Below are 57,671 nucleotides of genomic sequence, written 5' to 3'. Positions count from 1 at the left end.
AATGTAAATAAATATAGGAAAAATGTTACAAAATGTTATATAATGTGATTAATGATGTAATAGAGGTGCTAGGAATGAATATTTATTTAGCGAGACAAGCTATATATGATAGAAATTTTAAAGTGGAAGCATATGAATTATTATTTAGAAATTCTAAAGAAAATAAGTTTGTGAGAAATATAGATGAAGATAGTGCTACAGTAAAGTTAATTTCTAATTGTGCTACTATTGGATTGAATGAATTAACAAATAATAAAAAAGCCTATATCAATTTTTCTCAAGGAGTATTATTAAATGATGTAGCAAGCCTTTTATCTAAGGAGAAGGTAGTGGTAGAAATTCTAGAAAATGTTATTCCTACAGAGGATGTAGTAAGTTATTTAAAGGAATTAAAGTCCAAAGGATATATATTAGCTCTTGATGATGTATCCTTTAGCACAAACTATAGAAGCTTTGGAAACTTGATAGATGTATATAAGTTGGATTTTAAAATTACATCTCCAAAACAAAGAAAATTTCTTGTGAATGTACTTAAAAACTATAATCCTAAAGCAAAGTTATTAGCAGAGAAGATAGAGACTGAAGAAGAGTACATAGAAGCTATGGAAGATGGATATTCTTATTTTCAAGGATATTATTTTAGCAAGCCTATAATGATAGAAGAAAAAGATATACCAGTAAGAAATGTAGCTTGCTTTAACTTAATGAGTGAACTGTTAAGGGATGATTTTGATATAGACAAGATTGAAGCTATAGTAAAAACTGATGTTTCTATAAGTTATAAGTTAATGAAATTTTTAAATTCTGCTGCATTTTCTTTTGTTCAAAAAATTTCATCTATAAGACAGGCAATAATGCTTTTAGGGAAAAAAGAATTAAAAAAGTGGCTTTCTCTAATTGTAATGAGTGAAATGAGAGGCGGAAATAGTGAAGAAGTTACCAATGGAACAATAATAAGAGGAAGGTTTTGTGAGCTGGTTCAATCAAAAATAGAAGAAAAAAATCAATCATTAGCATTTATGGTGGGGTTATTTTCAAATTTAGATAGTTATATGCAAAGAGATATGGCTGAAATTATAGAGGAGTTACCTGTTGATGAAGAAATAAAAGATGCATTATTAGGAAAAGATAATAAGCTAAGAAAGGTATTGGAGTTAGTTCTTTCTTATGAGAGTATGAATATTAATAGAATGGAAGAATATTGTGAAATTCTAAATTTAGATAAAAAAATACTTATTGATTTATATATGGAGTCGATAGAGTGGTCTAATAGGTTGGCAATTATATAAAAAAATACTAAATTGTAAAAAATAACTTTATTTTTACTGAAAATTATAATATAATGTGGGCATATGATGGATTCGTTTTCAGTGAAGGTGGGGGAGAATATGAGTAAGTGTCCGTTTTGGTCAACTGGTAAAGATAGGATTGAATGTAATACAGAATGTCCTATGAACACATTAGCTTTAGAAGAGAATTGTCCTTTTAGAGAATATGTTTCAGATTCTAAATTGAAGTATAAGGATATAGTTAAGGAAGAATATGACTATTCTGAGGAAACATTTAATGGAGATTTTTTGGGAATAAAAATAGAAAGAGAAGTAAGTCAATATTAAAGGAATAGTTAATAAAGGATAAGTGCATTTAAAACTTTGCGAAAGCAAAGTTTTTTGTTTAAATAAAAAGAGAAATTGCAAAGCAATTTCTCGAAAATACTATTTATAAATTGTACTGTATTTATGAAGTAGATTTTGTTTCAATGTCCATAAGTCATAAGATAAATCTACATAGTAGGTATGAGGATTTTCAAATCTTAAAACTTCAGGCCATAGCTTTTCTGTTTCCTTTTTAGCAAAATCTTTAATTTCCATTACTGTAGGACTAGTGTACACAAGCTTTCCTTTTTCAAATATAGGAACTTGTAAATCCTTAGTATAGAAGTTTGTTATTTTTTTTCTCTTCCATGTATGAACTGGATCGAATATCTCTAACTCTTCCTTCTCATCTATAACTTCGTTATTAATAGTTAATAAGTCTGCTATAGCCATATGTGAATCCTTATCGAAAATTCTAACTAACTTTTTAAAGCCTGGATTAGTTATTTTTTCATCATTTTCACTTATTTTTATTTTAGGGATAATTTCTCCATCCTTTTCAACAGCAGATAATTTATATACTCCTCCAAAAACAGGTTCGGATTTAGCAGTAATTAATCTTTCTCCAACACCGAATGAATCTATACAAGCACCTTGTTCAAGAACATCCCTAATTATATATTCATCAAGAGAGTTAGAAATTACTATCTTACAATCTTCGTAGCCTGCTGCATCAAGCATCTTTCTACACTTTTTAGTTAAGTAAGTTATATCACCAGAGTCAATTCTAACACCTGAAGGTCTTTTACCCATTGGTTTTAGAACTTCATCAAATACCTTTATAGCATTTGGAATACCTGATTTTATTACATTATAAGTATCTATTAATAAAGTACAGTTGTCAGGGTATATTTCTGCCCAACTCTTAAATGCTTCATATTCACTATCATATAGTTGAACCCAGCTATGTGCCATAGTTCCAACAGCAGGAATATTAAACATCTTATCTGAAATGGTACATGCAGTTGAGCTACATCCTCCAATTATAGAAGCTCTTGCTCCGTATATAGCTCCATCATAACCTTGAGCTCTTCTTGAACCAAATTCCATTACAGGTCTACCATTTGCAGCTCTTGATATTCTGTTTGCTTTTGTAGCTATAAGAGTTTGATGGTTTATTGTAAGAAGTATCATAGTTTCAATAAATTGAGCTTGAATTACTGGTCCCCTAACTGTTACTAAAGGTTCATTTGGGAATACTGGGTTTCCCTCTGGAACAGCCCAAACATCACAAGAGAACTTGAAATTCTTTAGATAATTTAAAAATTCTTCTGAGAAAGTATGCTTACTTTTTAAGTATTCAATATCATCATCAGTAAATTTTAGGGTACTTAAATATTCAATTAATTGTTCTACACCAGCCATGATGCAATATCCACCACCGTCTGGTACTCTTCTAAAGAACATGTCAAAGTAGGCAATTTTATCTTCTAATCCTTTATTGAAATATCCGTTACCCATTGTTAATTCATAAAAGTCTACAAGCATTGTTAAGTTTCTGTCATTTTTAACATCGAATGAATTAGTATTTGTCATCTTAATCTCCTCTTTTCATAAAAATGCCTTATTCCTATTGTACCCTTTCGTTTTAATTATTACAATATAATGAAGACTCAAAATGATTTTTTAGGCATTTACAAGGTAATACTTAGTAGATGGGAGGATTAATATGCATTTAGATAAGAATCAATTAAAAGCAGTAAAGGCAAATGAAAGAAATGTATTAGTTGTAGCAGCACCAGGTTCAGGTAAAACAACTGTTATTATAAATAGAATTAAATATTTAGTTGATGAAGTTGGAGTATATACATCAAATATCATTGTTATAACCTTTACTAAAGCAGCAGCTCTGAATATGAAAAATAGATATATAAATACTTTTCATAAAGAAAGTTCTCCTTTTTTTGGTACCTTCCATGGGCTGTTTTATAAAATTCTTCTAAGAGAAGGAGCTAATATAAATATTATAGAAGGATATATAACCAATAAAATTATAGAAGGTGTTCTTAGAAAATATTCAGATGAAGTTAATGAGGATAGGGTTAAGGAGGCTGTAAATAACATATCGTTATTTAAAACATCAGGTGAAAATATAGATGATTTTAAACCATCTATAGCTAAAGATATTTTTATGGAATGTTATGATGCCTATGACAAATATAAGAAAGAAAATAATCTTTGGGATTTTGATGACTTAACTATTAAGGTTTTAGAATTATTTAAAAATAATAAAAGAATAAGGGAAGGATACAAAAGAGTATTTAAATATATTCTTGTAGATGAGTTTCAAGATTGTGATGATCTTCAAATAGAATTTTTGAAATTAATGACAGAGGGGGAGGAGAATTCTCTTTTCGCTGTTGGGGATGAGGATCAGTGCATTTATAGTTTTAGAGGTTCAAAACCTGAATACATGGTTTCTTTTGATAAAACTTTTAAAAGTGCAAAGAAATATTATTTACATATAAATTATAGAAGTAATAAAAATATAATAGAGAGTTCAAAAAAGGTTATTTCTTTTAATAAGGAAAGAAATAAAAAGGACATACAGTGGTATAAAGATAAGGATGGAATTATCCTTTGTAAGGGAGTTTATGATGAGAGAATACAGGGAGATGAAATTTCTGAAAAGATTAGAGATTTCTATAATAATCCTAGCTATAGATATAAAGAAAATATAGTTCTTTATAGAACTAATATGGAGGCTATGAGTGTTATAGATTCATTTATAAGAAATAAGATACCATTTACTTTGTTAGATAAAGAATATAACTTCTTTAACCATTTTATATGTAAAGACTTGCTTTCATATTTATCTTTAGCAGTGAATCCTTACGATAGAGAAGCTTTTATAAATATAATTAATAAACCTTTTAGGTATGTGAGTAAAACTAGTATAGCTTATATTAGGGAATATAAGTATGAAAAAGATACTTTTGATATACTTATAGAAAAAGATGATACTCCACAATTTCAAAGAAAGAAGCTTGATGAACTAAAAAGAGATTTTAATTATATAAAGAAGTCATCATTAAGCAGTGGTATACAATATATAGTAACGGATATGGGATATATAGATTACCTTAAAACATATACAGAAAGATTTGGAGGTAATATTGAAGATTTAGAGGAAATAGTTGAAGAATTCAAAATGTCAGCTTCATCATTTAAAACTATCTTTGAATTTTTTGAGCATGTAGATGAAGTGGGAAAGAAGATAGAAGAAAGTAAAAGAAATAAGACAGAAGACAGAGTTTTATTAAGCACTATTCATGGTGTAAAGGGAATGGAGTTTAAAAATGTATTCTTAATTAACTGTAATGAGGACACAATACCACATTCATCTAGTAAAGAGGAAAATATAGAAGAAGAACGAAGATTATTTTATGTTGGAATAACAAGAGCAATAGATAATTTGTTTCTTTTTGTACCTAAGATGAGAAAAGGAAAGTTTAGGGATGTCTCTAGATTTATTGAAGAGGGAGGCTTTATGGAAATTGTTAAGGTTTCACATGGTCTAGTTAAGGATTCAGTAGTTACACATAAGGCTTTTGGAGCAGGAAAAGTAGTGGATGTTAATGGTGATGAAGTAGGGATTTTATTTCATGATGGAATGAAAAGAAAGTTCTCTGCTAAGGTTCTATTGGATAATGGATTAATATCTAAGTAAATATGATGAAATTTATCAAATATTGAATAAATATTGGTATTAATATATAATTTTAAGTAGGTTTATATCTCATGATATAAGCCTTTAATTATAGTTTTGCTAGGAAGAGGTTAATATGGATAAAGGTGTATTTAATCCTAAAGATATAATATTTTCTCTTGATATTGGTACTAGATCGATAATTGGTACCGTTGGAGTTGTAAGAGAAAAGAAGTTTGAAGTTTTATATGAAAAGTATAAAGAACATGAAGAAAGAGCTATGGTAGATGGACAAATTCACGATATAAACTTAGTTGCATCTGTAGTTAAGGATGTTAAAGAAAATATAGAACGTGAATTAGGAATACAGTTAAAAGAAGTATCGATTGCAGCAGCAGGTAGATTTCTAAGAACTGTTAATGCAATGGGTGAAATAGAGCTTAATGGTGACGAAGAAATAGATGAAGAAATAGTAAGAAGTGTAGAACTAAGTGCTGTTAAAAAGGCTGAAGAGGAAGTAATAAAGAATACTGAAAGTAAGCTATATTGTGTAGGTTATTCAGTAAAAGATTATTATCTAAATTCCTATGTAATAGCAAATCTACTAGGGCATAAAGGGGAAAGAGTTGGAGCAGAGGTAATAGCAACTTTCTTGCCTAGATCAGTTATTGATTCATTATATACTGTTATGAATAAAGTGAATTTGAAAGTGTCTAATTTAACACTAGAACCAATTGCAGCAATTGAGGCTGCTGTTCCTAAGAATTTAAGATTATTAAATATAGCTTTAGTTGATATTGGGGCAGGAACATCAGATATAGCTATAAGCTCAAAAGAAAGTATAAGTGCCTATGGAATGGTGCCTATGGCAGGAGATGAGGTTACAGAAGTAATAGCTCAAGAGTGCTTAGTTGATTTTAATTCAGCTGAAAATATAAAAAGAAGTGTGGCATTACAGGATGAAGTTACATATACAGATGTATTAGGACTAGAAAATACTATAGAATCTAGCTCTATTATAAAATCTATTACTCCAACTGTAGAAAAGATTGCAACAGCTATTTCAAGTGAGATAATTTCTCTTAATGGCAATAAGCCACCAGCAGCTTTATTCTTAGTAGGTGGAGGAGCTCACACTCCAGGTCTTATAGAAGAAATATCTAATCACATAGGACTACCTACCCAAAGAATAGCAATTAAGGATAGGACAAGCGTAATAGAATGTTTGTCAAATAATGAATTAGGATCTGCTGGTGTTACAGTTTTAGGAATAGCATTATCAGCTATTAAGAAAATGGGACATGATTTTATAGATGTAAACTTAAATGGTACACCAGTAAGTTTATTTAATTCTCATAAACATACTGTAATGGATGTTTTGCTTCAAGCAGGAATTAACCCATCATTACTCATAGGAAAGAATGGTAAGAGTATAAGGTTCAATCTTAATGGTAAAAGAAGATTAGCATTTGGAGAGATGGGAAAGAATCCAAAGATAAGTATAAATAGAAAGAAGGCATCTATAGAATCAGAGGTGAATGCAGGAGATAATGTAAAAATCACTTATGCTCAAAATGGTAGGGATGCATCACCTAAAGTAAGTGAAGTTATAGAAAATATTAATTCTATTGATATATACATAGATGATAAATTGGTTAGCTTAGAACCAGTTGTACTTATAAATGGTAAAGAGAAAAAGATATCAGCTCATATTAAGGATGGAGATGAAATTTTAGTATATATTCCATCGAAAATGTTAGATATTAAGAATTACATATTGAAAAGAGAAATAGAATTATTTAAAGAAGGTATTTTATTAGAAGATGACTTTCTTATTCAAGAGGGAGATAGAATATACTCTAAAAAGTTAGAAAACAAAGAAGTTACTAATGAAGTGAAAAAAGAAGAGGGAATAAAAGTTGTGGTTAATAATAAGGATGTAATCTTAAGGGGAGAAAAACCTTTGTTTATAGATGTATTTAACCATATGGATATTGATATAACTAAAGTTACTGGTGATATTACACTAAAGATTAATGGAAAAGATGCATCTTATACAGATAAATTGAATAATGGTGATATAGTAGAGGTATTTTGGAGTTAATAATTCTTAGGGAGGACTTTAATGATTACTTTTCTTGAGGAAGCAAATAGGATAAAGGATGAATTAATAACAATAAGAAGAGATTTACATGAACATCCAGAATTGGGCTTTGAAGAAAAGAGAACCTCAGAAAAAATAAAAGAGTTTTTAACTAAAGAAGGAATTCCATATGTTGAAGTAGCTAAAACAGGGGTATGTGGAATTATAAAAGGTGAAAAAAAGGACAATAATAGAGTTATAGGGTTAAGAGCAGATATGGATGCTCTTCCAATACAAGATAAAAAGGTATGTAGCTATAGTTCTAAAGTTCCAGGAAAAATGCATGCTTGTGGGCATGATGCACATACAACGATTCTCCTAGGTGTGGCAAGAATATTAAATAAGAATAAACGCTTATTTGGCGGATGTGTAAAGTTATTCTTTGAGCCAGCAGAAGAAACTGTTGGGGGAGCTCCTTTTATGATAAAGGAAGGCGTTTTAGAGAATCCAAGAGTAGATGCAATAGTGGGGCTTCATGTTACTGAGGATTTAGATTATGGGAAAATTAGAATAAAAAGTGGTGTGGTAAATGCTGCATCAAATCCGTATAAAATAAAGATAAAAGGAAGAGGGGGCCATGGCGCTGCACCTCATACAACAATAGACCCCATTGTTATTGCCTCAAATGTTGTAATGGCACTTCAAACTATAGTTAGTAGGGAGATAGCTCCTGTAAATCCAAGTGTAATAACTGTTGGTAGCATTAATGGAGGAACAGCTCAAAATGTTATTCCAGAGGAAGTGGAGATTACAGGAATAATTAGAACCTTAACTAAAGAGGATAGAGAATACGTAGTAAGAAGATTTAAAGAATTAGTTACGGGAATTTGTAGAGGCATGAGGGGAGAGTGTGATATTTATATAGAAGAGGGATATCCTTGCCTATATAATAATGCTACAATGGTAGAGAGAGTAAAATATGTTGGAAAAGAGCTACTAGGTGTAGAAAATGTTGTAGAACAAAAGCATCCTAGTATGGGGGTAGAAAGCTTTGCTTTTTTTGCAATGGAAAGAACTTCTGCTTTTTATTATTTAGGTACAGGAAATAGAACAAAAGGGACAGATAAAGCTGCACATTCCAATTTATTCGACATAGATGAGGATGCTATTCCCTTAGGTGTTGCAATGCAGTGTGGAATAGCATACGATTATTTGACAAGAATATAAATAAATATTACTCTATTAGAATGGAGAATAGTAAACAAAAGCGAAGACTAGGAGTTGATTATATTTGAAAATTGAAATAGGATCTAATGAAGCAGGGCAAAGATTAGATAAATTTTTAAGAAAATTGTTAAAGGATGTTCCTTTAAGTGCAATTTTTAAAGCAATTAGAAAAGGTGACATAAGAGTAAACGGAAAGAAACAAAAGGAAAAATATTCATTACTTGAAGGTGATGAAGTTGAAATTAGATACATACAAAGTAAGAAGGAAAATAAAACCAACTTTATCCAAGTTGATTCATCAGGATTGAAAGTTGTATATGAGGATGAAAATGTTTTAATAGTAGAAAAGTGGCCAGGAGTGTTAGTTCATCCAGATAGTAAGGGAAGTGAAGCTACATTAACAGATTATGTACTTTCGTATCTAAACGAAAAGGGTGACTATAGACCAGAAGAAGAGATAACTTTCACACCAGCATCTTGCAATAGATTAGATAGAAATACTTCAGGTGTAGTTATTTTTGGTAAGAACTTTGAAGCTTTAAAGACTTTAAATGAAGTAGTTAGAGAAGGTCAAGTTAAGAAATACTATTATACTTTGGTTAAAGGAAAGCTAAAGGATGGCGTATATAAAGGGTACATATTAAAGAATGAAGAAGCCAATATTTCAAGAGTATTTGATAAACAAGTTTCAAATTCTAAAGAAATATCTATGGAAGTTAAAACTGTTCAAACAAATGGGGCCTTCTCACTATTAGAAATTGATCTTATAACAGGAAGAAGTCATCAAATTAGAGCACACTTAGCTCATTTAGGAAATCCAGTTATAGGAGATAGTAAATATGGGGATAAGGAACTTAACTCATTCTTTAACAATAAGTTTGGATTAAATTATCAGTTCCTTTATGCATATAAGCTTATATTTAGAGAAGTTGGAGGCAAGTTATCTTATTTAAAGAACAAAACAATAGCAGCTGCTTTACCTCCAATATTTAAGAAAATAAAAAGTGATGTGTTTAAATTTTCTATAAGATAGGAGAATTGGTATGGGAGAGGAGCATTCAGCAGCAAAGGGAGTCTTTATACTTTCCGTTGCTGGGATGGTGGCAAAGTTTATATCGGTTTTTTATAGTCCAATTTTAGTATCTATATTAGATGTAGATGGGTTTGGAATATACTCAAGAACTACTGAAATATTTTTATTTATTTATGCAATCACCTGTATGGGAGCACAACCTGCAGTAGCAAAGGTTGTATCTGAACTTTCTGCTCTTGGAAATGAAGAGGGAGCAAAGAAAGCTTTAAGGATATCAAGGAAATTTTATATAATTCTAGGAGGAGGGCTTGGAATCTTAATGATGATTCTAGCTATTCCTCTATGTAATTTATTTGGAATACCGGATACTGCCTATGGTGTAATGGCTTTAGGACCATGTGTTTTAATAACTTGTATTCTTTCTGCTTATAGAGGATATATGCAAGGAAAAGGACATATGACTCAAATTGCAATATCTCAAGTTATAGAACAACTTATAAATGTAATTTTAAGTTTATTATGTGCTTATATTCTTGTCCAAGTATCTTTAGCTGCAGGAAATGCAGGTGCACAAGTTGGTACATCTGTAGGGGCTTTATTTGCTATGCTATATTTAATCTACAGTTTAGATAAAAAGTATAGCAAAGAGGAAGAAGAGATAGAGAGTCTTACAAACGTAAGAAAAGTTAGTGAGAAGAAAATACTAAGAAAAATTATAATGTATTCTATCCCTATAACATTAAGTACAGGAATGCAAAATTTCGGTGGGCTAGTAGATATGGTAAATGTAAATTCTAGGTTAATATTTGCTGGATTTGATAGAAGAATGGCGGATACATTATATGGACAACTAGGTATGTATAAAACATTGTTAAGTGTACCATTGGTAGTCATTACATCTATAGGAACTACTACTTTACCATCAATTGCAAGGTCAATGGTTCTTAATGAAAGAAGAGAAGTAAAGAGAAAGATTGCATATGCATTTAAGATGGCTTTTTCAATAGCAATACCAGCTGCAGTTGGGCTTTCAATGTTAAGTGAGTTAGTATATGCTACTTTATATAATAGAACTGATGGTCATAAGCTTATGATGATTGGAGCATTTATATTAATTTTATATACAACTACACAAATTCAAGCTGTTATTATGCAAAGTATAAATAAATTATATTTTATACTAGGAACATTTATGGCGGGTATAGTAACGAAGATTATAGTTAATTATATTTTTGTTGGTATTCCAGGTATAAATATTTATGGTGTTTTAATAGGTAATGTATTTTGGCATTTAATTCCGGCAATTTTAAACCATAAAAAACTTTGTAAGATTATGAGGATGAAGTTATCCATTCCAAAGTTAGTAATAAAGCCAGTGATAGCATCAATTGTTATGGCAGGAGTCATATACTTATTAAAATTACCTTTAAATTATGTATTTGAGATTATCTCTTTATCTAGAGTTACAGCAGCTCCTATTACAATAATAATTATTGCAATAGGTGGAATTGTTTATTTATACCTAATGATAGTAATGGGGGGAATTAGAAAGAGTGATATACAAACTATATCACCAAAGTTAATAAGAATAATGCCACGATTTATGAGAAGAAAACTTAGATAAGATAGAAATAATATATTTTTAAGAAACTGCTTTTGGCAGTTTCTTTTATTTTTACATAAAATCTAGTTGTTCGGCTATTCCTTCTTTAATATATAGAAATTCTCTTAGAGGTTTTCCATCTACGTACTTCCAAACTTTAATTTTAGTTGGTATAACCTTGTAGACAACTTGTCCGTCCAATAAGCCGTAGGCATCAAAAGAACTAGGATGCACTGATTTATAAAGATTCATTAATTCAGTGTTTTTAGGATCTTTCCAATCTCCGATTTCTTCAGCAATACCTTCTATAGAAATATTATTAAAGCAAAGAGATACATTGTTATTATTGCTTATTTCATCATATTTTAAGTAGCATTTATTAGTTTGAAAATATATATCTAAGCCATTGTTAATAATACTCATAGTTCTAGATGATACTTTATCCTTATAGGAAGTAGATAATACCCAATTTCTATTTTTTTCAAGAGTAGAGATTATTTCGGATTTAGCATTTTCATAGTTAATTCTCATTACAACCCTCCAAATACACATAATATATAGTATATCTATAATATTACACAAATTTGGTTGTTAGGTAAATATATGAAGTATTGAAAAAAAGTGTTTGGTAGGAGGGGGATTTTAAAGCATAGATCAGTTATAAAAATATAATTTATTTATCTTCAGTATAAGTGGAGTGGATATTTGTTTTTCTGTAACTTATAGTTTTTCACGGAACAAACAAGATAAATATCCACTACACTTTTTTATTGGTCCATTATTCTTCAAACTCTCCAAATGTTCCCCAGAATACAAATATTACAAAGGTTAAAATTATTATAAATATAGTATTCGCAAAATTTAGAGGTAAAAAGAATTTTCTAATTATCGTACGTAAAACTAAAAATGTTAAAACTGCAAGTAATGTAAATATTATTACATTAGCTAAGGATAACTTTAATTCAATATGTTTTTTAACCTCATAAAGATTTATCACTAAGCTTACTAGAGAAGTAAAGAATAAGGTAATTACATATCCATAAATATTTATACTAGGGATGGATGTAAATACATATAAGCCTACTAATTCTAATGCTGCTACTATAAGTGAATTCCTTAGAATTATTCCTTGTTTATTTATGCCGTTTAATATACCGAACATCGTTGTAGATGTAAAAAATACTGGAGCAGTTAATCCAGCATATAAGATGTATTTTCCAAGGTCATCTCTTTGATAGAAAAGTTCACCTAATGAATTGGGAATTAGACAGCATATAGTTGTGGTAGCAAGTCCTAGTATAAATGCTATTTTTATTACTTTTCTAATTCTTACAGCTGCATCATAATAATTTCCTTTAACAAGGGTTTGTGATAAGTCTGGTATAAGTAATGTGTTTATGGAGCTTACAACAATCAAAGGGATTCCAATAATCATCATAGCCATACCTGAGAACTTTCCAATCATAGCAAGAGCTTCTGTATGATCAAAACCTGCTGTAATTAGACACCTAGGTACAACTAGGGTTGATAATGTATTAAATATATTACTTAAGAATCCATTTAAGGTTAGTGGTAAGCAAATTATAAGTACATTGAACAGTAATTGAGATCTTCTTTCTGTTTTTTCATAAGTCTTTGGTAGTTTCTTAGCACACTGCCTATAATAAAAATAAAGTAGAACTAAACTTTGTAGTTCTCCTAAACACAGAGCAACGTAGCATAAAGTTACTAAAGTTGTAAGTTCTTTTGCAGAGAAAAGAAAAATTAATATTGCTACTGTTAAAATTCTTAATGCTTTTTCAAATATGTCTATTATTGCAGGCATTGTGATTTTTGATGTTCCCCAAAAATATCCCTTTAGAATGTTAGATAATGCTATAAATATCATAGCTGGACAAGTAACTCTAATTGCATCAATGGCTCTTACATCATTTATGCCATATTTACCTATAAAAGGTGCAAATATAAATACTAAAATTCCAATAACTATTGCCCATACGATATTGAATACAGCAACTGTATTTATAGTCTTTATTAGATTTCCATTTTCTTGTTTCTCAGCATATACAGCAGAGATTTTTGATATGGATGCAGATATTCCTGCTGACATCATACAAATAAAAAGATTATATATTGGCATTACCAAGTTATATAATCCCATTCCTTCAGGACCTAACACATGTGATAGGTATATTGAAAATATGAATCCTAATATTCCAGTGGTGATATTTGAGGCTGTAAGTAAAAATGAGTTCTTAAAAAAATTGTCTTTCTCCAAAGCTATTCACTCCTTTAGATTACAATAAATCATATTCGGTTAAGGGAAGAAATATAACAAAAAGAGTAGGAGTAATGGGGATAAGAGAGATAAGAAGAGTAAGAGGAATAAAAAAAGATAAAAAGAAATAGGAGGCTAATAAAGATAAGAGAGCTGGTTAATGTGATTGAGTTTTTTTATTTGTTATTCAGAATGTGATTGAGGAGTTGGTAAAATCTTTTCGTGTCAATGATTAATTAATAGTGTTGGATAATATAAATAATAAAAAAAATATTATTTATATATCTTTTAAAAGAATTTATCTTAGAAAAATTCTTTTGTGGCAAAAAAATATAAGAATATATAAATATAACAATATATAAATATATCATTATTTGAAAGGGAATTGGCTAATTAGGATATCTAGATATGAATATTAGTTTGTGAGTTGTAAAATTCAATAGATTAAAATGAAAAGCCCTGCAAAAAGCAGAGCTCTTTTATTTATATAAGATTTTCTGGGTTCAAACATTTTAATTCGTCTATTACAAATAGTCCATCTTTTCTTATTAAAACATCATCAAAGTAAATTTCTCCTCCACCGTATTCATGTCTTTGTATAAGAACTAGATCCCAATGAAGAGCAGATTTATTTCCATTAAAGGCATCATCATAAGAAGCACCTGGTGTAAAGTGGATAGAACCAGTTATCTTTTCATCGAATAAAGTATCTTTCATTGGTTCTAGTATGTAAGGATTAACACCTATAGCAAACTCACCAACATATCTTGCTCCTTCATCAATATTAAACACCTTGTTGATTCTTTCAGTATCATTAGCTGTAGCTTCAACAATCTTTCCATCTTTGAAAGTAAGTTTTACATTTTCATATGTAAATCCTTCTCTAAGTGATGGAGTGTTATATGTTATTGTACCATTAACAGAGTTCTTAACAGGAGCTGTATAAACTTCACCATCAGGAATGTTAGCTTCTCCAGCACATTTAATTGCAGGAATATCCTTTATTGAGAAAGTTAAATCTGTACCTTCAGCTGTTAATCTAACTTTATCAGTTCTATCCATTAAAGCTACTAATTTATCCATAGCTTCAGACATTTTTGAGTAGTCTAAGTTACAAACATTAAAGTAATAATCTTCAAAAGCTTCTGTACTCATATTTGCAGCTTGAGCCATTGAGTAGTTAGGGTATCTTAAAACAACCCATCTAGTTTTAGGAACTCTAATTTCTCCATGAACTGGGTTAGCAAAATATTTACTATATAAAGAAAGTTTTTCTGATGGGACATCTGAAGTTTCAGCAGAGTTTTGTCCTGCTCTTATTCCTATGTAAGCATCCATATCTGACATTCTAGCAGCTTCATATTTAGCCATTAATTCTAACTGTTCTTTAGAAGCTCCCATTAAAATTTCTCTATCTACTTCTTTATTTTTTAATGTAACTAGAGGTATAGCTTTTGCTTTATAAGCTTCTTTAACTAGTTCTTTAACTAATGCCTCGCAATCACCTATACCTTCTATTAAAACTTTTTCTCCCTTTTTAAGCCTACAGGAATAATTTATTAAGTTGTGGGCTAGTTTAGTAAATCGTGGGTCTTTCATAAATTTTCCTCCTTTAATAATGATTATCTTCTAGTATAGCATTAAGAATATAATTTTCAATAATAGGGTTATATTTTGGGGTTAAAAAAATATAAATTTATAGAGGGATGTTGAGGGGGATAGTTATGAAGAAATTTCTTAAGTTTTGTTTGATGTCTATAATTATAGTTACGTTAGCTTTTATTACTTATAAAGTGTCAGATAAATATAATTTGGACATTCTTAAGGATGATATAGATTGTACTATAATAACAAAAGGAGTAGAAAACTCTAGAGCTATAGCCTTAGATGAGAATGGTATTATGTACATAGCATTTGATGATTCTATTAAACAAATTGATAATGATGGTAAGGAAAAGCTTATTTATAAGGATAAGAACTTAAAGATTGAGGATTTAGCCTATAAGGATGGAGCTTTATATTTTATTTCTGATAGCAGATTAAATAAATTTTTGTTAAGTAACAATACTGTACAGGTATTAATTGATAATATTCCTCTAGGAGGAAATGGAATAGATAGAAAACTATTAATTACTGATAAGGAATCATATATAACAATAGGATCGGTAACTAACTCTGGAATATCAGAGGGAGATAATTTTGATAGAACTCCAATAGAGTTAACTTTAAATGGCATAAATATTGATGGTACAGGAGCTTTTAAAGGTAATGGGATAAAATCTGAACAGGGGGAGGGGATTAAAAGTTCTCCTATAGGTAATGGAACTGTTTATAAGATTTCATTAGAAAGTGGGTCATTAGAACTTTATGCTTGTGGAATTAGAGGAATATCTGGTATTGATATTAATTCCGAAAATAATATTATGGCTATTTTTAGTGGAATGAAGGATGAGGGAATAAGACCTGTAAAAAGGGACAAGGACTATATATATGAACTAAAAAAGAACGAATGGTATGGATTCCCTGATTTTAGTGGAGGGGATAATATCTCTTCTCCTAGATTTAAAGGTGATGAAATAATAAAGCCATTACTTAAAACATATCCAAAGAAGTCGCCTCTTGGACCAAGTTATCAACATACCTCAGTTGATTCTTTGAAAGAGTTAGCTATAGATAAAAACGGGTTAGTTTTTGGTAAGGACACAATGGTATTTTGGGATAAGAGTGAAAATGTTATAGGAGCCTTAGATAAGAATAATGTATATAAAAAAGTTCTTAAGGTAAGTAATGAGAGTTTCGTGGAAGATATTATTTTTAATGGCAATGAATTTTTAATTTTAGATAGTGGAATTGGGTGCGTTTATAATATAAAAGCTAAGGAAGGTATCCTTGGATTTACATTACCTGTTATAGTATGGGTATTTGTATTTTTATTGGCTTTTGCAATATTAATGATATTTGTGTATAAAATGAGTAAAAAAAAGGAATAAAGTAATTGATAAGGGGACCTAGCTACTGCTTTGGTTCCTTTATTTGTTAGTTTGTAAAAAAGAAACAATTGGAGTTATATTAGTTTTACATTATGTAAAATTATGGTAATATAATTTTGAGAGGTGATTTTATGGGAAAAACATTGGTTATAAATATGAAAGATATAGTTATTGAAGGAGATATATTAGATGTTGCTGGAGACATAACAGGAATAATATATAACATTTCAAAAGAGATAGATGATGAAATATCTGTAGATTATGTAGATGGAGAGAATAAGAATTTGTTAAAGCATAGGAAATATGGAGCTTGCACATTTTTTTTTAATTTAAATAAAGTGTGGGGAAGCAGAAAAAAGGAGAGAATAATAAAAGAGATATCTCAATATTTAAATAAGGATGGAGATATATATGTATGGGATATTAATAAGGAAAGAGGAAAAATAATAGATAATAAAGTTAAGGTTATTCTTCCAAATGAAAAAGTAAAAGAAATAGAATTTAAAAATTATAATCCTTTATTAACATGTTCTTTCGAGGAAGTTAAAAAAATCCTTGAAAAATATTGCAAAATAGAAGAAACTAAAGTTTGGGAAGATATTTTCTTTATTAAAGCAAAGAAAATAATTGATTAACTTTAGGAGGAATAATAATGAAAATTTTACTTACAGCTTTAAATTCGAAGTTTGTTCACAGTAACTTGGCTGTTAGATATTTAAGAGCATTTACAAAGGATATGCCATATGAGTGTGCAATAAAGGAGTTTTCAATAAATGATAGAGAAGAAAATATCCTTAAAGAAATAATAAGAGAAAAAGCAGATGTAGTGGCATTTTCAACTTACATATGGAATGTAGAAATGATTGAAAGGATTTCTAATCTTATAAAGCTTGTAGATCCTAATATTGAGGTGCTTTATGGAGGCCCTGAAGTTTCTTATGATAGTAGGGTTTTCCTTAGTCAGTTTAAAGGTGACTATGTAATTGAAGGAGAAGGTGAAAAAACTTATAGAGAGTTTGTAGAATATAAGCTTGGATTAAGAGAAATAGAGGATATAAGAGGATTACATTATAAAGTAAATAATAAGGTTCTATCGAATGCAAGTAGACCACTAATGTCTATGGATGAGATTGTATTTCCTTATGAGGAAGAGGAGGATTTAAGCAATAAAATAGTTTATTACGAAGGAAGCAGAGGCTGTCCTTTCAATTGTAAATATTGCTTATCATCAACTACTCATGGGGTAAGATTTCATTCTATAGAGAGAGTTTTATCAGAACTTCAGTTCTTTATTGATAAAGGTGTTAGGTTGGTTAAGTTTGTAGATAGAACCTTTAATTGTAACCATAAATATTCAATGGCTATTTGGGATTTTTTAATTAATCAAGATACAAAAACTCAGTTCCATTTTGAAATATCAGCTGATATTTTAAAGAAAGAAGAAATTGAGCTTTTGAGAAATGCACCAGAAGGAAGATTCCAATTTGAAGTAGGAGTACAGACTACTAATGATGATGTTTTAAGAAATATAAATAGATTTGTTAACTTTAGTGATATAAAGGAAAAGGTTATTGAACTTCTTTCTATTAGAAATATAAAGCAACATTTAGACTTAATTGCAGGTCTTCCAGGGGAGGATTATGAATCATTTAGAAGATCTTTTAATGATGTTCATAGCATAAGACCAGAGGAAATACAACTAGGATTTTTAAAGTTATTAAAAGGTTCTTCTATGAGGGAAGAAGCAGAAAAATATGGGATGGTTTATTCTCCATATCCTCCTTATGAAATAATAAAAACAGATAAAGTTTCATATAAAGAAATGATTAGGCTAAAAAAGGTAGAAGAAATGGTCGATAAATATTATAACAGTCAAAAATTTAACAATACATTGAAATTTTTCTATGAAAAGTATGAAACACCTTTTGATTTCTTTTATGATTTAGGGAATTTTTTTGAGGCAAGAGGATATTTTAATAGAAATATAGGAAATACAGAATATTATAAGGTATTTTTAGATTTTAATATGGAAATATTAAAGGGTGATGAAAGCTATCTTAAAGATATTATTAAATATGATTATCTATCTTTTAATAAAAGAAGAGGAATGCCTGATTTTATTAAATCAAATATAGATAAACAATTGGAACTTCAAATAAAGGATGAACTTAGAGAAAGATATTCATTTAAAGATTACCAAATTGAAAAGTTTGATATAGATATGAGTGAGTACTTGAATACAGGAAAAATTATAAAAAAGGAATGCTTTTATTTAGTTGGTAACAATTGTGAAATTATAAAAATTTAATTGATATATCCAAATTTAAGATGGTAGAGTTTTCAATGTTGATATTGTTTACAAATATCGAAAAATGTAACAAAATATGAACAATCAAATAATAAAGGTGTTGAAAAACTCTTAAAACAGTGTATAATAGAAATGGTAAAAAGTAATTAATACTATATAAAGTACTAATTCATATTTTATTCATATTTTATTACATGGTGTGCATAAAGGTGGTGATATTTTTGGCATTAGAAGCAATAAATGAGATTAAAAGTGCAGAAGCAAAAGCTGATGAAATGATTAAAGAAGCAACATTAAAATCTAAAGAAATTGTTCAAAAAGCTTCAGATGAAGCAGAACAAAAATATAATGAGGTAATTAGTGCTGCAAAGGAAGAATGTAATAGAGTCATGGAAAATGCTTTAGCAGAAGGTAATAAGGTGGCTGAGCCTATTTTAGAAAAAGGAAAGCAAGAGTCTGAGAATATTTATAATATCTCTGATGATAAAAAGAATAATGCTGTTAAATTAGTAGTTGAGAGGATTGTGAAAGTAAATGGCAATTGTTAAGATGAATAAATTCACTTTGCTTGCCTTTGAATCACAAAAAACGAGAATTCTAGAAAGATTACAGGGATTTGCAGAAACTGAATTTGTAAATCTTCAAGATGCTTCGTTTTTAGAAGAAAATGAAGTATTTAGTGACCTTTCAAAGGATAGAGATGATTCAGAGTTTGCAGGGTGTGAAGAAAAGTTATCTATGACTAAATTTGCCCTTGAATTTCTAAAAGATTATATTCCTCAAAAGTCAGCACTAAAGGCTATGAAGGAAGGAAAAAGACAATTAACTTTAAAAGAACTTGAAACAGAAGTTATGAGTAATAACTGGGAAGAAGTTTATAAGAAAGTTAAAGAAAAGGAAGAGGTAATAGCAAGTTTAGAAGGCGAAAAAACTAAACTACAATCTATTGTTGAATCCTTAAGACCATGGGAAGGTTTAGATGTTTCATTTGAAGAATTATCTTCAATTAAAACTCCTTATTTCATAGGAAGTGTACCAAAGCAGTATGAAGATACTTTAGTTGCTGAAATGAATGATTATTATCTAGAAATTATATCTAGAAACAATCAGGATATGTTTTTCTTAGTAATATGCGGAGAAGAGCATAAAGAGGAAGTAAGTGACAAGTTAAGAGGGTTTGGCTTTAGTCAATTTAAGACAGATATAAAAGAAACGCCAATTAAAGTCATGCATGACAATATGGATACAATAGCTAAACTAGATTCAAAGAAGTTCTTTGTTCAAGAAGAATTGTCTGGTTTTGAAGCAGGATATCATAAGTTAGAAGCTGCTAATGAATATTATACAAACCTTGTAGATAGAAAAAATGCTATAAGTAATTTCTTGAGAACAGAAAATATTACTGTCCTTCAAGGTTGGTTAGCAGTTGAAGAGAATCAAAAATTAGAAGCTATCATAAAAGAAGCTTTAGGAGAAGATTATTATTTAACATTTGAAGATGTTAAAGATGAAGAAATAGATAAGGTTCCAGTAAAACTTAAGAATAATGAATTGAATAGTTCATTTGAAAATATTACTGAGATGTATGCTACTCCTAGATATGATGAAATAGACCCAACTCCGTTTGTTACACCATTCTACTTATTATTCTTTGGTATGATGGTAGCGGATATAGGATATGGATTACTTCAATTAATAGTAACCTTAGTGGCACTTAAGGCCTTTAATTTAGATGAGGGAAGAAGAAAGTTTGCTAAGTTCTTCTATTACTTAAGTTACCCTATTATTGGATTTGGAATACTTTATGGTTCATTCTTTGGAGGTATTATAGAAATGCCTTGGAGATTAGTAGATCCTAATAAGGATGTTACAACCATATTAATTGTTTCTGTAATATTTGGAGCAGTTCAAATATTCTTTGGTTTAGGAATTAAAGCATACATGTTACTTAGGGCAGGAAAACCTAAGGATGCCTTCTATGATGTAGGGGCTTGGGTAATTACTTTAGTATCAGTAGCTTTAGTTTTAGGTTCAGGTATGTTAGGTTTATCACCATTAGTTAAAAATATAGCAATCGGATTTATGATTTTTGGTATGATTGTAATTGTATTAACAGGTGGTAGAGAAGAAAAAACAAGAGGAGCACAATTAGGTCAAGGTGCGTATGCACTTTATGGTATTACAGGCTATGTTGGAGACTTAGTTTCATATACAAGACTTATGGCACTTGGTCTTGCAGGTGGATCACTTGCAGGAGCATTTAACATGATAATGGGTATGATTCCTGGAGTTGCAGGAATTTTATTTGCACCTGTAATATTCGTATTTGGTCATATATTTAACCTTGCGTTAGGCTTACTTGGAGCATATGTTCATACTTGTAGATTACAGTATGTTGAATATTTTGGAAAATTCTATGAAGGTGGAGGAAAGGCATTCTCTCCATTTAAGACACAAAATAAATACATTAATGTAAAGAAAGATTAGGAGGATTTTTATAATGGAAATGACTTGGATTCAATATTTATCAGAAAATTTTGGTGGCTTCGTTTTAGGAGGCTTAGGTGTTGCATTAGCAGTAGGTTTATCAGGTATAGGTTCAGCTAAGGGTGTTGGTATAGCAGGTCAAGCGGTTTCTGGATTACTTACAGAACAACCAGAAAAGTTTGGTAAGGCTTTAATTCTTGAATTATTACCAGGTACACAAGGTCTTTATGGTTTCGTTGTTGGATTAATGGTATTATTCCAATTAAGCTCTACTACTACATTAGCACAAGGTATGTACTTATTATGTGCATGTTTACCAGTTGGTATAGCAGGTTTATTCTCAGGTATAGCTCAAGGTAAAGCAGCAGCTTCTGCAGTTCAAATCTTAGCTAAAAAGCCAGAACATAACACAAAGGGTATCGTTTTAACAGCAATGGTTGAAACATATGCGCTATTAGGATTCGTTATATCAATCATGTTAGTAGTTCAATTATTCTAGGATTGGGGAAGTGAAGCTATGTCAAATATAAGTAATCTGACTTCTAAAATCCTTAAGGATGCAGAAGAAAGAAAGGACAGTATTTTAGCTAAGGCTGAAAGTGAAAAAGCTTCTATAATTGAAAAAAGAAACAAGGAAGCTAAGGCACTAGAAGCTGAAATGATAGAGAAGGCAAAAAGCGAAGCTCAAACAAGAAAAGAAAGAGTTATTTCTGGAGCTGAATTAAAGGCTAGAAATGAAAAGCTTAAGGCTAAGCAAGCTATCATTGAAGAAGTATTTAATAAAAGTGTTGATGAATTATGCAAGTTAAGCGATGTAGAATATAAAACTTTTATTAAAGAAAGTATTCTTACACTTGGGATAGCTGGAGATGAAAAGCTAATTCTAAATGAAAAAGGTAAGAGTTTAGTTGATAACACATTATTAGTTGATATAAATAAAGAACTTACTTCAAAAGGTAAAAAAGGTTTATTAACTATAAGCACAGAAGTGGGTAACTTTAAGGGTGGATTTATCCTTGAAAAAGGTGGAATAGAAATAAATAATACTTTTGAAGCTTTAGTAAGCTCATTAAAGGATGAATTAGAGTTTGAAGTGGCAAATGAATTATTTAATTAAGGAGGATAAGTAATGGATATAATGCAGTTTACTCAAGTTATACCAAGACTTAGAGTATTAGAAACCAGACTCCTTGATAAAGCCAAGTTAGATAGAATGATAGATTCTAAATCTGCTGATGAAGCATTAAGAGTACTTGGAGAAACTGAGTATTCAAATGTTATGAGTGGTGCAAAAAGAGCAGAAGATTATGAGGCTGTACTAAGTGATGAACTTAAGAGAGTATATCATGATATGTATGACATGACTCCTTGTAAAGAGTTAGTTGATATCATGAGTATGAAGTATGACTATCATAATATAAAAGTAATTCTTAAGGGAATATTTCTACAAAAAGATTTTTCTAATATGTTAATACATGTTGGATCAATAGAAGCATCAAAGCTAAAGGTAATTATAGAAACAAATAGCTTTGGCGATTTAAATCCAATTATGAGAGAAGCAGTGGAAGAAGCTATAAATGATTTTAACTCTAAGAAGGACCCTCAAAGAATTGATGTTATTTTAGATAAATATATGTTTGAAGAAATGAAGCATGTTGCTAAAGAATTAAATGATACCTTTACAGAAAAATATGTTAAAGCTCAAATAGATTTAACTAATGTAAAAACTCTTTTAAGAGTAAAGAAACAAAATAAAGGTAGAGAATTCTTATTATCTGTATTAATTGATGGTGGAAAGATTGATAAGGATGTATTAGTATCACTGCTTAATGATGCTAATGAAAATATTTTTAGTAAGTTAAGCCATACTGATTATGCAGATGTACTTAAGAATGGTGTTGAAGACTATACAAAGAGTGGGTCAGCTGGAGTTTTAGAAAAGTTAGTAGATAACTACATCATGAATATGATGAAGGAAGCTAAGATGATTCCATTTGGAGGAGAGCCTTTACTAGCATATATTTATGCTAAAGAGACAGAAATTAAAGTAGTTAGAATTATAATGGTTGGCAAGCTTAATAATATTGCTGAGGAAGTAATAAGAGAAAGGCTGCGTGATATTTATGTTTAAGAAAATTGGAGTGGTTGGAGATAAAGATTCAGTTTTAGCTTTCAAAGCTCTAGGAATTGATGTTTTCCCAGTAGTTGAAGCTGATGAAGCAAGAAAAACTATTGATAGATTAGCAATGAATAATTATGCAGTAATATTTGTGACTGAACAAGTTGCAAAGGATATAGAAGAAACTATTGAGAGATACAATAGAGAGGTACTTCCTGCTGTAATATTAATTCCAAGCAATCAAGGAACATTAAATATAGGTATGCAAAGAATTAGCGATAACGTTGAAAAAGCTGTAGGCGTTAATATTTTATAGGAAGGTAGGTTGGTAAGTTTGAAGACCGGAAAGATAATTAAAGTTTCTGGACCTTTGGTAGTTGCTGAAGGAATGGATGAAGCTAATATATATGACGTATGTAAGGTTGGACACAAGGGCCTTGTTGGAGAAATTATCGAAATGAGAGGGGATAAAGCATCTATCCAGGTATATGAAGAAACATCTGGTATAGGTCCTGGAGACCCAGTTGTAACAACTGGAGAACCACTTTCAGTTGAACTTGGACCTGGTCTAATAGAATCAATGTTTGATGGTATACAAAGACCACTAGATGCATTTATGGAAGCAGCTCAGTCTAGTTTCTTAACAAAAGGTATATCTGTTCCATCATTAAATAGAGATAAAAAATGGGCATTTATACCTACAGTTAAAGTAGGGGATGAAGTTTCTGCTGGGGACATAATAGGTACAGTTCAAGAAACTACAGTTGTGCTTCATAAGATAATGGTTCCTTATGGAATTTCAGGTAAGGTTAAGAGCATAAATGAAGGTGAATTTACAGTTGAAGAAACAGTTTGCGTAGTAGAAACTGAAACTGGTGATAGAGAAGTTTCATTAATGCAAAAATGGCCTGTAAGAAAAGGTAGACCATATGCATCAAAACTTAATCCAGTAGCTCCAATGGTTACAGGACAAAGAGTTATAGATACATTCTTCCCAGTTGCTAAGGGTGGTGCAGCAGCGGTACCAGGACCATTCGGAGCTGGTAAAACAGTTGTTCAACACCAAGTTGCTAAATGGGGAGATACTGAAATAGTTGTTTATGTTGGTTGTGGTGAACGTGGTAACGAAATGACAGACGTTATTAATGAGTTCCCAGAACTAAAGGACCCAAGAACTGGAGAAAGCTTAATGAAGAGAACAGTTCTTATAGCAAATACTTCTAACATGCCAGTTGCAGCTAGAGAAGCTTCAATTTATACTGGTATAACAATAGCAGAGTATTTCAGAGATATGGGTTACTCAGTATCAATCATGGCTGACTCAACTTCAAGATGGGCAGAAGCTTTAAGAGAAATGTCTGGTAGACTTGAAGAAATGCCTGGTGATGAAGGTTACCCAGCTTACCTTGGATCAAGACTTGCTGACTACTACGAAAGAGCTGGTAAGGTTATTTGCCTAGGTAAAGATGGTAGAGAGGGAGCTATTACTGCTATCGGTGCAGTATCGCCTCCAGGAGGAGATATTTCTGAGCCGGTTACACAATCTACACTTAGAATAGTTAAGGTATTCTGGGGGCTAGATGCACAACTTGCTTATCAAAGACACTTCCCATCAGTTAATTGGTTAACATCATACTCGTTATATGCAGATAAAGTTGATGCTTGGATGAACCAAAATGTATCAGATGACTGGTCAAAACTAAGAGTAGAAGCTATGTCACTTCTACAAGAAGAAGCTAATCTTCAAGAAATTGTAAGACTTGTTGGTATAGATGCATTATCAGAAAGAGATAGATTAAAGCTAGAAGTTGCTAAGTCAATCAGAGAAGATTATTTACAACAAAATGCTTTCCATGAAGTTGATACTTATGCTTCATTAGATAAACAATATAAGATGTTAAAGCTTATATTATCATTTAAGGTTGAAGCAGAAAGAGCTTTAGATGCAGGTGTTTACTTAAATAAGATTTTAGCTCTTGATGAAGTAAGAGATAGAATTGCAAGAAGCAAGTATATTCATGAAGAAGAACTAAACAAGATAGATCAAATCAGCATTGACCTAAAAGCTGAGATCGATAAGTTAATCAGCGAAGGAGGGGTTCTAGATGCTTAAGGAATATAAAACAGTTACTGAAGTAGTTGGACCTTTAATGGTTGTTGAAGGTGTTGAAGGAGTTAAATTCGATGAATTAGTTGAAATTAAACTTCATACTGGCGAAATGAGAAGAGGTAAGGTTCTTGAAGTTAATGGTTCAAGAGCAATGGTACAAATCTTCGAAGGATCTACAGGAATTAACTTAAAGGAAACTAAGGTTAAGTTCTTAGGTAGACCACTTGAACTTGGTGTATCAGAAGATATGCTAGGAAGAGTCTTTGATGGAATGGGTAGACCAAATGATGACGGTCCAAACATAATTCCTGAAAAGAGAGTAGATATAAATGGTGAAGCTATAAACCCAATGGCTAGAGACTATCCATCAGAATTTATTCAAACTGGTATCTCTGCTATTGATGGATTAAATACTCTAGTTAGAGGACAAAAGTTACCAGTGTTCTCTGCATCAGGATTACCTCATGCACAACTAGCTGCACAAATCGCAAGACAAGCAAAAGTTTTAAATTCTGATTCGAAGTTTGCCGTTGTATTTGCAGCTATTGGTATAACATTCGAAGAAGCTCAATTCTTCGTAGATGAATTTAAGGCAACAGGTGCTATAGATAGATCAGTTCTATTCATGAACCTTGCGTCTGACCCAGCTATCGAAAGAATAGCTACTCCAAGAATGGCATTAACTGCAGCTGAATATTTAGCTTATGAAAAAGGAATGCACGTTCTTGTAATTATGACAGATATCACAAACTATGCAGAAGCTCTAAGAGAAATATCTGCAGCTAGAAAGGAAGTTCCTGGTAGAAGAGGTTACCCAGGTTATCTTTATACTGACCTTTCAACATTATATGAAAGAGCAGGAAGACTTAGAGGTAAAGAAGGTTCCATTACACAAATTCCAATACTTACAATGCCTGAAGAGGATAAGACTCACCCAATTCCAGACTTAACTGGATACATTACTGAGGGTCAAATAATTCTTTCAAGAGAATTATATAAGAAAGGTGTAACACCACCAATCGATGTTTTACCTTCATTATCAAGACTTAAGGATAAGGGTATTGGTAAAGGAAAGACAAGAGAAGACCATGCAGATACTATGAACCAATTATTCTCAGCATATTCTCAAGGTAAACAAGCGAAAGAATTATCAGCAATCTTAGGAGAATCAGCATTATCTGATACAGATAAGAAACTTGCTAAGTTTGCAGAAGCTTTTGAAAGTGAGTATGTTTCACAAGGATTTGAAACAAACAGAACTATCGAAGAGACATTAAATTTAGGATGGAAGTTATTAAAGATGCTTCCTAGAACTGAACTTAAGAGAATTAGAGATGAATACCTTGAAAAATATATGCCAAGAGAGGAAGAATAGTCTATGGCAAAATTAAATGTCAATCCTACTAGAATGGAGCTTACTAGACTTAAGAAAAAGTTAGCAACATCTACAAGAAGTCATAAGCTTCTTAAGGATAAACAAGACGAATTAATGAGACAATTCATTAACCTTGTTAAATACAACAATACTTTAAGAGCAGAAGTTGAAGGACAATTAGAAGGTTCTTTAAAAGATTTCGTTATGGCAAGAGCTGTAATGAGTTCAGAGTTCTTAGAGGAAGCAGTTGCATATCCTAAAGAGCATATTTCAGTTGAAGTAGGGGAAAAGAACATTATGAGTGTAAATGTACCTGTAATGAACTTCAAGAGACAACTTGAGGGGGATGAGGGAAGCATTTATCCTTATGGTTTTGCCAATACTTCTTCAGAACTAGATGATGCAATAGCTAAGCTTTATGGAATACTTCCTAAACTACTAGAACTTGCAGAAGTAGAAAAGTCATGCCAACTTATGGCAGATGAGATAGAAAAAACTAGAAGAAGAGTTAATGCTCTTGAATATATGACAATTCCTCAATTACAAGAAACTATTAAGTATATTAGGATGAAGCTTGATGAAAATGAAAGATCAGCTACAACAAGACTAATGAAAGTTAAAAGTATGCTTGAACAAAGAGGATAGAAGAAAGAGGCACGAAAGTGTCTCCTTTTTTATTATATAGTTAAATAAGTAAGTTTATATATAATTTAAATAAGTTGTAATTTGTATAAGAATTTGGAATAAAAATGTTAAGAAAAAACTTTGTTTTACAGGAAAAATATAGTACAATTGTAAATGAGATTTAACATTTAAAATAATTAAGAAAGAGAATAAAAATGGGGAACACTAAAGAGAAGAAAATAAAAGAAATAAGTATTTTTATTATTCTTATATTACTGGGATATTTGTTAAAAATTAGTAAAATTGAACTTTTCTTTGGGATAATAATAGAGTTTGCAAGTATTTTTCTATTACTTATCCTTTTTATTTTTGGATTTTAAAAAGCAGTTATAGGAGCAATAACTATCTCTATATTTGATCTTTTATTTAATGGAAATATAGTTAATGTTTTTATAAGCTTTTGTGAGGTCCTTTTTATAATTTATTTCATAAAGAAAAATAAGAATGTTAAGGTTATAATAATAGATTTTTTCTTTTGGATATCAATTATTATTTTATCGATAATTTTAATTTTTCTTGGAGAAAAATATGATGGGTTTATAGAGTATAATTATTTTCCCATATTAATCTTATCTGTAAATTCTATGTTCAATACTTTGATTGCAGAAGTTATTTATGAATATGTGATTAAAGATTTTATATATAGGGAAAAATTTAAGACCGAATTTAAGGGGATGATTTTTCACATACTTTCTGGTGCTATATTAGTTCCATTTATAATAAACATATTTATCGATATGGTAAATAGTTATGATTACATATCTAATACTGCATTAACTTCTGCAAAGGAAGTTTATGATAGCGTATTTGATGAAATAGACGATTGGGATGAAAAGAAAATTTACAATTTAAAGTTATTAGGTGTTATAGAGTTAGGATATTTAGGAGATGTTATTCAAAAATCATGTAATTATAAAGAACATAATGTACATATAAAAGATAAAAAAGGAAATATAATTATAGATTTTATAAATTCTAATAAATATATAGAAAATTACGATGAGTATGATAGAAAGAAAATGTCTGATTATTTTTGGGAACTGCTACCCAAAAGATACATATCAATGGACTATAATAAAAGATGGGCAGATGGATATTTTGTATATGAATCTGAAATAGGAAACCTGGGATTATATTTAATGGTAGAGGTTCCTATTATAATATATAAAGATAGAATCATAAAAGAGTATATAGGACAATTTAAATTCCTAGTTTTATTTAGTATTTTTATTTTATTAATAGGAAAGTTGCTAATTAGTATAGTAATAAATGACTTTAATAAAATTAATAATAATGCAACTAACTTTTTAAAAATGATAGATAGTAAAGAAGTTATTATGTGGCCTAGCAGTAGTATTATGGAAATAGACTTATTAACAGATAATATAAAGAATATGGTTAATAGTTTAAGATTTAGCTTTATTAAACTTAAAGAATCACAAGATAAATTATATAGACAAGCTTACTATGACTCATTAACAAATCTACCCAATAGACTTTTCTTTAAAAAGTATCTAAAAGATGAAATTAAAGATTGTGAGAATAGTATATGCGTAATGTTCATGGATTTAAATAGGTTTAAAACAATTAATGACACAATGGGACATGATATTGGAGATAAGTTATTGGTGTTAGTTGCTGAAAGATTAAAGAGTCTGCAAGATGAAAAGCATCATATTTTTAGACTAGGTGGAGACGAATTTGTAATTGTATCAAAAGTAAATAGTATAGAAGAAATAAAGAATGATGGTATTAGAGCTGTAGAAATATTTAAAGAAAAGTTTATTTTAGAAGATAAATTTTCAGTTAAAATAACAGGAAGTATTGGAGCTAGTATATATCCACAAGATGGAACTGATATAGATAAAATAATAAAATATGCAGATATAGCAATGTATGAATCTAAATGTAATGGTGGCAATTCATTATATTTATTTAATGATACATTAAAGAAAGAGTTCTATGAAAAAGCTACTATAGAGAAAGAAGTTAAAAACGCAATTGAAAATAGTGAATTATATCTAGAGTATCAACCACAAGTATCAGCTAAAGATGGTAAAATTAGAGGGGTTGAAGCACTTTTAAGATGGAAAAATGATAGACTTGGGATTGTCCCTCCAGATAAATTTATTCCTATAGCAGAAGAGTCTGAAGTTATATTAGAAATTGATAAGTGGGTTATTAGCGAAGTTTGTAAAGTTATTAGAATGTTGCAAGATGAGGGATATAATAACATTACAATTTCAGCAAATGTATCAGCAAAACATTTTGTTAATGATGATATCCTAGATTTAGTATTAGGATGTATTAATAAAAATAATATAGATCCTAAATTATTAAAAATTGAAATAACTGAAAGTACTCTTGTAAAAAATGTTTCAACAGTAAAACGAATATTAGAGCGATTTAAAGAGATAGGAATAAGAACTTCTATGGATGACTTTGGTAAAGGATACTCATCTTTAAATATATTAACTTCTTTGCCTATAGATGAAGTTAAAATTGACATGGAGCTTATAAAAAATATTTTAAATAACAATAAAAAAAGGAAAATAGTAAATTTAATATTAGAACTGGCACACGATTTAAATTTAAGTGTTGTAGCAGAAGGAATAGAAGTTAAGGAAGAAAAATTATTTTTAGAAAAAATGGGATGTGATTATTTTCAAGGATATTATTTCAGCAAACCTATTGCTTTAGATAAAGTTAAGGAGCTATTAGATAAATAGAGGGGGAAATAGTTTGAGAAGGTTAAGAACATATTTAAGCATAATAATTTTAGGGAGTATTATTATGTCTTGTGGAAGAATGAATAGTGGAGATAATAGTGATAACATAGATAAGCCTAATGTAGATAGTGATATTGTTGAATTACAACTTTGGTCTTACTATGGAGGATTTGACGAAATAATAGAGGGATTTGAGAAGGAGAATCCTAATATAAAGGTTAAAATAAGTACTTTTCCATATGAAGAATACGAATTAAAATATAAAGAATCTATGATTAAGGAAAATGGGGATGCAGATATATTAATAATAGATAGTAATGAATATGGAGAATTTAATTCAATTAATGGATTAGAAAATTTATTAGATGATAAATATAATGCTACTAAATATAGAGAGGACTACGATAAAGAACTATGGGAATTAGGAAAGTCTATAGATAAAAGTAAATTGTTGGGGTTACCTATTGCAAGTGCTCCTATTGTTACGTATTACAGGGCTGATATAATGGAGGCTTATGGATTTCCAAGTAATCCAAAGGAATTAGCTGAATTTATGAGAGATGCTAATAATTGGTTAGAAATTGGAAAAAAACTAAAGGCTGATGATAAATATATTGTTCAATGGATTGGTGAGATTGTAAGAATTTCAACATCAGATATGGCGTATTTTGATGAAAATTTAGAATATCAAAGAGATAATGAAAGATTTAAAGAAGCTATAGAAATAGCTAGGAAGGGAAGGGATTTAGGGATTTCACCCTATAATGATATTTGGTCAGATACTGGTATTAAAATGTTGAAGGAAGATAAGTTCGCTATGTTATATTTAGGCTCATGGGAGGCTAGTGAATTGGAGACCTTAGTACCTGAGCAGAAAGGTAAATGGAGAGTTACAGCTCTTCCTTTTGGAGCATATGGATGGAATAATGCATCAATTATTTCCATTCCGGAAAACAGTGGAAATAAAGATGCGGCATGGAAGTTTATAGAATATTACATTTTTAAACATAATGACAAAAATAGATTAGGAAATGTTTCTGGATATTTACCTTTTAGAGGTGTTGAAGAAAACTTAAAACATAAGAATGAATTTTTAGGTGGTCAAGAGGACCAAAGAGTTTATGAAGAGTTAATGTCTAAGACACAAGAATATTCTGTAACTCCTTTAGATAAAGCTGTATTTAAGTTATGGGATGATATAGTTAATGAGGGGTTAGAAAATGGTAATAAATCAGATGAAATATTAGCAAATATAAAATCTCAAGTTAATAGTAAATTTTCAAAGGAAATTAAGATATTAAAAAATAAAATAAAAGTATAGGCGCATTATATAAAATAATGTATTATTTAGATGGAAAGGTATATAATATTAATTTTTTTGTAATTGATTAAAAAACTACATAATAGTATAATTCTTATGTAAGTATACACTTAAGTGTATTGTGACCTTAAAGTATAATGACAGAAAACGTTAAGGAGAAGAGTTTATAATGCAAGTTAATATACAACATTATATAATAGCATTGCTAGCAACTTTCTTAATTGTATATTTAGTTATACCTCAATTAATGAAAATTGCCTTAAAAGTTGGATTTACAGATAAACCTACAGAAAGAAAGAAGCACAGGGGAGAGATACCTCTTTGTGGCGGTTTAGGAATTTACATAGGTTTCTTTATTGTTAGCTTTATTATGTTTAGATGGTTAGGGATAAAGAATAGTGAATATGTATGGGTATTTATAGCTACTACTTTAATCTTAGGAATTGGATTAGTAGATGATTATTATAAATCTAAGGGAAAGGAATTTGCTATATATCCAAGATTAATAGTACAGATATTTGCAGCTATTTTAGTTTATAAGTCAGGCGTAGTTTTTTTGGGGTTTACTAATCCTTTAACTGGAATATATATATCTTTACCTGAGTGGATTCAATTTGTATTAACTATAACTTGGATATTTGGTGTTACTACAGTTATAAATTGGTCTGATGGAATGGATGGCCTAGCAGGAGGAATATCTTTAATATCATCAATGACCTTCTTTGTTGCAGCAATTGTATTAAAACAGGGAGAGTCTGCAGTATTATCAATTATACTTGGAGGGGCAATTTTAGGATTTTTGAAGTATAATAAGTATCCAGCAAAGGTTTTTATGGGAGATTCAGGAGCTAATGTAATTGGATTTCTATTAAGTATAATAGCTATTGATGGTGCATTTAAACAAGCTACAATAATGAGTTTATTTATACCAATATTAGCTTTGGCAGTGCCTATTTTTGATAACCTTTTTGTTATATTTAAAAGATTCACTGAGGGGAAGCCAGTTTATCAAGCAGATAGAAGTCAAATGCACTATAGGCTTGAAGAAAAGGGACTAACAGTTCAGCAAAGTGTAAATTATATAATGATTATTAGTTTAGGATTTAGTATTATTTCAATAATATTATTATTGTTAAAATACTAATTTTAGATAATAGAGATGTGGATGAGAAATTGCTTTGCAGTTTCTCTTTATTTTTAGGTAAAAAGCAAGGTAAGAAGGTACAAGAGTTAGTTAAGATAATTAAGATAAGAAGATTAATTGAGATGAACTTATACAATCCCTTAGGATTGTATTCCTAAACTATTCACCATTCGCTCTTATCTATTCACTAACTATTCACTGATTAAAGGAGGGGTTTTATGTACATAGATGGTCATACACATTTAGATTATTTTAAGGAGAACATAGATAAAGCTATTGAGGATATAAATAAAAATAAGATTATTACATTAGCTAATAGTATGGATATAGATAGTTACCTTTTAAATGAGGAGTATGGAAAGAGAAGTGAATATATAATTCCTTGTTTTGGTATTCATCCATGGAGTGCTGGAAGTTTTTCTGGAGAGTTAGAGGAGCTGATTCCATATATAGAAGAGAGTAAGGTTATTGGTGAAATTGGATTAGACTATGTTTGGGTTGAGGATAAGAGTACTTTTCCTAAGCAAAGAGAAATATTTAAGTTTATATTGAAGGAAAGCATTAAGAGGAAAAAGATAGTCTGTCTTCATACTAAAGGAGCAGAGGAAGAGATTTATAATATTTTGAAGGAACATAGCTATAATAAAGTTATTATTCATTGGTACAGTGGAAATTTAGACGTATTAGATAAGTTTATAAAGCTTGGCTGCTATTTTACTATAAGTGTCGATATAGGATATTCTAAGGTTACAGAAGAGGTGTTAAAGCGTATTCCTTTAGATAAACTCCTTTCTGAAACAGATGGGCCAACAGCATTAGAGTGGGTTAATGGAGTTTATGGATATCCAAGTGAGGTTAAGAGAGTTGTAAATGATATTTCTAAGCTTTTGAAAAGGGATGATATTAAGTCGATAATAATGGAAAATTGGAGAAAACTAATGGACAATGATTATTAATTATTGACTAATGAAGCAATAAGGGTTAATATGAAATAGTAAAATTAAACAAGAAAAGATTTATCTGGGGAGGCTTAAGAGATAGCCTGAGAGGAATAAGTTATTCGACCCATGACCTGATTTGGATAATGCCAACGTAGGAAGATAAAATATGTATAATAAATAGTTATCTAACGCATAGTATTTTCAGATTAGGAAGTACTATGCTTTTTTTACTTTTCAGAAAAGTATAGTATTGATCAATATACTAAAGAGAAGGAGGGGGAGTTTTGAATAAAATAAAAAGAATTAGTAACAAGTTAGTGCCATTAGTTTTCCTATTAGTTTTTTTAGCTATATGGGAAGGTGTAATAGAGTTAGGTGGAGTTGAAAAGTACATAATGCCAGCACCTACAGACATTGTTAAAGCAATAGTTAAAGATTTTAATACTCTGCTTCCACATATTATAGCTACACTGTATGAAAGTTTAGTAGGTTTTATTATCGCTATAGTATTAGCACTTGTTTTAGCAATAATAATGGATTTAGTACCATTTATAAAGAAGGGATTATATCCACTGCTTGTAGTATCTCAAACTGTGCCAGTTATAGCTTTAGCACCTTTATTTATAATATGGTTTGGTTTTGGAGCATTACCTAAAATTATAGTAGTTGTAATAGTATGCGTCTTCCCAATTGTAATTAGTATTTCAGATGGCTTAGAAAATGTAGATAAGGATTTTATTAATCATTTTAAGCTTATGGGTGCATCTAAGTTTAAAATATTTACTCATTTAAAGCTACCTTATGGGATAATTAATTTCTTTTCTGGTGTTAGAATTGCGGCAACCTACAGTATAATGGGTGCAGTGATTGGAGAATGGTTAGGAGGAGATAAGGGACTAGGTGTATATATGACTAGAGCAAGGAGTGCTTATGCACTAGATAAGATGTTTGGGGCTATTGTAATAATAGTTATATTAAGTATGGCTATTTTCTTTATGATAGGCTTAGTAGAAAGATTAGTTACACCATGGAACAAAAAGATAAAGGATGGAGGAGAATAATATGAAAAAAAGAAGAATGGTATCAATAATATCAATGGCATTAGCTTCAATAATGATGTTGTCAGGATGTGGAGCATCAAAGAAAAGTGAGGGAGAAGAGGGGTTAGAAAAGGTTAAGGTTATTTTAGACTGGACTCCTAATACTAATCATACAGGTATATATGTAGCAAAAGAAAAGGGATATTTTAAAGAGTTAGGGCTAGATGTAGAAATAATACAACCCTCAGAAGGATCATCGCTTCAACTTGTTGCAGCTGGGAAAGGTGATTTTGCAATAACATATCAAGAGGATTTAACTTATGCAAGAACATCTGATTCACCAATGCCTGTTAAGGCAATTGCAACAATAATACAACATAATACATCAGGTTTTGCATCTCCTAAGGAGAAGAATATAGAAACAGTAAAAGACTTTGAAGGAAAGGTTTATGGAGGCTTTGGAGGCCCTAGTGAAAAGGCTATTCTTCAAGCTGTTATGGAAAAGGCAGGAGCAGATTTTTCGAAACTAACTACAGTTGATGTAGGAACTGAAGATTTCTTTATTGCAACTAAGAATAACTTAGATTTTGAATGGACTTTTGAAGGGTGGACTAATATATCTGCAAAGCTTAGAAACTTTGATATTAATTATATCCCATTAAGAGAATTGGATGAAAGATTAGATTACTATACTCCAATTATTGCTTCATCAGAAAGTACTTTAAATGAAAAGAGTGACATGGTTAAGAAGTTTATGGAGGCAACTTCAAAAGGTTATGAATTTGCAATTAATAACCCTGAAGAATCAGCTGAAATTTTAGTTAAGGAAGTACCTGAAATAGATAAGGATTTAGCTGTAGAAAGTCAAAAGTTCTTAGCTAAAGAATATAAATCAGATGCAAATAGATGGGGAGAAATGAAGGATAGTGTATGGGATAATTATACTCAATTTATGTTGGAGTACAAATTAATAAACAAAGATATGAAAGCAAGCGAGGCTTATACAAATGAGTTCTTACCAAAATAAAATGCTACTTAGAGGAATATCAAAATCTTTTGATAACATGGTAATTTTAAAGGATATTAATATAGAAGTTAATGAAGGCGAATTGGTATCTATAGTTGGTCCTTCAGGAAGTGGAAAGAGTACTATTTTTAATATTATAACTAATTTAATTAAGTTTGACTCAGGAGAAAAGAGAGTTAATGGGGATGTAAGTTATATGTACCAAAAGGACATGATGGTACCATGGAAAAAGGTTGTTGATAATATAGCAACTCCTCTTGTATTTAGGGGGATGGATAAGAAGAATGCAAGAAAAGAAGTTGAAAAGTATATAGATACCTTTGGATTAACTGGTTTCCAAAATAAATATCCCAATAAGCTTTCAGGGGGAATGAAACAAAGAGCAAATTTCCTTCAAACTTATCTAACTTCAAATGATATTATGCTTTTAGATGAACCTTTTGGTGCATTAGATTCTATAACAAGAAGTAATATGCAACAATGGCTTTTAGATATAAAAAAGAATATGAATTCTACAATACTTTTAATAACTCATGATGTAGATGAGGCGGTCTTACTTTCAGATAGGGTGTATGTTATTTCTGAAAAACCAGCAGTTATAAAAGGAGAGATTAAGGTTAACCTTCCAAAAGAAAGAGGAGAAGAAACTAAGTTAACTGAAGAGTTCTTATTAATAAAACGAGAAGTAACAGATATAATGAAAAAAATAGAAAGTTTATCTATGTAAACTTATTTACAAAATGTATTAATTAGGATATAATTGATAAAAATGAATATTTCTCTTATCAAGAGAGGTGGAGGGACTGGCCCGATGAAACCCAGCAACCGATATGAATCATAAGCATATGTGGTGCTAATTCCTGCAGCGTAAAGCTGAAAGATAAGGTTATTTTGTAGTGTGTTTATTTATGCCTAGAGGATTACCTTTAGGCATTTTTTTATTATTTAAATAATTGGGGGCATAAAAATGAATATAAAAGAGTTATTTGAGAACAAAAAGGTGGTATTCTCCTTTGAGATATTTCCACCCAAAACAACATCATCAATAGAAACAATTTATAAGACTTTAGATTCATTAAAGGGACTTAGTCCAGATTATATGAGTATTACTTTTGGGGCAGGTGGAAGTGTACAAGATAATAGAACAATTGAACTTTCATCATTAGTGAAAAATAAATATGGAATAGAGGCAGTAGCTCATCTTACTTGTATAAGTTCTACTAAAAATGAAATAGAGTATTATTTAGAAAAGCTTAAAGAAAATAATATAGAAAACATTCTTGGACTTAGAGGGGATGTACCAGCAGATGGAAAGATTATTGGGGAATTTAATCATGCTAATGAACTTATAGACTTTATAAACCAAAAGGGGAAGTTTAATATAGCAGCTGCATGTTATCCAGAAGGACATATAGAGCATAAAGGGTTATATAGAGAAATAGAAAGCATGAAGAGAAAAGAAGAAGCTGGAGCATCTTATTTTATTTCTCAGTTATTTTTTGATAATAATCTATTCTATAATTTTAAGGATGAAGTTCGTGCAGCCAATATAAAACTTCCTATTGAAGCTGGAATAATGCCTGTTACAAATAAGAAGCAAATAGAAAGAATGGTAGCCTTAAGTGGTGCATCATTTCCAGATAAATTCAAAAGAATAATAGAGAGGTATGAGCATAATCCAGAAGCATTAAGGGATGCTGGTATAGCTTATGCAGTAGAACAAATAGTAGATTTGGTATCAACAGGTGTAGAAGGAATACATTTATATGTAATGAATAATCCTTACGTTGCAGAAAAAATTTCAGGTAGCGTAGGAAGAATAATAGAATCAATTAATAAAGTGGAATTAGTTTAGGAGGAACTTAAGAATGAATAAAGTAGAAAGTTTTGAATTAGACCATAGAAAAGTACAAGCTCCTTATGTTAGAAAATGTTGTTTGTTAGATGGAAAAATGGGAGATAAGGTTACTAAGTTTGATCTTAGATTTTTACAACCTAATAAAGAAGCTTTTGGTACAGCTGCAATGCATGGATTAGAACATTTATTAGCACATACATTAAGAGAAAAGCTTGAAGGTATTATAGATTTATCTCCAATGGGATGTAGAACAGGTTTTTATTTAAGTATATGGGGAGATAGGGAACCAACAGAAATTAAGGAAGCATTAGAAGCTACACTTAAGGATATATTAAATGCTAAAGAAATGCCAGCTGCAAATGAAATACAATGTGGTAATTATAGAGACCTATCCCTATTTGGAGCAAAGGAATATGCAAAAGAAGCTTTAGAAAGAGGATTTTCTTTAAATATTTATGGAGAATAAAATAGGAAAACTAGAAATACCTAAGGATGAAGTCCTTAGATATTTAGGTTATAGGTCTCAGCTAATAGATGAAAAATTAGATGAATTAATAAATTTAACCATAGAAGAAAGTAAGACCTTAATAGCTCCAAGATTCATTACATCTAGGTGTAAAGTGAGTTTAGTAGAGAATGGAGTAAAGTTATTAGGGACAAGTGTTATTTTAACTGGAAATGATATAAAAGAGCATTTAAAAGATTCTAAAGAATGTGTATTAATGGGGGTTACAATAGGTGGAAATATTGAAAAGAGGATTAACCTATATGGCAAAACTAATTTAACTAAGTCTTTAATATTAGACTCTTGTGCTACTACAGCAGTAGAAGAGATATGCGATAAGGTAGAGGATTATATAAAGAGTGAAGCAATAGGCAATGGAGAGTTCATAACCTTTAGATATAGCCCGGGATATGGAGATTTATCATTAGATGTTCAAAAAGATATAATAAATATACTAAAGTCAGAGAAAACTATAGGATTAACAGTTTCGACTCATAACTTATTAATGCCAAGGAAGTCTGTAACAGCTATTATTGGATTAATTCCAAAGAATAAAGAAGTCAAGAAAAAAGGCTGTGAGGTTTGCAAGAATTATGAAAATTGTAGCTTTAGAAAAGAGGGGATTGTTTGTGAAAGTTAAGAAATATTTAGAAGATAATATACTAGTTTTTGATGGGGCTATGGGTACTATGCTTCAAAAAAAGGGATTAAAGCTTGGGGAAAATCCAGAACTATTTAATATAAAAGAGAAAGATAAAGTAAGAGAGATACATGAAGAATATCTAAATTCAGGTGCTATGGTTATTACAACTAATACCTTTGGGGCAAATGAAATAAAGCTTGAAGAAACAGGATATTCTGTAGAAGAGATAGTAGATGCTGCTGTATCTATAGCAAAAGAAGCTAGAGGAAATAGTGAAGCTTATATAGCATTAGATGTTGGACCAATAGGGCAACTACTTGAACCAATGGGAACATTGAGCTTTGATGAAGCTTATGAAATATTTAAAAGACAAGTAGTGCAAGGGGAAAAGTCAGGAGCAGATATTATTCTAATAGAAACTATGACTGATTTATATGAAGCAAAAGCAGCATTACTTGCTTCAAAAGAAAATACTAGTCTTCCTGTATTTTGTACAATGTCTTTTGAGGAGAATGGAAGGACATTTACGGGTTGTACACCAGAAAGTATGGTTATGGTTCTAGAGGGGCTAGGAGCAGATGCCATAGGAATAAATTGTTCTTTAGGGCCTAAGGAACTATTACCAATAGTAAAAAGGATAAAGAAGTGGACTAATCTTCCTATAATGACTCAACCTAATGCAGGACTTCCAACAATATCATTTGGTGAAGCTATTTATGATATTTCAGCTAAGGATTTTTCTACTTGGGTAAAGGAATTTATTAAAGAAGGAGTAAGTATAATTGGTGGATGCTGTGGTACTACTCCAGGGTTTATTAAAGAATTAAGGGAGTTAGCAGATAATAATAAAAGAGTTAAAAGGGAAAAGGTTGCTTATTCAGCAGTATGTACACCTTCTAAGGTGATAGAAATAAAAGGGGTAAAGGTAATTGGGGAAAGGATTAACCCAACAGGTAAGAAGTTATTTAAAGAAGCTTTAAAGAATAATGATATGGATTATATTTTAAAGCAAGCCATAGATCAAGTTGAGGCAGGGGCAGAGATTCTAGATGTAAATGTAGGACTACCAGAAATAGATGAGAAAGATATGATGAAGAGGGTAGTAAAGGAAATACAAGGAATAATAGATACTCCACTTCAAATAGATTCATCGGACATAAATGCAATAGAAGTTGGACTTAGAGCTTATAATGGAAAGGCAATAGTAAACTCAGTAAATGGTGAAGATGAGGTTCTAGAAAAGATACTTCCATTAGTTAAAAAGTATGGGGCTAACGTTGTAGGTCTTACTTTGGATAAAAAAGGAATTCCTCCTACAGCTGAAGAGAGATTTAAAATAGCAGAAAAGATAGTAATGAAAGCTAAGGAATATGGAATAGTTAAAAGTAATGTGTTCATAGATTGCTTGGTTCTTACAGCATCAGCACAGCAGGCAGAAGTTAAAGAAACTCTTAAGGCATTAAGAATGGTTAAGGAAAGATTAGGAGTAAAAACATTACTTGGTGTTTCTAATATATCATTTGGATTACCTTGCAGAGAATTAATTAATGAAACATTTCTTTCCTTAGCTTTAGGTTATGGGTTAGATTTGCCTATAATGAATCCTAACAGTAGAGGGATGATGGACGTAATTAACTCTTATAATGTTCTTTATAACTATGATAAGGGAGCTGAGAAATATATTTCCCTTTATGGTAGTGGAAAAGTAGAAAGGGGAGTGGTTACAACTGAGATTATTAAAAAGGAAGATTATACAGTTAATAAGGATTTAAGGTATATTGTAATAAAAGGTCTTAAAGAAGAGGCGTCCATTGCAACAAGAGAGCTTCTAGAAACCATGGAGGAACTTGAAGTTGTAAATAATATGCTTATTCCTGCTTTAGATGAGGTAGGACAAAAGTATGAAAAGGGTGAGATTTTCTTACCACAGCTTATACAATCAGCAGAAACAGTAAAGAATGCTTTTGAGGTTATAAAGGAAAAATTAAGTGGTAAAAAGGAAAAGAATATTTCAAAGGGAAGAATTATTTTAGCTACTGTAAAGGGAGATATTCATGATATAGGTAAAAATATAGTTAAGGTTATTCTTCAGAATTACGGATATGATATTTTAGATTTAGGTAAGGATGTACCTATAGAAAGTGTAGTTAAAACTGCTATGGATGAAGATATACAATTAGTTGGTTTAAGTGCTTTAATGACAACTACAATTAAAAGCATGGAAGAGACTATAAAAGCTTTAAAGGGTGCAGGCTATAAAGGTAAGGTATTTGTAGGAGGAGCAGTATTAACTAAGGAATATGCTGATATGATAGGTGCAGACTACTATTCAAAAGATGCTAAAGAAGCAGTTGAAATTGCTAAAGAATTTTTTAAAAGTTGATAAGGAAAAAATATAACAAAAACAATAGGGAGAGGAAGAAACTGCTTTTGGTAGTTTCTTTTCTTAATCATAAACAACTTCCCAGTTAGGAGAATTATATGCATCAAAACACATCTTTATTTGTTCTTGAGATGTTCGACTTACAGATAATTCAGGAATTTCATTTAAAGCAAAGTATCTGCAATCAGATATTTCTATGTTTGGAGAAAACTCTCCATTAATAATGGAGCATAAAATAAATATCTTACATACACCATAAGCAAATGGAGGAAGATTATGTTTATTTCTATCATGAATACCTATAAGCTTTTCAGCTTTAATGTTTAATCCTGCTTCTTCAAATACTTCTTTAATAATATTTTCTTTAATAGATTTATTAACATCTAACCATCCACCAGGTAAAGTCCATTTCTCATCAGATATTTCTTTCACTAATAATATTTTATTATTTTTAAAAATAGCAGCTCTAGTATCAACTTTTGATGTTTGATATCCAGTTTCATTACAGAATAAATCTTTTACTTTATCTAAACTCAATTCTGATTTTTTACTCATTATTTCTGCTGATATTTCTCTTATTCTTTGAAATCGTTCAATATCAAATTTATCTTTAGAATATTCTAGGCCTGCTTGAGCAATCGATTGGAGTTCTATTGCAATATCCACTAAATGATCTTTCATAATATATCTCCTTTTTATGAGGTACTTATTTCTATTATAGACTACGATTTATATAAATATAAAGTAAGAAAAAAGTAAAAATTACTAAAAGTTTCTTTGTAAATGTTTAATGTAGTTTACAAGAGTAAATATATAGTGTAAACTGGTGTATATACACTAGAAGGGGGATATAAAAAATGAGAAATAAAACAAAACAAATGATTTATGCAGCATTACTTATAGCTCTAGCAATTATAATACCGGTAATATTTAGTGGTATAAAAATAATAATAGGACCTTTTACAGCAACACCAGCATCACATTTACCAATGTTTGTTGCTATGATGATTTCACCGATGGTTGCTATTGTAGTTGGAATAGGGTCAACAATTGGATTTTTATTAACAGGTACAATAATGCCAGTTGTATTTAGAGCAGCAACACATATTTTAGTTGGATATGTTGGGGCATTAATAATTAAGAAAAAGAAGAATTATAAATTGGCAACTATTGTAACTGCACCTATTCATGGAATAGCAGAAGCACTTGTTGTTATTCCTTTTGTAGGATTTGATCTATACTATTTAATTGTAATTACTTGTATTGGTACTATAGCACATCATTTATTTGATAGCGTATTATCATATGCCGTAATAAAGGGTGTAAGCAGAGCAAGAAGATGTAATATATATGATACATTTGGGGAATTTAATAACACTGCAGAAATATAGACTAGTAAGGCACTAGGTAAAAAGTGGTAATAAAAATAATAATTTTTATTACCACTTTTTTTAGTTAACTATAAAGATATTTTCTTAACGCATGTTATTCCTAAAGCTCCAGGTCCAACATGACAACATATACTCATTGGAAGCACATCATTATAAACATCATGTTCTGGAAATGCCTGTTTAACTGTTTCATTCCACTTATTACCTTGTTCAAGATCACCTGAGTAAGCTGTCTGAATTAAATAATCAGTTCCTTTGAATCTATTTTCTATATCATTTTTTATTGCTTCTATCATTGCTTTTTGAGCACTTTTTAAGCCCCTTACTTTCTTATATGTATCTAGCTTTCCACCATCAATTAGTAAAACTGGCTTTATATTAAACATACTTCCTAAAGCAGCTACAGCAGGGGTAATACGACCGCCTTTTTCTAAATATTTTAATGTATCAACTGTAACATAGATTATAGATTCTAAAGCTTCTTTTTCTAAAATTTCTTGTATCTCTTTTGCAGATAGCCCTTTCTCTATAAGATATAAAGCATCTAAAATAGATTGCCTAAATGTAACTGATATTCTTTTGTTATCAACTACTAAAACTTTTCCCTCATAATCGCTAGAAAGTATTCTAGCAGTTTCCATAGAGCTACTTAATCCACTTGACATAGGAATATGTAAAATATAATCATAATCTTTCAATAGGTTGTCCCAAAGTTCTATTACTGTTCCAGGTGAAGGTTGAGAGGTTGATATATTTTCATCATCTTCTAGTTTTTTAAAAAACTCTTCTTGAGATAATGTTATTCCTTCATAATATGTATTTTTATTTATAAAAAATGGCATTGCTATTAAGTAAATACCTAATTCTTTTGCTTCTTCTTGAGTTATTCCACTATTTGTGTCAGTTACAATTGCTATTTTATTTTTCATGCCTTCCCTCCAATCCAGAGCAATGCTCTGTTTTAAAATATTATAGGATAGTTTTAACTTGCTTGTCAATTTGATATAAAGTATAATCGAAAAATAAGAGGTGAAAATTATGCGTAGAAACAGTTATAAATGTACGTCTGATACAAAAGAAAAGCTCTTGTCAGCTACTATAAAGTTGGTTAAAGAAAAGGGAGTTAAAAATACAACCATTCGTGATATTTGTAAGAATTCAGGAGTTTCTAATGGAGCATTTTATCATTATTATAATAGTAAAGAGGAATTATTAAAGGATACATATTACCAAATTGACAAGCTAGTTACACCAGATTTTATTAAATCATGTAATGATATGGAGATAATGCATGGACTGTATGAAATTTTAAAAATATATGTACTCTTTATTGTAAATGAGGCTGGGATACTAGTTAAGGAATATCATAAAGTCTTGTTAGATGGGGTAAATATTTCTGTTTTTGATCCTAAACGCCCATATTATCAAGCAATAAAGGAACAGCTTAATCGTTGTATTGATGAAGGGGTTATATCATCAGGGTATACCTTGGAATATTTAACAAACTATTGCATTAGATTTTTACGTGGGCTTATTTTTGACTGGGGAATTCACAATGGAGATTATAATTTGTTAGAACAATTTGAAATGGATTTTAAAACTATAATGGCAGGCGTATTAATAAATGAATATTAAATTTAAGAAACTGGAAACATCTGGTTTCTTTTTTGTTTTATAAGATGTAAAGTATAGGTAAATACGTATTAGAGAGTTATATTATTATTGGTAAGGGGGATAAACATGGGGATTTTGATATATTTAGTAGGTGGATGCATTGTGGTATTATTTGCTTATGTAGTCATTAGAGAAGCAGTAAGAGATGGAATTTATGGTGCTTATAAGAAAATAGAAAAAGATAAAAACAAATAAAAGAAATTAATAGTAAATTGTAAAAGGCTCTGATTATAGGGCTTTTTATAGTCTATAATTAAATATATAAATAAAATATGAGGTAAGAACTTATGAATATAAATTTATTAGAAGAAAAGAAGATACTTAAAGAAAAAAGAGACATAATAAAATTTGAATTAGAGAAAAAGAGGTCTGATGCTTTAAATATAGAAAACAAGCTTAATAATTTAAGAAAAGAAACTAAGGGAAAGTATGATGTAGAAAAAGAGGCAGTAGAGAAAATAAGTGAGGTTTTATCTAAGGATGTTGATAGCTATAAAAGCGCTTTAGAAGCACCTTACTTTGGTAGAGTAGACTTTAGAGAATATAGGGGATTAACAGAAAAAATTTATATTGGAAAGCAGGGAATTAATAATAGTCAAAATGGAGATGAAATAGTAGTAGATTGGAGAGCCCCCGTAGCAGATTTATATTATAGTGGAACAGGGGGAGAGGCTTATTATAAAGCCCCTAGTGGAATAATAGAGGGGAAACTTAAGCTTAAAAGAAAATTTCTTTTTGAAGATGGAGATATAAAGAAAATCTTTGATGAAGGAATAAATAAGCTTATGATAAATGGAGAAGAAGGAGAAGAGTTAGTAGATAAATTCCTTAAGATTAATCTTGAAACCAGTAGAGGTAAGAAGCTTAAGGAAGTAGTTGCAACTATTCAAAAGGAGCAAAATGATGTTATTAGATGGCCAAAGAATTTACCTATAATAGTTCAAGGATCAGCAGGATCAGGAAAGACAACAATAGCACTTCATAGACTAGCTTATTTAATTTATAGATATAAGGAAAAAATGAGTGGTAATGAAATATTAGTTTTGGCACCTAATAAGCTATTTTTAGATTATATTTCAGATATTTTACCATCATTAGGAGCAACTGAGGTAAATCAAAATACCTTCGAAGAGCTTATATTATCAAAACTTAAATTGAAGGGGAAAATCTATAATAAAGATGAAAAGCTTAAGGATTTAATGGAGGAAAAGGATGAGGAGAGAAGGCTAAATATTTCAAATTCATCCAAAGTTAAAGGAAGCCTTTTATTTAAAACTATTCTTGATAGATATATTGCTTTAGTTGAGGGAAGCTCTGTGGAAATAGATGATATAAAGATAGATGATTATGTTCTGTTTTCTAGAAAAGAAATTGCAAGGTTGTATTTAAAAGACTTAAAGTCATATCCAATTAATAAGAGGAAAGATGAGATTAAGAGATATTTAAATCTTAAATTAAAAGAAAAGATAGAAGAATTAACATTAAGAGTTGATAGAGAATGGGATGTAAAAATAAAAGAATTTAAGATGAATTTAAAAGACTCTCAAGAAAGAAGAGAGGGGCTTATTAAACTTTATGATAAAAGAGATGAAATGAAAAATAATATAAAGTCTAATTCTAAAAAAGAATTTAATAACTATTTCAAAAATTGGAGAGGAATAAATCCAAAGGATATATACTATAACTTTTTTAATGATGAAATATTATTTGATATCTCTATTGACGGAAAAGTACCTGAAGAATTAGCAAGATTTATGAAAAATGAGATTAATAAAAATTATGAAAGTAATATTATAGATGAGGATGATTTAGCACCACTTTTATATATAAGAATGATTTTAGAGGGGATAGATGAAAAAGAGAAGTTCCAACATATTGTGGTAGATGAAGCTCAAGATTACAGTCCTCTTCAAATATATTTAATAAATAAATTATCTAGAGGCAATTCATTAACTTTAGTTGGAGATTTAGCACAGGGAATTTATTATTACAAGGGGATAAACAAATGGGAAGACATAACAGAAGGTTTATTTAAAGGAAATGCAACTTATATACAATTAACACAAAGCTATAGATCAACGGTAGAAATTATTGATTTTGCTTCCGGAGCTTTAAAAGCACAAAAACTTGGGCTAAAAAATTCAATGCCAGTGTTAAGGCATGGTGATGTTCCAAAAGTAATAGAGGTAGAAAGCATTAATGAATATTCAGAGGTAATAGATAATATAGTGGAAGCGGTAAGAGGAAATGGTAAGAGGAGTATAGCTATAATTACAAAAAATAGTCATGATGCATTAAAATTATTTAAAAAGTTAAAAACTAAAAGTCCTTTTACTTTAATAAAGGGAAAAGAGAAAAAGTTAGAAGATGAGTTAATTATAATTCCTTCATATCTTACTAAGGGATTAGAATTTGATTGTACAATAATTTTAGATCCAAGTGAAAAAAGCTATGTTGACAATATTTTAGACAAAAGATTGTTGTATGTATCTTTAACGAGGGCTCTTCACTATGAATATATAATAAAACTTAATAGAATTACATTTATGATTAAAGAGAATAATAATTAAATATGAGTTAATAAAGTAAATTGTTTGTTGATAATATTGTAACAAAGTCAGGATGGGAGTATAATAAAATTAATGTTATAAGATAATAATTATTAGGAGGGAACAAAATGCCAGCAGTTAACTTAAAAGATAATATACATTGGATTGGTGTTAAGGATGCAGAACTAAGAATCTTTGATATTATTATGGAGACTAAGAGAGGAACAACTTATAATTCATATGTTATTGATGATGAGAAGGTTGCTGTAGTTGATATTTGCAAGAATGGTTTTTATGAAGATTTTAAAGAAAAGTTAAAGGATGTAATTGGAGAAAGAAATGTTGATTATATAGTAGTTCAACATACAGAATTAGATCATAGCGGATCTTTAACTAAGCTTTTAGATGATTATCCAGAAGCTACAGTTTTAGGAACAAAAGCTGCTATTAATTATTTAAAAGAAATTTTAAATAAGCCTTTTAATTTTAGAGAAGTTAGTGAAGATATATCTTTAGGAAAGACGACGTTACAATTTATAAAAGCTCCTAATTTACATTGGCCAGATACTATGTTTACCTATGTAAAGGAGAATAAGTTCTTATTTACATGTGACTTTACTGGGTGTCATTATTGTCCAGAAGGTACAGTTTTAGAAGTTGGTGGAGATGACTACTTAGCTGAAATGAAGTACTACTTTGATTGTATTATGGGACCATTTAAGCCTTTTGTTTTAAAAGCTCTTGATAAGATTAAGGACTTAGATATAGAAATGATAGGAACAAGCCATGGACCAATTCATAAAGGAGAAGATATAAAGAAATATTTAGATTTATATAGAGAATGGTCAACAGAGGAACCTATAGATTCTAAGAAAGTTGAAATATTCTATATTTCTGCTTATGGAAATACAGAAGCAATGGCCAAGTATATTAGTGAAAAACTTAACGAAAAAGGATATAAGGCTGGAGTTCATGAAATAACTTCAATGAAAATTGAAGATTGTATTGAATTAGTTGAAAAGTCAAAAGGATTCATGGTAGGATCACCTACAATAAATGCGGATGCAGTTAAGCCAGCTTGGGATTTACTATCACTTGTTAATCCAATAGTAAATAGAGGAACAGTAGCTATGGCATTTGGTTCTTACGGATGGGGTGGTAACGCAGTTCCAATGCTTACAGATAGAATGAAGTCTTTAGGATTAAAGGTTGTAGATCCAGGATTTAGATTTAAATTTGTACCAGCTGAAAAAGAGTATAAAGAAGCTGACGAGATGATTGAAAAGTTTATAGAGAATATGTAGCAGAGACTGCCCTATGGCAGTTTCTTTTTAATTTATAGAGAAGCATATTAGTTAATTTATTCATTTTCTATTTAACTTACCATATGTTTATAATATAATACAATGGATATAATAACTTTTGTAAAGCGAGGTATAAAAAATGGAAGATAGAGAAATAATGTCTTTTAGAGATGAAGATGGAAATAAAGTTGATTTTGAAGCGGTAGCTAGAATATATGTAAAAGAGCAAGAATATTTATTATTAGCGCCTTTAGATGAAGAAAGTGAAGATGTATTTATCTTTAGAGTTGATAATGTAGATGGAAAAGAAGAACTCAATCTTGTAGAAGATGATGAAGAGTTCTTAGCAGTAAAAAAAGAATATAAAAAATTATTATATTAATAAGGGGAGAGTTTTACTATGCAAACAACAGAAATAATAGAATTTTTAGAGGAAAATGGATTATCTGAAATTGAAGAAATTAAAATAGAAGATAATTTTGTGGTTTTAAAATTTTATTATGATTTTGATAAAGATGAAATACTTGCAGCAAGAGCATATGCTAATGAAGAAAGTGATTTAGAAGAAGAGAGCGATGAATGGTATCGTGATTGGTATTTATCATATTTATCTGATATTGCTAAAGATAATGTTGAAGGCATTGTAGAGGATTTAGGAGATGAGCTTGAATTTTCAAGTAAGATAAAAGAAGTTGAAATTGATGTTAATAATGCAGACTATATGAAGTTTGTTGCTATCTTGTGTTCAGAGGATTTTGAGGAAGATTTGGAAGAAACTTTAAACGATTACTTATAGTAAATAATTTCTATTGAAATGAAAAAAAAGTGTGCTATAATAGAGTCATAAGAAATCCTGAGATGTGCGCCTAGCTTATCATATTCAACCTACATATGATAAACGGGATTTGCAACAGTTTTTATGGATGTCGGGCTTCATTTAATTCACAATTTTGTGGCAGAAGATGGCAAAAGTAGAGTGAGCTTAACCCACCTGCGAGGAGCAGGTCTGAATATATAAGCAAACGGCATGTTGGGACTTAGTATTGACTTTAAATACCTCAATAATTTTATTATTGAGGTATTTTTTATTCATTTATTATTTAGATATTTAGGCCGTTAATCTTCGAGGTTCAAAGTATTTTTTATGTTTCCTCTTATACCTTATGTAAATGTAATGCTGATAGAGTGCTACGTGCTTGTCCAACTTTTGAGATAAGAGAATACAAATTCTATTAGTTGGGGAAAGGAACTTTAATAATATATTTAAAAATAATTTTTCGCGTTTAATTATTTTTGATAGCTTATGTACTTTCATAATATCACCTCTTTTTCCAAAATTCGTAAGTTTTCCTTATTTATTATTATAACATGCCCCGAAAAAATGTAAAATTATTTCATGCAACATTAAGTGACAAGAATTAACAAAAGTAAATTAGCAAAGGTTTTCTTAAAGAAGAATTAACTAGTATCTACAATAATAAAAGTATTTTAAATACGAAATTTGGCGAAAATATTAATAGGAAATAACAGAAAGTAAGATAAAGTTAAGAAATATTAACCTTGTGAAAGGTTGATAATATAGAGAATTATAGGTAAAATAAGCTTAAGAAGTAACAAAGGAGTTGTAGTAATGGATATAGATTCAATGAAAATAGAAGAAGTAATAGAACACATAAATATGCTTTATAAAAAGAGCCAAGAAGAAGGTTTGTCAGATAAGGAAAAGGAAATCCAACAAAAGCTTAGAAGAAGATATATTGATAATGTTAAAAGGAATTTTAGAGTACAATTAGATGGGATAGAACTTAATAAAAAATAAAGGGTGATGGGGATTGTCAGTAACAGTTGAAAAACTAATTAAAGATTTTGACTTAGAGGTTTTAGTAGAAGGAAAACCTAATGAGCTTATAACCGTAAACGATATAAATAGGCCAGGGCTTCAACTTGCGGGATTTTATAATTATTTTGCGCCTGAAAGATTACAGGTAATAGGCAAGGCTGAATGGAGCTTTTTAGATGATATGCAAGTTGAGTTTAGGAAGAAAAGACTAAATAAGTATTTTACATTTCCTATGCATTGCATAATTATGTCTAGAGGTCTTGAACCGCATGAAGAGTTAATTAATGCTGCAAATAAGAAAAATATATGGGTGCTTAGAAGTGATTTGGTTACTACAAAGCTTATGAGTAATTTAACTATCTATTTATCAGATAAGCTAGCACCAGAAACACGTCTTCATGGGGTTTTAGTAGATGTATCAGGTATTGGTATATTAATTACTGGAGAAAGTGGTATAGGTAAGAGTGAAACAGCGTTAGAGTTAATTAAAAGAGGACATAGATTGGTTACAGATGATGCTGTTGATATAAAAGAAATTGATGGGGAACTAATAGGATCATCTCCAAGTATAACTAGAGGTATGTTAGAGGTTAGAGGAATTGGAATTATAGATGTACCAGCTCTTTATGGTATAAGTTCTATTCTTCTAAAGAAAACAATAACTTTAGTAATGCATTTTGAACATTGGAAAGATGATAATGATTATGATAGATTAGGAAATAACTTTGATTATATGGATATATTAGGTGTACCAGTTAGAAAGTTAACTGTACCAGTAAGACCAGGTAGAAATATTGCTGTAATTATTGAAGCAGCAGCAGTAAACTATAGATATTCATTAATGTCTAATGTTTCTGCTGTAGATATAATAGAAAGCAGAATGAATTTAGTTAGCGATAAGTAATAAGTTTATCCCTATCTTTCAATATAAAAATTGAGGATAAGGGATAAACTATTTCTATATATTAAAGGAGGCTATAAAGTATGAGCAAAAATGAAAAATGCGCATGGGAAAAATATGACGAACAAGGTATAAAGGAGATATTTGATTTTAATGAAGGATATAAGAACTTTATGTCCCTATGCAAAACAGAAAGAGAATGTGTAAAGGAAACTATTAGAATAGCTGAAGAAAATGGCTATAAGAATTTAGATGATGTTATTAAAAATGGTGAAGCTTTAAAGGCTGGAGATAAGGTTTATGCAAATAATATGGATAAAGCTATAGCTTTATTTATAGTTGGTGAAAGACCTATGGAAGATGGAATGAAGATTTTAGGGGCACATATAGATTCTCCAAGATTAGATTTAAAGCAAAATCCATTATATGAAGATACTGACCTTGCCCTTTTAGAAACACATTATTATGGTGGCATAAAGAAATATCAATGGGTTACATTACCTTTAGCTATACATGGGGTAGTGTGTAAGAAGGATGGAACTAAGGTTGATATAGTTATTGGTGAAGATGATAATGATCCTGTAATAGGAATATCAGACCTTCTAGTTCATTTAGCACAAACTCAACAAGAAAAGAAGGCTAACAAGGTAATTGAAGGTGAAGATTTAAATGTACTTGTTGGAAGTATTCCATTAAAGGGAGAAGAAAAGGATGCTGTTAAGGCTAATATCTTAAAGATATTAAATGATAAGTATGGAATAGAAGAAGAAGATTTCTTATCAGCAGAACTTGAAATTGTACCAGCTGGTAAGGCAAGAGATTATGGTATTGATAGAAGTATGGTTATGGCATATGGTCATGATGATAGAGTATGTTCATACTCTTCACTTATGGCAATGCTAAAAGTTGATAAAATAGATAAAACTTGTGTTTGTCTTTTAGTTGATAAAGAAGAAATAGGCAGTGTTGGTGCTACAGGAATGCAATCTAAATTCTTTGAAAATACTGTTGCAGAAGTTATGGATAGAGTAGGAGATTATTCTGATATAAAACTTAGAAGAGCATTAAAGAATTCTAAGATGTTATCTTCAGATGTTAGTGCTGCTTTTGATCCTAATTATCCATCAGTAATGGAAAAGAAGAACTCTGCTTATTTTGGTAAGGGATTAGTATTCAATAAGTATACAGGTTCTAGAGGTAAGGGAGGATGTAATGATGCTAATCCAGAGTTCATAGCAGAGCTTAGAGCTATTATGGATAAGCATGATGTTGCATTCCAAACAGCTGAATTAGGAAAGGTTGACCAAGGAGGCGGTGGAACAATCGCTTATATCTTAGCTAATTACAATATGGAAGTTATAGATTGTGGTGTTGCTCTTCACAACATGCATGCTCCTTGGGAAGTTGCTAGTAAGGTTGATATATATGAAGCTATGAAAGGTTATTACGCTTTCTTATTAGAGGCTTAATTACAAAGAAACTGCTCAAATTTGAGTAGTTTCTTTTTTGGTTAAAAATTATAGGTGGTATTTTAGATAAGCTTGACAAAAGAATAAATTTAAAGATAGACTAATATAGTAATATATGGTTTTAATATAGAAAATTAAAAGGGAATGTGGTTAGAATCCACAACAGCCCCCGCTACTGTAAAGGATACGAAATCTCAAAGATCACTGAATTTATTTTGGGAAGATGAGAAAGTAGGGTTGAAGCCTTGAGTCAGGAGACCTGCCATATATTAATATCACAAATTTATTTCGGCGGGAGATAAAGTGTGGTGGAAGCAAGAGCATAGTGTAATGAGTACTATGTATTTTTGTGATGCTACTACAAGGACTCCCAATAAGGAGTCCTTTCTTTATTTTCTTCCAAGAAAGAGGAGGAGAAGAAATGAAAAAACTATTATCAAAAGTAATAGCAGTGATATTTGTATTTACAATGTTATTTGCATTACCAACACAAAGGATAAGTGCAGCAGAAAAAGTGGATTATAATAATGCACTTAATACAACTATACAAAAGTATATAGAAAAATTTAAAAATGGATTCTCAAGCAATATAACATGGGATTCATGGGCAATTATAGGACTAGCTAGATCAGATAAAGAAGTTCCAAAGGAGATTTTTGATACTTATTACAGCAAGGTAGAGGCATTTGTTCAAGATAAAATATCAAACAATCAAAAAATGTCAGGTGGAGATTTAGCAAAACTAATTTTATCAGTATCAGCTATTGGACAAGATCCTAGAAATGTAGCCGGAAATGACTTAATAGATATAGTATGGCATCAAGATGGAATTTTAAATGAATACTATACATCATTAGCATACGTGTTAATAGCTGTAGATTCTAAAAATTATCAAGAACCTAAAGATGCCTTAAATACAAGAGATAAGATGATAGAGGCGCTATTATCTTATGAATTAGATAATGGTGGATTTGGATGGGGAACACCTGAACCAGATAGTACTGCAATGGTATTACAAGCTTTAGTAAAACATCAAGATAGGGAAGATGTAAAAAAGACAATGAATAGGTCATTAGTAATTCTATCAGAGCTACAAACAGAGACCGGTGGATATGTTTCATGGGGAAATGAGAATTCAAATAGTGTAGCTCAAGTTATTACATTCTTAACTGCTTTAGGAGAAAATCCAACTACATCAGAAGCATTTGTAAAGGGTGAAAATAATCTACTTGGTAATTTAATAACCTTCTACACCGGTAATGGAGAGTTTAAGTATATTCATTCAGATAGTGGAGCAAATGGAATGGCAACAGAGCAAGCTTTATATTCATTAGCTTCTTATGATAGGTTAGTAAATGGAAAAACTTCTTTATATGATATGACAGATGTTATTAGTACGACAGATTATTTAAATATTGTTAAGGAAGTTAATTCAAGAATTGAAACTTTACCAGGGATAGAAGCAATTTCTTTGGATAATAAAGAAGAAGTAAATTCTATATTAGCTAAGTTTAATTCATTACCAGAAGAATATAAGATACAAGTTATTGGAAAAAGTAAACTAAATTCTGCATCATCAAAGATAGCTGAAATACAAGATACTATAAATACAATTAATAGTGACATTTGGGATAAAATTAATCCTGAAAATGTATCCTTAGAAAATAAAAAGGATGTTTTAGACATTATCAGTAGATACGAAGCTTTAAGTGATAAAGATAAGAAATATATTGTTGGATATGATGAAGTTTTAGCAGCAAAGGCTAAGATTGAAGCATTAGAAAAAGTAGAAGTTGAAAACAAGGAAGAAGGAAAAGAAGGTAACTCTTCATATTCAGAAGTTGTACAAACTGGAGATACTTCGAACTTTGGCTATTTATTTGCAGTCTTAATATTAAGTGGAGCAGTAATGATTTATAGCAAGAAGAAGGAAGTAAAAGAGGCTTAGAATATGAAAAAATACTGGAAGAGTATTCTAATATGTATTTGTTTAGCAGTAGCTGTTTTTATTGGAGTTAAAGGGTGTAAAATTGAAGTTCCTAAGGATAATACAACAGTAGAAAGTTCTGTTGAGAATAGTTCTGCTAATGAAGAAAAAGAATATTCTACAAAGGTCGAAGAAGGTAATAGCAATATAAAAACTGAAGATAAAGTGGGAGAAGAAAAAATTCCTTCTACATCACAGGTAAAAGATGAAGATAAAAAAGAACCCGAAAAGCCAAATCATATTATAACAGATAAAGGTGAAAGTACCGATATTGTAAAGGATGAGAAGAGGTATGTTACCATTTCTATTAGATGTGATACTATATTAAACAATATGGATAAGTTTAATATGGACAAAAAGGATTATATTAATAATGGTGTAATATTATCATCAACTAAGATAGAGCTAGCGGAAAGTGATAAGACAGTATTTGATATTTTATATAGGGTGACTAGGGGAAAAAGGATACCTATAGATTATAGTGGAAATAAGGAGAGCGCCTATATAAAAGGTATTAATCATATATATGAGTTTGATTGTGGCAAGCAAAGTGGCTGGATGTATAGGATTAATGGAATTTTTCCTAACTATGGAGTAGGACACTACAAATTAAATGGTGGAGAGAATATAGAGGTTTTATATACTTGTGATTTAGGATATGACATAGGTGGAGGATATTAAGATTTGAAAGGAGAAATCAGGATGAAAGATACATTTTTAACATATCATCCAATAATTAATTTTACTTATTTAATAGGGGTGATATTGCTTTCAATGTTTTTTATGCATCCTGTTTTTCTCATAATATCTTTAATTAGTTCTATACTGTATTCAATAAAACTTAAAGGTGTAAAGGCATTAAGATTTGATTTGTTATATATGCTTCCTACGCTTTTATTTTTTGTAGTTATAAATGTATTATTAAATCATAGAGGAGCTACAATACTTCTTTACATAAATGATAAAGCACTTACTTTAGAAGGGATAATTTATGCTGTATGTTCATCAGTTATGTTTATATCAGTTATAATCTGGTTTAGTTGTTATAACAAAATAATGACATCAGATAAGTTTATATATTTATTTGGAAGGGTTATTCCATCAGCATCTCTTATATTTTCCATGGTTTTAAGGTTTGTACCAAGAATTAAAGAACAAATAAAGGTAATATCAAATGGACAGAAGTCAATGGGGAGAGATGTTACTCAGGGAAACCTATTTCAAAGGATTAGAAGTGGTATGAACATATTATCAATATTAGTTACCTGGATATTGGAAGATTCAATAGATACAGCAGATTCAATGAATGCTAGAGGATATGGACTAAATGGAAGGACAAGTTTTTCAATATATAGACTTGATAAGAGAGATAAGATTATTTTGTTAATAATAGTTTTGTTTATAGGAATAGTTTTAGTTGGAGGAATAGCAGGGGTAAATAGAGTGGTATTTTTTCCAACTATAAAATTAGCAAGGATAAGCAAGCTTAGTATAATATCTTATGTAGCTTATGGATTATTATGCTTAATACCAATAATTTTAGATGCGTTGGAGGAATTAAAATGGAAATTATTAAAATAGAAGATTTAAGTTTCTCATATTCGACTCAAGAAAAAAAAGCTCTTAAAAAAGTAAACTTAATAATAGAAGAGGGAGATTTTATTGTTGTATGCGGCAAGTCAGGATGTGGAAAGAGTACTTTACTAAGACATTTTAAAACTCCATTAACACCTCATGGTAGTAGACAAGGAAATATATTATATAAAGGTCAAGTTTTAGAATATGTGGACAACAGAACCCAAGCATCAGAAATAGGTTTTGTACTTCAAGATCCAGAAGGACAAATAGTAACAGATAAGGTATGGCATGAATTAGCTTTTGGGCTAGAAAGTCTAGGATATGACAATGAAACAATAAGATTAAAAGTTTCAGAGATGGCAAGCTATTTCGGAATACAAGAGTGGTTTATGAGGGAAGTAACAGAATTATCGGGGGGACAAAAACAGATATTAAATTTAGCTTCTATTATGGCGATGAATCCTAAGGTTTTAGTTTTAGATGAACCTACTTCACAATTGGATCCAATTGCATCATCAGAATTTTTAGAAACTTTAAAGAAAATAAATAATGATTTGGGAGTTACAATAATTATTTCGGAACATAGATTAGAAGAGGTGTTTCCTATGGTAGATAAGGTAGTCGTTATGGAAGATGGAGAAATTATAGCTTATGATGAGCCATCTGATATAGGAAATGTTATTACATCTTTATTACCAGTTCCAATGAGGGTAGCAATATCTTTAGGTGAAAAAAGAGGTTTACCTATTACAGTTAGAGAAGGCAGAAGATATCTTGATAGTTTATTTAAAGGAAAAGACTTAAGATATAAATCCTTGAATAAAATTTCTAAAAGAAGAGAAGATTCAGTATTAGAAATTAAAGATATATGGTTTAAGTATGATAAGAAGGGTGAAGATATTTTAAAAGGCCTGTCTTTTGAAGTATATGATGGAGAGATATTTTCTATAGTTGGAGGTAATGGGACAGGAAAAAGTACAACTTTATCAGTTATTAGTGGTTTGAATAAACCTTATAGGGGAAAGGTGATACTTAAAGGAAAAGAAATTAATAAGTATTCTTGTAGGGAGTTATTTAATAAAAACCTATCAGTACTTCCACAGAATCCTAAGTCTATCTTTGTAAAGAGTACAGTTAAATTAGATTTAGAAGAAACTTTGCTTTATGAGAATATTAATAAGTTAGAATTAAATAAAAAGATAAAAGAAGTATCAGAGTTGGTTGGTATAGAACATCTTTTTGATATGCATCCTTATGATTTGAGTGGAGGAGAAAAACAGAAGGTAGCCTTAGCAAAGATATTACTTTTAGAACCTAAAATTCTTTTGTTAGATGAGCCTACAAAGGGATTAGATAACTATTACAAGATAAAGTTAGGGAACATATTAAAGGAGTTAAATAAAAATGGAACCACAATAATAATGGTTACTCACGACATCGAATTTGCAGCTATGTATTCAGATAGATGTGGAATGTTTTTTAACGGTAATATGACTTCAATTAGTGAAACAAAAAAATTTCTTAGGAATAATAATTTTTATACTACTTTTGGAAATAAAATGAGTAGACACTTATTTGATGATGCAATAACCTGTGAGGATGTGGTTAAGTTATGCAAAATGAATCTAGAGTAAAGAAGAAAAAATTAATAAGCACATTAATAATTTTAGTTCTAATACCAACAACAATCTTATTTGGAAAGATTGCGTTAGGAGATAGAAGATATTATTTTATAAGTTTACTAGTAATTATATATACTATGATTCCATTCTTTATGCTGTTTGAA

Annotated in this window: 51 protein-coding genes, 1 other RNA gene and 3 riboswitches (1 of these 55 cut by a window edge); of the genes, 46 read left to right on the top strand and 6 right to left on the bottom strand. The window is 30.1% G+C overall.

Features of this window, described 5'->3' with window-relative positions; genetic code table 11:
- The first annotated feature begins 74 nt into the window (after window positions 1-74).
- Both G594_RS0100775 and G594_RS18085 read left to right on the top strand, forming a co-directional pair.
- Entirely contained in the window at window positions 75-1,289 is a 1,215-nt protein-coding gene (locus G594_RS0100775; protein WP_027096805.1) for an EAL and HDOD domain-containing protein, read from the top strand.
- Between the two features lie 99 nt (window positions 1,290-1,388).
- Window positions 1,389-1,616, top strand: coding sequence for a hypothetical protein (locus G594_RS18085; RefSeq protein ID WP_034865793.1), 228 nt, complete (start codon window positions 1,389-1,391; stop codon window positions 1,614-1,616).
- Between the two features lie 99 nt (window positions 1,617-1,715).
- Here G594_RS18085 and G594_RS0100765 read toward each other — a convergent pair whose 3' ends face one another.
- Window positions 1,716-3,191, bottom strand: a complete 1,476-nt coding sequence (locus G594_RS0100765; protein ID WP_027096804.1) for a nicotinate phosphoribosyltransferase — start codon at window positions 3,189-3,191, stop codon at window positions 1,716-1,718.
- A gap of 133 nt (window positions 3,192-3,324) precedes the next feature.
- On the opposite strand from G594_RS0100765, the gene G594_RS0100760 reads away from it, so the two are divergent.
- The 5 genes from G594_RS0100760 (at window position 3,325) to G594_RS0100740 (ending at window position 11,271) form a co-directional block, all read left to right on the top strand.
- Complete coding sequence (locus G594_RS0100760; protein ID WP_034865792.1) at window positions 3,325-5,325, top strand: ATP-dependent helicase; 2,001 nt, start codon at window positions 3,325-3,327, stop codon at window positions 5,323-5,325.
- Window positions 5,326-5,440: 115 nt separating this feature from the next.
- Entirely contained in the window at window positions 5,441-7,408 is a 1,968-nt protein-coding gene (locus G594_RS0100755) for a cell division protein FtsA (RefSeq protein WP_027096802.1), read from the top strand.
- 21 nt (window positions 7,409-7,429) lie between these two features.
- Entirely contained in the window at window positions 7,430-8,614 is a 1,185-nt protein-coding gene (locus G594_RS0100750; RefSeq protein ID WP_027096801.1) for a M20 metallopeptidase family protein, read from the top strand.
- Window positions 8,615-8,678: 64 nt separating this feature from the next.
- Window positions 8,679-9,647: an RluA family pseudouridine synthase gene (locus G594_RS0100745; protein WP_027096800.1), complete on the top strand. Its 969-nt coding sequence runs from the start codon at window positions 8,679-8,681 to the stop codon at window positions 9,645-9,647.
- A gap of 10 nt (window positions 9,648-9,657) precedes the next feature.
- Complete coding sequence (locus G594_RS0100740; protein WP_027096799.1) at window positions 9,658-11,271, top strand: putative polysaccharide biosynthesis protein; 1,614 nt, start codon at window positions 9,658-9,660, stop codon at window positions 11,269-11,271.
- Between the two features lie 51 nt (window positions 11,272-11,322).
- Here the strand turns inward: G594_RS0100740 and G594_RS0100735 are convergent, their stop codons facing one another.
- The 3 genes from G594_RS0100735 to G594_RS0100725 form a co-directional block, all read right to left on the bottom strand.
- Window positions 11,323-11,781, bottom strand: coding sequence for a pyridoxamine 5'-phosphate oxidase family protein (locus tag G594_RS0100735; RefSeq protein WP_034865790.1), 459 nt, complete (start codon window positions 11,779-11,781; stop codon window positions 11,323-11,325).
- Window positions 11,782-12,028: 247 nt separating this feature from the next.
- Window positions 12,029-13,528, bottom strand: a complete 1,500-nt coding sequence (spoVB, locus tag G594_RS0100730) for a stage V sporulation protein B (RefSeq protein WP_027096797.1) — start codon at window positions 13,526-13,528, stop codon at window positions 12,029-12,031.
- A 483-nt stretch (window positions 13,529-14,011) separates the two neighbouring features.
- Window positions 14,012-15,127, bottom strand: a complete 1,116-nt coding sequence (locus tag G594_RS0100725; RefSeq protein ID WP_027096796.1) for an aminopeptidase — start codon at window positions 15,125-15,127, stop codon at window positions 14,012-14,014.
- A gap of 125 nt (window positions 15,128-15,252) precedes the next feature.
- Here G594_RS0100725 and G594_RS0100720 point away from each other — a divergent pair, with 125 nt between their 5' ends.
- The 23 genes from G594_RS0100720 (at window position 15,253) to G594_RS0100605 (ending at window position 41,192) form a co-directional block, all read left to right on the top strand.
- Window positions 15,253-16,518: a PQQ-dependent sugar dehydrogenase family protein gene (locus G594_RS0100720; protein WP_027096795.1), complete on the top strand. Its 1,266-nt coding sequence runs from the start codon at window positions 15,253-15,255 to the stop codon at window positions 16,516-16,518.
- A gap of 131 nt (window positions 16,519-16,649) precedes the next feature.
- Window positions 16,650-17,153, top strand: coding sequence for a hypothetical protein (locus G594_RS0100715; protein WP_027096794.1), 504 nt, complete (start codon window positions 16,650-16,652; stop codon window positions 17,151-17,153).
- Between the two features lie 17 nt (window positions 17,154-17,170).
- Complete coding sequence (locus tag G594_RS0100710; protein ID WP_027096793.1) at window positions 17,171-18,826, top strand: B12-binding domain-containing radical SAM protein; 1,656 nt, start codon at window positions 17,171-17,173, stop codon at window positions 18,824-18,826.
- A gap of 221 nt (window positions 18,827-19,047) precedes the next feature.
- Entirely contained in the window at window positions 19,048-19,374 is a 327-nt protein-coding gene (locus tag G594_RS0100705) for an ATPase (protein WP_027096792.1), read from the top strand.
- Entirely contained in the window at window positions 19,361-21,313 is a 1,953-nt protein-coding gene (locus G594_RS0100700) for a V-type ATP synthase subunit I (RefSeq protein WP_027096791.1), read from the top strand. Before G594_RS0100705 ends, G594_RS0100700 begins: the two co-directional genes overlap by 14 nt.
- 13 nt (window positions 21,314-21,326) lie before the next feature.
- A complete protein-coding gene (locus G594_RS0100695) occupies window positions 21,327-21,812 on the top strand; it encodes a V-type ATP synthase subunit K (RefSeq protein WP_027096790.1) in 486 nt (161 codons plus the stop codon).
- A gap of 18 nt (window positions 21,813-21,830) precedes the next feature.
- Entirely contained in the window at window positions 21,831-22,430 is a 600-nt protein-coding gene (locus G594_RS0100690; protein ID WP_027096789.1) for a V-type ATP synthase subunit E, read from the top strand.
- 12 nt (window positions 22,431-22,442) lie between these two features.
- Entirely contained in the window at window positions 22,443-23,444 is a 1,002-nt protein-coding gene (locus G594_RS0100685) for a V-type ATP synthase subunit C (RefSeq protein WP_027096788.1), read from the top strand.
- The gene (locus tag G594_RS0100680) at window positions 23,437-23,748 is read left to right on the top strand and encodes a V-type ATP synthase subunit F (protein WP_034865825.1); all 312 of its coding nucleotides are present in this window, start codon (window positions 23,437-23,439) and stop codon (window positions 23,746-23,748) included. Before G594_RS0100685 ends, G594_RS0100680 begins: the two co-directional genes overlap by 8 nt.
- A gap of 18 nt (window positions 23,749-23,766) precedes the next feature.
- Window positions 23,767-25,545, top strand: a complete 1,779-nt coding sequence (locus tag G594_RS0100675; protein ID WP_027096786.1) for a V-type ATP synthase subunit A — start codon at window positions 23,767-23,769, stop codon at window positions 25,543-25,545.
- The gene (locus tag G594_RS0100670; protein WP_027096785.1) at window positions 25,538-26,917 is read left to right on the top strand and encodes a V-type ATP synthase subunit B; all 1,380 of its coding nucleotides are present in this window, start codon (window positions 25,538-25,540) and stop codon (window positions 26,915-26,917) included. The genes G594_RS0100675 and G594_RS0100670 overlap by 8 nt, the downstream gene beginning before the upstream one ends.
- 3 nt (window positions 26,918-26,920) lie before the next feature.
- Entirely contained in the window at window positions 26,921-27,562 is a 642-nt protein-coding gene (locus tag G594_RS0100665) for a V-type ATP synthase subunit D (protein WP_027096784.1), read from the top strand.
- A gap of 662 nt (window positions 27,563-28,224) precedes the next feature.
- On the top strand, window positions 28,225-30,330 hold the full coding sequence (locus tag G594_RS19440; RefSeq protein ID WP_167539543.1) for a putative bifunctional diguanylate cyclase/phosphodiesterase: 2,106 nt from the start codon (window positions 28,225-28,227) through the stop codon (window positions 30,328-30,330).
- 13 nt (window positions 30,331-30,343) lie between these two features.
- Entirely contained in the window at window positions 30,344-31,651 is a 1,308-nt protein-coding gene (locus G594_RS0100650) for an ABC transporter substrate-binding protein (protein ID WP_027096783.1), read from the top strand.
- Window positions 31,652-31,820: 169 nt separating this feature from the next.
- On the top strand, window positions 31,821-32,795 hold the full coding sequence (locus G594_RS0100645; RefSeq protein WP_034865787.1) for an MraY family glycosyltransferase: 975 nt from the start codon (window positions 31,821-31,823) through the stop codon (window positions 32,793-32,795).
- 218 nt (window positions 32,796-33,013) lie between these two features.
- Window positions 33,014-33,751, top strand: a complete 738-nt coding sequence (locus G594_RS0100640; protein ID WP_027096781.1) for a TatD family hydrolase — start codon at window positions 33,014-33,016, stop codon at window positions 33,749-33,751.
- A gap of 55 nt (window positions 33,752-33,806) precedes the next feature.
- Window positions 33,807-33,911: riboswitch (TPP riboswitch) on the top strand.
- A gap of 109 nt (window positions 33,912-34,020) precedes the next feature.
- Entirely contained in the window at window positions 34,021-34,797 is a 777-nt protein-coding gene (locus tag G594_RS0100635) for an ABC transporter permease (protein WP_027096780.1), read from the top strand.
- Between the two features lies 1 nt (window position 34,798).
- Window positions 34,799-35,803: an ABC transporter substrate-binding protein gene (locus G594_RS0100630; protein ID WP_027096779.1), complete on the top strand. Its 1,005-nt coding sequence runs from the start codon at window positions 34,799-34,801 to the stop codon at window positions 35,801-35,803.
- Window positions 35,784-36,530 (top strand): ABC transporter ATP-binding protein, encoded by a 747-nt coding sequence (locus G594_RS0100625; protein ID WP_027096778.1) that lies wholly within the window; start codon window positions 35,784-35,786, stop codon window positions 36,528-36,530. The genes G594_RS0100630 and G594_RS0100625 overlap by 20 nt, the downstream gene beginning before the upstream one ends.
- 52 nt (window positions 36,531-36,582) lie before the next feature.
- Window positions 36,583-36,690: riboswitch (SAM riboswitch) on the top strand.
- Between the two features lie 80 nt (window positions 36,691-36,770).
- Window positions 36,771-37,658 (top strand): methylenetetrahydrofolate reductase [NAD(P)H], encoded by an 888-nt coding sequence (gene metF / locus G594_RS0100620; protein ID WP_027096777.1) that lies wholly within the window; start codon window positions 36,771-36,773, stop codon window positions 37,656-37,658.
- A 13-nt stretch (window positions 37,659-37,671) separates the two neighbouring features.
- Window positions 37,672-38,127, top strand: a complete 456-nt coding sequence (locus G594_RS0100615) for an S-ribosylhomocysteine lyase (RefSeq protein WP_027096776.1) — start codon at window positions 37,672-37,674, stop codon at window positions 38,125-38,127.
- Window positions 38,117-38,806: a vitamin B12 dependent-methionine synthase activation domain-containing protein gene (locus G594_RS0100610; protein ID WP_027096775.1), complete on the top strand. Its 690-nt coding sequence runs from the start codon at window positions 38,117-38,119 to the stop codon at window positions 38,804-38,806. Before G594_RS0100615 ends, G594_RS0100610 begins: the two co-directional genes overlap by 11 nt.
- Entirely contained in the window at window positions 38,760-41,192 is a 2,433-nt protein-coding gene (locus G594_RS0100605; protein WP_207737652.1) for a homocysteine S-methyltransferase family protein, read from the top strand. Before G594_RS0100610 ends, G594_RS0100605 begins: the two co-directional genes overlap by 47 nt.
- 63 nt (window positions 41,193-41,255) lie before the next feature.
- Here the strand turns inward: G594_RS0100605 and G594_RS0100600 are convergent, their stop codons facing one another.
- Window positions 41,256-41,873: an NUDIX hydrolase N-terminal domain-containing protein gene (locus G594_RS0100600; RefSeq protein ID WP_027096773.1), complete on the bottom strand. Its 618-nt coding sequence runs from the start codon at window positions 41,871-41,873 to the stop codon at window positions 41,256-41,258.
- A 176-nt stretch (window positions 41,874-42,049) separates the two neighbouring features.
- Here G594_RS0100600 and G594_RS0100595 point away from each other — a divergent pair, with 176 nt between their 5' ends.
- Window positions 42,050-42,583, top strand: coding sequence for a membrane protein (locus G594_RS0100595; RefSeq protein WP_027096772.1), 534 nt, complete (start codon window positions 42,050-42,052; stop codon window positions 42,581-42,583).
- 68 nt (window positions 42,584-42,651) lie between these two features.
- On the opposite strand, the gene G594_RS0100590 is transcribed toward G594_RS0100595, so the two are convergent.
- Window positions 42,652-43,512, bottom strand: a complete 861-nt coding sequence (locus tag G594_RS0100590) for a DegV family protein (RefSeq protein ID WP_034865786.1) — start codon at window positions 43,510-43,512, stop codon at window positions 42,652-42,654.
- A 109-nt stretch (window positions 43,513-43,621) separates the two neighbouring features.
- On the opposite strand from G594_RS0100590, the gene G594_RS19435 reads away from it, so the two are divergent.
- The 15 genes from G594_RS19435 to G594_RS0100520 form a co-directional block, all read left to right on the top strand.
- Window positions 43,622-44,218, top strand: coding sequence for a TetR/AcrR family transcriptional regulator (locus G594_RS19435; protein WP_027096770.1), 597 nt, complete (start codon window positions 43,622-43,624; stop codon window positions 44,216-44,218).
- A gap of 105 nt (window positions 44,219-44,323) precedes the next feature.
- Entirely contained in the window at window positions 44,324-44,452 is a 129-nt protein-coding gene (locus G594_RS20470) for a DUF6019 family protein (protein ID WP_242829685.1), read from the top strand.
- A 92-nt stretch (window positions 44,453-44,544) separates the two neighbouring features.
- Entirely contained in the window at window positions 44,545-46,827 is a 2,283-nt protein-coding gene (gene helD / locus G594_RS0100575; protein ID WP_027096769.1) for an RNA polymerase recycling motor HelD, read from the top strand.
- A gap of 107 nt (window positions 46,828-46,934) precedes the next feature.
- The gene (locus G594_RS0100570) at window positions 46,935-48,110 is read left to right on the top strand and encodes an FprA family A-type flavoprotein (RefSeq protein WP_027096768.1); all 1,176 of its coding nucleotides are present in this window, start codon (window positions 46,935-46,937) and stop codon (window positions 48,108-48,110) included.
- Between the two features lie 139 nt (window positions 48,111-48,249).
- Window positions 48,250-48,492: a DUF1292 domain-containing protein gene (locus tag G594_RS0100565; RefSeq protein ID WP_027096767.1), complete on the top strand. Its 243-nt coding sequence runs from the start codon at window positions 48,250-48,252 to the stop codon at window positions 48,490-48,492.
- An 18-nt stretch (window positions 48,493-48,510) separates the two neighbouring features.
- Complete coding sequence (locus G594_RS0100560; RefSeq protein ID WP_027096766.1) at window positions 48,511-48,906, top strand: hypothetical protein; 396 nt, start codon at window positions 48,511-48,513, stop codon at window positions 48,904-48,906.
- Window positions 48,907-48,957: 51 nt separating this feature from the next.
- Window positions 48,958-49,151, top strand: a non-coding RNA gene (gene ssrS / locus G594_RS19835) — 6S RNA.
- Between the two features lie 589 nt (window positions 49,152-49,740).
- On the top strand, window positions 49,741-49,929 hold the full coding sequence (locus G594_RS0100555; RefSeq protein WP_027096765.1) for a DUF896 domain-containing protein: 189 nt from the start codon (window positions 49,741-49,743) through the stop codon (window positions 49,927-49,929).
- Between the two features lie 13 nt (window positions 49,930-49,942).
- Window positions 49,943-50,854, top strand: coding sequence for an HPr(Ser) kinase/phosphatase (hprK, locus tag G594_RS0100550; RefSeq protein ID WP_027096764.1), 912 nt, complete (start codon window positions 49,943-49,945; stop codon window positions 50,852-50,854).
- 80 nt (window positions 50,855-50,934) lie between these two features.
- Entirely contained in the window at window positions 50,935-52,320 is a 1,386-nt protein-coding gene (locus tag G594_RS0100545; protein ID WP_027096763.1) for an aminopeptidase, read from the top strand.
- A gap of 99 nt (window positions 52,321-52,419) precedes the next feature.
- Window positions 52,420-52,601, top strand: a riboswitch (cobalamin riboswitch).
- A gap of 140 nt (window positions 52,602-52,741) precedes the next feature.
- On the top strand, window positions 52,742-54,268 hold the full coding sequence (locus G594_RS0100540; protein WP_027096762.1) for a prenyltransferase/squalene oxidase repeat-containing protein: 1,527 nt from the start codon (window positions 52,742-52,744) through the stop codon (window positions 54,266-54,268).
- A 3-nt stretch (window positions 54,269-54,271) separates the two neighbouring features.
- Window positions 54,272-54,988: a DUF4430 domain-containing protein gene (locus tag G594_RS19430; protein ID WP_051195861.1), complete on the top strand. Its 717-nt coding sequence runs from the start codon at window positions 54,272-54,274 to the stop codon at window positions 54,986-54,988.
- Window positions 54,989-55,009: 21 nt separating this feature from the next.
- Window positions 55,010-55,888: an energy-coupling factor transporter transmembrane component T gene (locus tag G594_RS0100530; RefSeq protein WP_027096761.1), complete on the top strand. Its 879-nt coding sequence runs from the start codon at window positions 55,010-55,012 to the stop codon at window positions 55,886-55,888.
- On the top strand, window positions 55,870-57,519 hold the full coding sequence (locus tag G594_RS0100525) for an ABC transporter ATP-binding protein (RefSeq protein ID WP_027096760.1): 1,650 nt from the start codon (window positions 55,870-55,872) through the stop codon (window positions 57,517-57,519). The genes G594_RS0100530 and G594_RS0100525 overlap by 19 nt, the downstream gene beginning before the upstream one ends.
- Window positions 57,498-57,671, top strand: the start of a protein-coding gene (locus tag G594_RS0100520; RefSeq protein ID WP_027096759.1) for an ECF transporter S component. It continues 564 nt past the right edge of the window; 174 of the gene's 738 nt are visible here — the first part of the coding sequence; it begins with the start codon at window positions 57,498-57,500; its stop codon lies beyond the right edge, outside the window. The genes G594_RS0100525 and G594_RS0100520 overlap by 22 nt, the downstream gene beginning before the upstream one ends.

The sequence above is a fragment of the Clostridium paraputrificum AGR2156 genome (assembly GCF_000424025.1).
GTDB lineage: Bacteria > Bacillota > Clostridia > Clostridiales > Clostridiaceae > Clostridium > Clostridium paraputrificum.
The sequence above is the reverse complement of the archived record's forward strand: the minus strand, read 5'-3'. Positions and strand labels throughout refer to the sequence as shown.

Coding starts and splice junctions, on each gene's coding strand:
- G594_RS0100775 (WP_027096805.1), top strand. CDS start 75: ATGAATATTTATTTAGCGAGACAAGCTATATATGATAGAAATTTTAAA.
- G594_RS18085 (WP_034865793.1), top strand. CDS start 1,389: ATGAGTAAGTGTCCGTTTTGGTCAACTGGTAAAGATAGGATTGAATGT.
- G594_RS0100765 (WP_027096804.1), bottom strand. CDS start 3,191: ATGACAAATACTAATTCATTCGATGTTAAAAATGACAGAAACTTAACA.
- G594_RS0100760 (WP_034865792.1), top strand. CDS start 3,325: ATGCATTTAGATAAGAATCAATTAAAAGCAGTAAAGGCAAATGAAAGA.
- G594_RS0100755 (WP_027096802.1), top strand. CDS start 5,441: ATGGATAAAGGTGTATTTAATCCTAAAGATATAATATTTTCTCTTGAT.
- G594_RS0100750 (WP_027096801.1), top strand. CDS start 7,430: ATGATTACTTTTCTTGAGGAAGCAAATAGGATAAAGGATGAATTAATA.
- G594_RS0100740 (WP_027096799.1), top strand. CDS start 9,658: ATGGGAGAGGAGCATTCAGCAGCAAAGGGAGTCTTTATACTTTCCGTT.
- G594_RS0100735 (WP_034865790.1), bottom strand. CDS start 11,781: ATGAGAATTAACTATGAAAATGCTAAATCCGAAATAATCTCTACTCTT.
- G594_RS0100725 (WP_027096796.1), bottom strand. CDS start 15,127: ATGAAAGACCCACGATTTACTAAACTAGCCCACAACTTAATAAATTAT.
- G594_RS0100720 (WP_027096795.1), top strand. CDS start 15,253: ATGAAGAAATTTCTTAAGTTTTGTTTGATGTCTATAATTATAGTTACG.
- G594_RS0100715 (WP_027096794.1), top strand. CDS start 16,650: ATGGGAAAAACATTGGTTATAAATATGAAAGATATAGTTATTGAAGGA.
- G594_RS0100710 (WP_027096793.1), top strand. CDS start 17,171: ATGAAAATTTTACTTACAGCTTTAAATTCGAAGTTTGTTCACAGTAAC.
- G594_RS0100700 (WP_027096791.1), top strand. CDS start 19,361: ATGGCAATTGTTAAGATGAATAAATTCACTTTGCTTGCCTTTGAATCA.
- G594_RS0100695 (WP_027096790.1), top strand. CDS start 21,327: ATGGAAATGACTTGGATTCAATATTTATCAGAAAATTTTGGTGGCTTC.
- G594_RS0100690 (WP_027096789.1), top strand. CDS start 21,831: ATGTCAAATATAAGTAATCTGACTTCTAAAATCCTTAAGGATGCAGAA.
- G594_RS0100685 (WP_027096788.1), top strand. CDS start 22,443: ATGGATATAATGCAGTTTACTCAAGTTATACCAAGACTTAGAGTATTA.
- G594_RS0100680 (WP_034865825.1), top strand. CDS start 23,437: ATGTTTAAGAAAATTGGAGTGGTTGGAGATAAAGATTCAGTTTTAGCT.
- G594_RS0100670 (WP_027096785.1), top strand. CDS start 25,538: ATGCTTAAGGAATATAAAACAGTTACTGAAGTAGTTGGACCTTTAATG.
- G594_RS0100665 (WP_027096784.1), top strand. CDS start 26,921: ATGGCAAAATTAAATGTCAATCCTACTAGAATGGAGCTTACTAGACTT.
- G594_RS0100645 (WP_034865787.1), top strand. CDS start 31,821: ATGCAAGTTAATATACAACATTATATAATAGCATTGCTAGCAACTTTC.
- G594_RS0100640 (WP_027096781.1), top strand. CDS start 33,014: ATGTACATAGATGGTCATACACATTTAGATTATTTTAAGGAGAACATA.
- G594_RS0100630 (WP_027096779.1), top strand. CDS start 34,799: ATGAAAAAAAGAAGAATGGTATCAATAATATCAATGGCATTAGCTTCA.
- G594_RS0100625 (WP_027096778.1), top strand. CDS start 35,784: ATGAGTTCTTACCAAAATAAAATGCTACTTAGAGGAATATCAAAATCT.
- metF (WP_027096777.1), top strand. CDS start 36,771: ATGAATATAAAAGAGTTATTTGAGAACAAAAAGGTGGTATTCTCCTTT.
- G594_RS0100615 (WP_027096776.1), top strand. CDS start 37,672: ATGAATAAAGTAGAAAGTTTTGAATTAGACCATAGAAAAGTACAAGCT.
- G594_RS0100610 (WP_027096775.1), top strand. CDS start 38,117: ATGGAGAATAAAATAGGAAAACTAGAAATACCTAAGGATGAAGTCCTT.
- G594_RS0100605 (WP_207737652.1), top strand. CDS start 38,760: ATGAAAATTGTAGCTTTAGAAAAGAGGGGATTGTTTGTGAAAGTTAAG.
- G594_RS0100600 (WP_027096773.1), bottom strand. CDS start 41,873: ATGAAAGATCATTTAGTGGATATTGCAATAGAACTCCAATCGATTGCT.
- G594_RS0100595 (WP_027096772.1), top strand. CDS start 42,050: ATGAGAAATAAAACAAAACAAATGATTTATGCAGCATTACTTATAGCT.
- G594_RS0100590 (WP_034865786.1), bottom strand. CDS start 43,512: ATGAAAAATAAAATAGCAATTGTAACTGACACAAATAGTGGAATAACT.
- G594_RS19435 (WP_027096770.1), top strand. CDS start 43,622: ATGCGTAGAAACAGTTATAAATGTACGTCTGATACAAAAGAAAAGCTC.
- G594_RS20470 (WP_242829685.1), top strand. CDS start 44,324: ATGGGGATTTTGATATATTTAGTAGGTGGATGCATTGTGGTATTATTT.
- helD (WP_027096769.1), top strand. CDS start 44,545: ATGAATATAAATTTATTAGAAGAAAAGAAGATACTTAAAGAAAAAAGA.
- G594_RS0100570 (WP_027096768.1), top strand. CDS start 46,935: ATGCCAGCAGTTAACTTAAAAGATAATATACATTGGATTGGTGTTAAG.
- G594_RS0100565 (WP_027096767.1), top strand. CDS start 48,250: ATGGAAGATAGAGAAATAATGTCTTTTAGAGATGAAGATGGAAATAAA.
- G594_RS0100560 (WP_027096766.1), top strand. CDS start 48,511: ATGCAAACAACAGAAATAATAGAATTTTTAGAGGAAAATGGATTATCT.
- G594_RS0100555 (WP_027096765.1), top strand. CDS start 49,741: ATGGATATAGATTCAATGAAAATAGAAGAAGTAATAGAACACATAAAT.
- G594_RS0100545 (WP_027096763.1), top strand. CDS start 50,935: ATGAGCAAAAATGAAAAATGCGCATGGGAAAAATATGACGAACAAGGT.
- G594_RS0100540 (WP_027096762.1), top strand. CDS start 52,742: ATGAAAAAACTATTATCAAAAGTAATAGCAGTGATATTTGTATTTACA.
- G594_RS19430 (WP_051195861.1), top strand. CDS start 54,272: ATGAAAAAATACTGGAAGAGTATTCTAATATGTATTTGTTTAGCAGTA.
- G594_RS0100530 (WP_027096761.1), top strand. CDS start 55,010: ATGAAAGATACATTTTTAACATATCATCCAATAATTAATTTTACTTAT.
- G594_RS0100525 (WP_027096760.1), top strand. CDS start 55,870: ATGGAAATTATTAAAATAGAAGATTTAAGTTTCTCATATTCGACTCAA.